Annotated in this window: 46 protein-coding genes and 1 tRNA gene (1 of these 47 running past the window's edge); 16 read left to right on the top strand and 31 right to left on the bottom strand. The window is 73.1% G+C overall.

Features of this window, described 5'->3' with window-relative positions; translation table 11 throughout:
• Positions 1–101: 101 nt before the first annotated feature.
• The 3 genes from AB0399_RS23860 to AB0399_RS23870 all read right to left on the bottom strand — a co-directional run bounded on the left by AB0399_RS23860 (position 102) and on the right by AB0399_RS23870 (position 4,386).
• On the bottom strand, positions 102–2,672 hold the full coding sequence (locus tag AB0399_RS23860; RefSeq protein ID WP_366412733.1) for an FtsX-like permease family protein: 2,571 nt from the start codon (positions 2,670–2,672) through the stop codon (positions 102–104).
• Entirely contained in the window at positions 2,669–3,445 is a 777-nt protein-coding gene (locus AB0399_RS23865) for an ABC transporter ATP-binding protein (protein WP_328464833.1), read from the bottom strand. Before AB0399_RS23865 ends, AB0399_RS23860 begins: the two co-directional genes overlap by 4 nt.
• Before the next feature lie 335 nt (positions 3,446–3,780).
• On the bottom strand, positions 3,781–4,386 hold the full coding sequence (locus AB0399_RS23870) for a TetR family transcriptional regulator (protein WP_329368594.1): 606 nt from the start codon (positions 4,384–4,386) through the stop codon (positions 3,781–3,783).
• Between the two features lie 204 nt (positions 4,387–4,590).
• On the opposite strand from AB0399_RS23870, the gene AB0399_RS23875 reads away from it, so the two are divergent.
• On the top strand, positions 4,591–5,346 hold the full coding sequence (locus AB0399_RS23875) for a glucose 1-dehydrogenase (RefSeq protein ID WP_329368592.1): 756 nt from the start codon (positions 4,591–4,593) through the stop codon (positions 5,344–5,346).
• A 134-nt stretch (positions 5,347–5,480) separates the two neighbouring features.
• Here the strand turns inward: AB0399_RS23875 and AB0399_RS23880 are convergent, their stop codons facing one another.
• Both AB0399_RS23880 and AB0399_RS23885 read right to left on the bottom strand, forming a co-directional pair.
• On the bottom strand, positions 5,481–5,978 hold the full coding sequence (locus AB0399_RS23880; RefSeq protein WP_329368590.1) for an SUKH-3 domain-containing protein: 498 nt from the start codon (positions 5,976–5,978) through the stop codon (positions 5,481–5,483).
• Complete coding sequence (locus AB0399_RS23885; RefSeq protein ID WP_329368587.1) at positions 5,975–6,484, bottom strand: YwqJ-related putative deaminase; 510 nt, start codon at positions 6,482–6,484, stop codon at positions 5,975–5,977. Before AB0399_RS23885 ends, AB0399_RS23880 begins: the two co-directional genes overlap by 4 nt.
• Positions 6,485–6,813: 329 nt before the next feature.
• Here AB0399_RS23885 and AB0399_RS23890 point away from each other — a divergent pair, with 329 nt between their 5' ends.
• The 5 genes from AB0399_RS23890 to AB0399_RS23910 all read left to right on the top strand — a co-directional run bounded on the left by AB0399_RS23890 (position 6,814) and on the right by AB0399_RS23910 (position 13,672).
• Positions 6,814–7,704 (top strand): hypothetical protein, encoded by an 891-nt coding sequence (locus AB0399_RS23890; protein ID WP_366412734.1) that lies wholly within the window; start codon positions 6,814–6,816, stop codon positions 7,702–7,704.
• 288 nt (positions 7,705–7,992) lie between these two features.
• Positions 7,993–8,694, top strand: a complete 702-nt coding sequence (locus AB0399_RS23895; RefSeq protein ID WP_366412735.1) for a hypothetical protein — start codon at positions 7,993–7,995, stop codon at positions 8,692–8,694.
• Between the two features lie 180 nt (positions 8,695–8,874).
• Positions 8,875–9,885, top strand: a complete 1,011-nt coding sequence (locus AB0399_RS23900; RefSeq protein ID WP_329368581.1) for an SMI1/KNR4 family protein — start codon at positions 8,875–8,877, stop codon at positions 9,883–9,885.
• Between the two features lie 8 nt (positions 9,886–9,893).
• Entirely contained in the window at positions 9,894–12,593 is a 2,700-nt protein-coding gene (locus AB0399_RS23905; protein ID WP_366412736.1) for an SUKH-4 family immunity protein, read from the top strand.
• 176 nt (positions 12,594–12,769) lie between these two features.
• Entirely contained in the window at positions 12,770–13,672 is a 903-nt protein-coding gene (locus AB0399_RS23910) for a DivIVA domain-containing protein (protein ID WP_329368577.1), read from the top strand.
• Positions 13,673–13,803: 131 nt separating this feature from the next.
• Here the strand turns inward: AB0399_RS23910 and AB0399_RS23915 are convergent, their stop codons facing one another.
• Positions 13,804–15,174 carry a histidine kinase gene (locus AB0399_RS23915; RefSeq protein WP_366412737.1) on the bottom strand — a complete coding sequence of 457 codons (1,371 nt, stop codon included), beginning with the start codon at positions 15,172–15,174 and terminating at the stop codon, positions 13,804–13,806.
• 198 nt (positions 15,175–15,372) lie between these two features.
• On the opposite strand from AB0399_RS23915, the gene ppc reads away from it, so the two are divergent.
• On the top strand, positions 15,373–18,105 hold the full coding sequence (gene ppc / locus AB0399_RS23920) for a phosphoenolpyruvate carboxylase (protein ID WP_329368573.1): 2,733 nt from the start codon (positions 15,373–15,375) through the stop codon (positions 18,103–18,105).
• Positions 18,106–18,547: 442 nt separating this feature from the next.
• Complete coding sequence (locus AB0399_RS23925; protein WP_328464854.1) at positions 18,548–19,342, top strand: response regulator transcription factor; 795 nt, start codon at positions 18,548–18,550, stop codon at positions 19,340–19,342.
• Here AB0399_RS23925 and AB0399_RS23930 read toward each other — a convergent pair.
• Entirely contained in the window at positions 19,310–19,807 is a 498-nt protein-coding gene (locus AB0399_RS23930; protein ID WP_328464856.1) for a MarR family transcriptional regulator, read from the bottom strand. The genes AB0399_RS23925 and AB0399_RS23930 overlap by 33 nt on opposite strands.
• Before the next feature lie 132 nt (positions 19,808–19,939).
• Between AB0399_RS23930 and AB0399_RS23935 the strand changes: the two genes are divergently transcribed.
• Entirely contained in the window at positions 19,940–20,779 is an 840-nt protein-coding gene (locus AB0399_RS23935; protein ID WP_366412738.1) for a trans-aconitate 2-methyltransferase, read from the top strand.
• Positions 20,776–21,141, top strand: a complete 366-nt coding sequence (locus tag AB0399_RS23940) for a VOC family protein (RefSeq protein WP_366412739.1) — start codon at positions 20,776–20,778, stop codon at positions 21,139–21,141. The genes AB0399_RS23935 and AB0399_RS23940 overlap by 4 nt, the downstream gene beginning before the upstream one ends.
• 108 nt (positions 21,142–21,249) lie before the next feature.
• Here AB0399_RS23940 and AB0399_RS23945 read toward each other — a convergent pair whose 3' ends face one another.
• From AB0399_RS23945 to AB0399_RS23970, 6 genes are all read right to left on the bottom strand, one after another.
• Positions 21,250–21,741: a hypothetical protein gene (locus tag AB0399_RS23945; protein WP_366412740.1), complete on the bottom strand. Its 492-nt coding sequence runs from the start codon at positions 21,739–21,741 to the stop codon at positions 21,250–21,252.
• A gap of 93 nt (positions 21,742–21,834) precedes the next feature.
• A complete protein-coding gene (gene pth, locus AB0399_RS23950; protein ID WP_328464864.1) occupies positions 21,835–22,428 on the bottom strand; it encodes an aminoacyl-tRNA hydrolase in 594 nt (197 codons plus the stop codon).
• Positions 22,429–22,584: 156 nt separating this feature from the next.
• A complete protein-coding gene (locus AB0399_RS23955; RefSeq protein WP_329368560.1) occupies positions 22,585–23,202 on the bottom strand; it encodes a 50S ribosomal protein L25/general stress protein Ctc in 618 nt (205 codons plus the stop codon).
• A gap of 230 nt (positions 23,203–23,432) precedes the next feature.
• Positions 23,433–24,410, bottom strand: coding sequence for a ribose-phosphate diphosphokinase (locus AB0399_RS23960; protein ID WP_329368558.1), 978 nt, complete (start codon positions 24,408–24,410; stop codon positions 23,433–23,435).
• A 145-nt stretch (positions 24,411–24,555) separates the two neighbouring features.
• Complete coding sequence (glmU, locus tag AB0399_RS23965; protein WP_329368556.1) at positions 24,556–26,019, bottom strand: bifunctional UDP-N-acetylglucosamine diphosphorylase/glucosamine-1-phosphate N-acetyltransferase GlmU; 1,464 nt, start codon at positions 26,017–26,019, stop codon at positions 24,556–24,558.
• Between the two features lie 80 nt (positions 26,020–26,099).
• Positions 26,100–26,171: transfer RNA gene (locus AB0399_RS23970), tRNA-Gln, on the bottom strand.
• A gap of 289 nt (positions 26,172–26,460) precedes the next feature.
• Here AB0399_RS23970 and AB0399_RS23975 point away from each other — a divergent pair.
• From AB0399_RS23975 to AB0399_RS23985, 3 genes are all read left to right on the top strand, one after another.
• Positions 26,461–27,465 carry a fatty acid desaturase gene (locus AB0399_RS23975; RefSeq protein WP_329368554.1) on the top strand — a complete coding sequence of 335 codons (1,005 nt, stop codon included), beginning with the start codon at positions 26,461–26,463 and terminating at the stop codon, positions 27,463–27,465.
• Positions 27,466–27,553: 88 nt separating this feature from the next.
• A complete protein-coding gene (locus AB0399_RS23980) occupies positions 27,554–28,156 on the top strand; it encodes a TetR/AcrR family transcriptional regulator (RefSeq protein WP_329374237.1) in 603 nt (200 codons plus the stop codon).
• A gap of 118 nt (positions 28,157–28,274) precedes the next feature.
• Positions 28,275–28,742 carry a hypothetical protein gene (locus AB0399_RS23985; RefSeq protein ID WP_329368552.1) on the top strand — a complete coding sequence of 156 codons (468 nt, stop codon included), beginning with the start codon at positions 28,275–28,277 and terminating at the stop codon, positions 28,740–28,742.
• A 68-nt stretch (positions 28,743–28,810) separates the two neighbouring features.
• Here the strand turns inward: AB0399_RS23985 and galK are convergent, their stop codons facing one another.
• The 11 genes from galK to rsmI form a co-directional block, all read right to left on the bottom strand.
• A complete protein-coding gene (galK, locus tag AB0399_RS23990) occupies positions 28,811–29,953 on the bottom strand; it encodes a galactokinase (RefSeq protein ID WP_329368550.1) in 1,143 nt (380 codons plus the stop codon).
• Positions 29,950–30,948 carry a UDP-glucose 4-epimerase GalE gene (gene galE, locus AB0399_RS23995; RefSeq protein ID WP_329368549.1) on the bottom strand — a complete coding sequence of 333 codons (999 nt, stop codon included), beginning with the start codon at positions 30,946–30,948 and terminating at the stop codon, positions 29,950–29,952. Before galE ends, galK begins: the two co-directional genes overlap by 4 nt.
• Positions 30,945–31,988 carry a galactose-1-phosphate uridylyltransferase gene (gene galT, locus AB0399_RS24000; RefSeq protein ID WP_366412741.1) on the bottom strand — a complete coding sequence of 348 codons (1,044 nt, stop codon included), beginning with the start codon at positions 31,986–31,988 and terminating at the stop codon, positions 30,945–30,947. The genes galE and galT overlap by 4 nt, the downstream gene beginning before the upstream one ends.
• 375 nt (positions 31,989–32,363) lie before the next feature.
• Positions 32,364–33,041, bottom strand: a complete 678-nt coding sequence (locus tag AB0399_RS24005; protein WP_328464882.1) for a LuxR C-terminal-related transcriptional regulator — start codon at positions 33,039–33,041, stop codon at positions 32,364–32,366.
• 240 nt (positions 33,042–33,281) lie between these two features.
• Positions 33,282–35,057 (bottom strand): PQQ-binding-like beta-propeller repeat protein, encoded by a 1,776-nt coding sequence (locus AB0399_RS24010; RefSeq protein ID WP_366412742.1) that lies wholly within the window; start codon positions 35,055–35,057, stop codon positions 33,282–33,284.
• Positions 35,058–35,225: 168 nt separating this feature from the next.
• On the bottom strand, positions 35,226–37,082 hold the full coding sequence (locus AB0399_RS24015) for an ABC-F family ATP-binding cassette domain-containing protein (RefSeq protein ID WP_366412743.1): 1,857 nt from the start codon (positions 37,080–37,082) through the stop codon (positions 35,226–35,228).
• Positions 37,083–37,350: 268 nt separating this feature from the next.
• The gene (locus AB0399_RS24020; protein ID WP_366412756.1) at positions 37,351–38,271 is read right to left on the bottom strand and encodes a 4-(cytidine 5'-diphospho)-2-C-methyl-D-erythritol kinase; all 921 of its coding nucleotides are present in this window, start codon (positions 38,269–38,271) and stop codon (positions 37,351–37,353) included.
• Between the two features lie 78 nt (positions 38,272–38,349).
• The gene (rsmA, locus tag AB0399_RS24025; protein WP_329368542.1) at positions 38,350–39,219 is read right to left on the bottom strand and encodes a 16S rRNA (adenine(1518)-N(6)/adenine(1519)-N(6))-dimethyltransferase RsmA; all 870 of its coding nucleotides are present in this window, start codon (positions 39,217–39,219) and stop codon (positions 38,350–38,352) included.
• Positions 39,220–39,266: 47 nt separating this feature from the next.
• Positions 39,267–40,151, bottom strand: a complete 885-nt coding sequence (locus AB0399_RS24030) for a TatD family hydrolase (protein ID WP_366412744.1) — start codon at positions 40,149–40,151, stop codon at positions 39,267–39,269.
• A gap of 107 nt (positions 40,152–40,258) precedes the next feature.
• Positions 40,259–40,681 (bottom strand): hypothetical protein, encoded by a 423-nt coding sequence (locus AB0399_RS24035; RefSeq protein ID WP_329368538.1) that lies wholly within the window; start codon positions 40,679–40,681, stop codon positions 40,259–40,261.
• A gap of 319 nt (positions 40,682–41,000) precedes the next feature.
• The gene (gene rsmI, locus AB0399_RS24040) at positions 41,001–41,867 is read right to left on the bottom strand and encodes a 16S rRNA (cytidine(1402)-2'-O)-methyltransferase (protein WP_328474155.1); all 867 of its coding nucleotides are present in this window, start codon (positions 41,865–41,867) and stop codon (positions 41,001–41,003) included.
• A gap of 360 nt (positions 41,868–42,227) precedes the next feature.
• On the opposite strand from rsmI, the gene AB0399_RS24045 reads away from it, so the two are divergent.
• Entirely contained in the window at positions 42,228–43,952 is a 1,725-nt protein-coding gene (locus tag AB0399_RS24045; RefSeq protein WP_329368536.1) for a phospholipid carrier-dependent glycosyltransferase, read from the top strand.
• A 121-nt stretch (positions 43,953–44,073) separates the two neighbouring features.
• On the opposite strand, the gene AB0399_RS24050 is transcribed toward AB0399_RS24045, so the two are convergent.
• The 3 genes from AB0399_RS24050 to AB0399_RS24060 form a co-directional block, all read right to left on the bottom strand.
• Positions 44,074–44,862, bottom strand: a complete 789-nt coding sequence (locus AB0399_RS24050) for an SDR family NAD(P)-dependent oxidoreductase (protein ID WP_329368497.1) — start codon at positions 44,860–44,862, stop codon at positions 44,074–44,076.
• 4 nt (positions 44,863–44,866) lie between these two features.
• A complete protein-coding gene (locus tag AB0399_RS24055) occupies positions 44,867–46,231 on the bottom strand; it encodes a serine hydrolase domain-containing protein (protein ID WP_366412745.1) in 1,365 nt (454 codons plus the stop codon).
• Positions 46,232–46,404: 173 nt separating this feature from the next.
• Positions 46,405–48,180, bottom strand: coding sequence for a glycoside hydrolase family 6 protein (locus tag AB0399_RS24060; protein WP_366412746.1), 1,776 nt, complete (start codon positions 48,178–48,180; stop codon positions 46,405–46,407).
• Positions 48,181–48,872: 692 nt separating this feature from the next.
• Here AB0399_RS24060 and AB0399_RS24065 point away from each other — a divergent pair.
• Together AB0399_RS24065 and AB0399_RS24070 are read left to right on the top strand one after the other, a co-directional pair.
• A complete protein-coding gene (locus AB0399_RS24065) occupies positions 48,873–50,561 on the top strand; it encodes an FAD-binding dehydrogenase (protein ID WP_329368490.1) in 1,689 nt (562 codons plus the stop codon).
• Between the two features lie 195 nt (positions 50,562–50,756).
• Entirely contained in the window at positions 50,757–54,425 is a 3,669-nt protein-coding gene (locus tag AB0399_RS24070) for a S41 family peptidase (RefSeq protein ID WP_366412747.1), read from the top strand.
• Between the two features lie 226 nt (positions 54,426–54,651).
• On the opposite strand, the gene AB0399_RS24075 is transcribed toward AB0399_RS24070, so the two are convergent.
• From AB0399_RS24075 to AB0399_RS24090, 4 genes are all read right to left on the bottom strand, one after another.
• Positions 54,652–54,876, bottom strand: a complete 225-nt coding sequence (locus AB0399_RS24075; protein ID WP_328464905.1) for a hypothetical protein — start codon at positions 54,874–54,876, stop codon at positions 54,652–54,654.
• A gap of 107 nt (positions 54,877–54,983) precedes the next feature.
• Positions 54,984–55,886, bottom strand: a complete 903-nt coding sequence (locus tag AB0399_RS24080) for an SDR family oxidoreductase (RefSeq protein WP_328464907.1) — start codon at positions 55,884–55,886, stop codon at positions 54,984–54,986.
• Positions 55,883–56,851, bottom strand: coding sequence for an alpha/beta hydrolase (locus AB0399_RS24085; protein WP_366412748.1), 969 nt, complete (start codon positions 56,849–56,851; stop codon positions 55,883–55,885). The genes AB0399_RS24080 and AB0399_RS24085 overlap by 4 nt, the downstream gene beginning before the upstream one ends.
• Positions 56,848–57,671, bottom strand: the 3' portion of a protein-coding gene (locus AB0399_RS24090) for an NAD(P)/FAD-dependent oxidoreductase (protein WP_366412749.1). It continues 700 nt past the right edge of the window; only the last 824 of its 1,524 coding nucleotides appear in the window; its start codon lies off the right edge, out of view; its stop codon occupies positions 56,848–56,850. Before AB0399_RS24090 ends, AB0399_RS24085 begins: the two co-directional genes overlap by 4 nt.

A 57,671-nucleotide genomic window follows, 5' to 3' on the forward strand; every position in this document is an offset into this window, starting at 1 on the left:
GCGGGTGCGACCGGTCGACCATCCGGTGGCGGCCGCGGAGGAAGCGGACGCGGCGGACGCCGCGCGCCGTTACGCGCACTACATCATCCGCGGCCGCCTTCCTAGTCGGTGGCGATCGCGTTCAGTACGTTCATCCGCGCGGCCCGGAAGGCCGGCAGGAGCGCGGCCAGCAGGCCGACGACCGCGGAGGCGACGAAGACGATCACGATCGTGCTCCACGGGATGCGCAGGATCTGCAACCCCTGGGAGGCGAGCACCTGCTGGGCGGCCGAACCCCAGCCCAGGCCGAGCGCGAGGCCGACCAGCGCGCCGAAGAGCGAGATGACCACCGACTCCAGCCGGATCATCCGCCGCAGCTGGCGCCGGGAGGTGCCGATCGCCCGCATCAGGCCGATCTCCCGGGTCCGCTCCACCACCGACAGCGCCAGGGTGTTGACCACGCCGAGCACCGCCACGATGATCGCCAGCGCCAGCAGCGCGTAGATCATGTAGAGCAGCTGGTTGACCTGGTCCTTGATCAGGTGCTTGTAGTCGGCCTGGTCGCGCACGTCGATCTGCGGGTAGTCGTGCGTCGCGGCCTTCAGGGAGGCGTACGCCTCCTTCTCCTTGCCGTCGGCAGCCTTGGCGAACATCAGGAAGTCACCGGGCATCTTGTCCGCCGGCAGGTAGGTCCGCGCGGTGTCGATGCTGGTGAACAGGGTGCCGTTCTCCAGGGCGGTGCCGCCCTTGGTGACCGCGGCGATCTTCAGGTGCGCGGTGCGCCCGCCGACCAGCGCCACGGTCATGGTGTCCCCGACCTTGACGTGGTTGTCCTTGGCGAACTGCTCCGGCACGGACATCGCGTCCTTGCCGTAGGCGTCGGAGAGCTTGCCCTGCGTGGTCGCCAGCTGCACGTCCTGGGTGTAGGTGCTGTCGGCGGCGCTGAGCTGGCCCTTGATCTTCTTGCCGGACGGCGTGGTCAGGGTGCCGTTGACGATCGTGTAGTTGGTGATGTGGTCCAGGTCCGACGCCGACCTGATCGCCTTGGCTGCGGCCGGGGTGATCGGCTGCGAGCCGTTGCTGCCGACCTCGATGATGAAGTCCGCGCCGACGGACTTGTCGAGCTGGTCGTTGGCGGAGGCCACCATGGACGAGCCGACCACCGACATGCCGGCCACCAGCGCCAGGCCGATCATCAGCGCGGAGGCGGTGGCGCCGGTGCGGCGCGGGTTGCGCAGCGCGTTGCGCTCGGCGAGCCGGCCGATCGGGCCGAAGAACCGCAGCACCACGGCGCTGACCGCGCGGACCACCACGCCGGCGAGCAGCGGGCCGACGATGACGAAGCCGACCAGCGACAGCAGCACGCCGATACCGAGCGTCCCGCCGCCCGAGGACGCCTTGTCCGACTGGGATGCCGCGACCAGGGCGAGCACGCCCGCGGCGCAGACCAGCACGCCGATCGCGGCCCTGATCCGGCCGGCCCTGGCGTCGGCCGGGGTGCCGGCGTCGCGCAGCGCGGCCATCGGGGAGATCTTCCCGGCCCGGCGGGCGGGGATGTACGCGGAGACCACGGTGACGACGACGCCGATGACGAGGCCGACGATCGGGGTGGTGGCCTTGATGGTCAGCTCGGAACTGTCCAGCTTCAGACCGGCCTTGCCCATCAGCTTCATCAGCCCGACGGCCAGGCCGATGCCGCCGCCGATACCGACCACGGAGCCGCTGACGCCGAGCATCACCGCCTCGATCAGCACCGACCGGTTGACCTGGCGGCGGCTGGAGCCGAGCGCCCGCATCAGGCCGATCTCCCGGGTGCGCTGGGCGACCAGCATGGAGAAGGTGTTGACGATCAGGAAGATGCCGACCAGGACCGCGATCCCGGCGAAGCCGAGCATCGCGTACTTCATGAAGTTCAGGAAGCCGCCGAGGTCGTCCTCCTGCTTCTTCGTGGTCTCCTTCGCGGTGTCGACCGTGTAGTGGCCGCCGATCGCCGCCTTCACGTTCGCCTTGAGCTGCTCGTCGGAGACACCCTTGGCGGCGGTCAGGCCGTAGCCGGTGTAGGCGTCGGCGCGGCCGAGCAGCTTGGACTGCGCGACGGCGGTGTCCACGTAGACCACGGCGGCGCCGGGGTTGGTCGACTTGAAGGTGACGATGCCGCTGAGGGTGACCTTGAAGTCGCCGGGCTGCGCGATGACCCGCAGCGTGTCGCCGATCTTCAGGTGCTTCGCCTTGGCGGTGTCCGCGTCGATCACGGCGTCGGTGTCCGAGGTGGGCAGGTGGCCGGAGGTGAGCTTCACCGCCCTGGTCTCGGTGGAGTCCCAGTTGCTGACGACGGTCGGCGCGCCGGAGGACGGGCTGATCTTGTCGTTGTGCGCGTCGGCGACGGTGACGTCCTGGCTGGTGACGTCGGGCACCGAGGAGACCACGCCCTTCACGTGCGCCAACGTGCCCTGCAGGGAGGCGGGCAGGGTGTCCGGGATGCCGGTGGCCTGCTCGTTCTTCACCTCCTTGGCGCTGACGGTGACGTCGGAGGCGGTGTTGCCGAAGAGCCGGTCGAAGGTGGCGGTCATGGTGTCGGTGAAGACCAGGGTGCCGCAGATGAACGCCACCGACAGCAGCACCGCGACCCCGGACAGGGCCATGCGGCCCTTGTGCGCGAAGAAGTTGCGCACCGACGTCTTGAAGACGGTCACGAGGTCCTCCCGCGACCGTCGAAGGACTTCATCCGCTCCAGCACCGACTCGGCGGTCGGGCTGACCATCTCGTCGACGATCCGGCCGTCGGCGAGGTAGAGCACGCGGTCGGCGTAGGAGGCGGCGACCGGGTCGTGGGTGACCATCACGATGGTCTGGCCGAGTTCGTCCACCGAGCGGCGCAGGAAGCCGAGCACCTCGGCGCCGGCCCGGGAGTCCAGGTTGCCGGTCGGCTCGTCGCCGAAGATGATCTCCGGCCGGGCGGCCAGCGCCCGGGCCACCGCGACGCGCTGCTGCTGGCCGCCGGAGAGCTGGGTCGGGCGGTGCTTGAGCCGGCCGGCCAGGCCGACGGTCTCCACCACGCGGTCCATCCACTCGCGGTCGACCTTGCGGCCGGCGATGTCCATCGGCAGCGTGATGTTCTCCGCCGCGTTCAGCGTGGGCAGCAGGTTGAACGACTGGAAGATGAAGCCGATCTTGTCCCGGCGCAGCTGGGTGAGCTTCTTGTCCTTGAGGTGGGTGATCTCGGTCCCGCCGATCCAGATCCGGCCCTCGCTGACCGTGTCGAGACCGGCCAGGCAGTGCATGAGGGTCGACTTGCCGGAGCCGGAGGGGCCCATGATCGCGGTGAAGCGCCCGCGGGCGATGTCCACGTCCACCGCGTCCAGCGCGACCACCCGGGTCTCGCCCGAGCCGTACGCCTTGGTCACCGACCGTCCTGCGGCGGCAACGGCCGTACGTTCTCCGCTGCCCCCGGCTGTGGGAACCGTCATAGCCGTCGTCACTTCTGTCTCCCGTGGTGGTGTCGTCGTACGTGACCGCGTGCGTGCGGGGCGCCGATCGCCCTTGTGTCCATGAGCCTGCCGGAGCGTGCCGCACCTGACGATGGGGCAGGTCTCCGGATCGGGGGTGGGGCTATCCCCACCTCCGAGGTGCGGGCGAGCGGTTCCATCCCGCCCTATGACCGTAGGCACCGCCCGGCACCCGATCGTCATCCGCCGGTACGAACCGGTGGGCGCCGAAAGTAGGTGTCTCCCCCTAGGGGTCTGGTACCACGGTCGGAGACGCGGCTCAGGGTCGGCGGTCGGCGGCCCCGGCGGACGTGCCGTCAGGCGCCCGCGCGCAGCCCCGAGATGCCCACGTCGAGCGCGGCTTCGAGGTGGGTGAGCCGGCCGGTCTGCAGCAGGATCGACACCCCGCCCTGGATGCCGGCGAGCAGCGCCGCGGCCGCCCGTTCGGCGTCGACGCCCGGCGCGACCGCGCCCTGGTCGCGCATCGCCAGCACGCCGTCGGTGATCTTGCGCTGCCACTGTTCGAGCAGCCGCGCGGTCACCTCGCGCGAGGCGGGCGTGGTGCGGCTCAACTGGGTCATCAGGACCCCCAGCGGGCACGTCGTGCCCTGCTGGCGGTAGCGGGCGAGCACGGCGTCGCGCCACGCGTCCCAGGCCGCCCAGGAGGTCAGGTCGCTCAGGTACGGCTCCTGGTCCAGCAGCACCCGGTCCGCCTCGTATTCCGCGACGGCGTACATCAACTGCTCCCGGCCGCCGGGGAAGTAGTGGAAGAGCTGGCTCTTGCTGGTCGCGGTCACCCGGCAGACGTCGTCCAGGGTGGTGGCGACCGCGCCCCGGGCGCGGATCTCGGCGGCGGCGCCCTCGACGATGCGCTGCCGGGTGGCCCGGCCCTTCGCGGTGAACCTGACCGGCTGCTGCGTCATGCCCCCAGCGTCGCACACCGCGGCGCGTTTTCTGGACTTGCTGGTCCACTTTCTGGGTGCCACGCTCGGCCCTGCCACCAAGGAGCACCACCAGGCGTCGGGAGAACGCCGAGGTCGCGAGACGGGTGGCACCGGTCGGCGCGCCGCAGCACCGCGTGCCACCGCGGACACCAGTCGGGGGCAGCACCCAGGAGGACGACAGTCATGGAACGGCGATTCGACGGCAGGACCGCCCTGGTCACCGGCTCGACATCGGGCATCGGGGCGCAGGTCGCCCGCACCCTTGCCGCCCAGGGCGCGCTGGTCGTGGTCAGCGGCCGGCGGGCCGAACGCGGCGAGGCGGTGGCGGAGGAGATCGAGGCGGCCGGCGGCCGGGCGGTGTTCGTGCCGGCCGACCTCGCGGCGGGCGGCGCGGCCGTACGCGGCCTCGCGGACGCGACCCTGGCCGCGGTCGGCGGCCGGCTGGACATCCTGGTCAACAACGCGGCGCTGCTGCTCGAACCGCGCCCGACCGCCGAGGTGGACGAGGCGACCCTGGACGCCGCCTACGCGGTCAGCGTGAAGTCCGCCTTCCAGCTCACCGGCGCGCTGGTGCCCGCGATGGCCGAGCGCGGCAGCGGCGTCGTGATCAACATGGGCTCCATCAGCGGCACGAGCGGCTGGGCCAACTCCGCCCTCTACAGCATGACCAAGGCCGCGGTGCACTCCCTGACCAAGTCCTGGGCGGCGGAGTACGGTCCGCGCGGCGTACGGGTCAACGCGGTCGCCCCCGGCCCGACCGCGACCGAGGAGAACATCGCCCACGCGGACCAGCTCGCGCCGCTCCTGGCGACCACTCCCTCGGGCCGTCTCGGCCGCCTGGACGAGGTGGCCGCGGCGGTGGCCTTCCTCGCCTGCGACGAGGCGTCGCACATCCACGGGGCGATCCTGCCGGTGGACGGCGGGTTCACGGCGGTGTGAGCGGTACGGGCGGAGGGCGCGGCGGACCGGGCGGACCTGCGGGCGGGGCAGGCGGCCGGGCGGGGCGGCCGCCTTGCGGGGCGGGGCGCCTTGCGGGGCGGGGCCCTTGCCCGGGGTGCCTTGCCCGGGGCGGCTCAGCTCATGGTGAGGCGGACCGGGCGGACCCCTCCGACCAGGGCGGACAGCGCGCGGTCGATGTCCGCGCCGACGTACCAGTCGCCGGTGTGGTCGACCGCGTAGACCCTGCCGTCGGGGTCGATCGCCAGCAGCGCGCCGGACCCGGACTCCTCGCCGATCGGGCTGATCTCGGTCTCCAGGGCGCGCCCGAGGTCGCCGAAGGTGCGGGCCAGGTGCAGACCGCGCAGCGGGTCGACGACGACCGGAGCGGGCGCGACCTGCCGGCCCGGCCCGGACACCGGGGGGATGGTCAGACCGCCGAACTCCGCCCACGCCTCGACGGCGGCCGGGAAGACCGCGTGCTGGTGGCCGCCCGGCGACAGGTGCCCGCGCAGCCGGTCCGCCCACTCCTCGGCCTGCTTGATGTCCCAGCGGCCCGGCTGCCACCCGGCCGCCCGCAACGCGGCGTCGACGCCCACCGGGAAGCGCGTGCCGCCGGCCGTGCCCGCGCTCACGCCCGCCCCACGCCGGGGTCGAACGGCCGCACCCCGAAGTGCGCGAGCAGCGGCGCGCAGGAGCGGCAGGGCGGCGCGTAGGCGCCGTGCGCGGGGTCGCCGTCCTCGCGTATCCGGCGCGCGGTGAGCTTGGCGCCGCGAAGCGCCTTGCGGGCCTCGCCCTGGGTGAGCGGGCGGCGCGAGGCACGCTTGCCGCGGGTCGCCTCCACCGCCGTCAGGTGACGTGAAATCAGCACCGGTTCGGGGCACCGCCCGGTGAACCGCTCGCGCTGGGCGACCGGCAGCGCGTCCAGGAACTCCTGCACGATCGGGTGGAGCACGGGCGGCTGCTCCCCCTTGGCACCGGTGCAGGTCAGCACCTCGTCGCGGATGGACAGCGCGGCCGCGATCGCGGGCAGGATGCCGTCCCTGCGGTGCCGCAGCACCGGGGGCTCCAGCGGGTCGCGGGCAGCGCTCCAGCTCAGCCTCGGGTCGGCGGTGCCCGCCGCTGGTAGGCGAGTTGTCATATCCTGCCCCGTTCCGTCATCCATCCGCCCAAGGCGGCAGCTCCCCCGTATGCCGAATCAGAGTGCCAAACAGGCCATCCGATGGGGAAGCGGAACGCGGTGTGGCGACCTTCCTGTGTGGGCCATGTCACCGTCTTGTGACGTTACGTCGGCGCCATGGACACGCAGCGCGCACATCTGCCGCCGTTCACCGGCCGGCCGCCGGCACACAGCGCGGTCACAGCGTCACCGCGCGCCGTTTACGGGGCCGTTCGCGACCGGGAGGATCGGATCGGCGCCGCGAACCGGCGCCGATCCCCCCACACACACGACCCAGGGAACGTGACCCCATGCACCGTGCCCGAAGAGACGCGGACGCCCCGAGCGCCCGCCGTGTACGACGTGTCCCCCGCCTGCGGCGTCCCCCACGCGCCCGGGCCCGCGCCGCCGCCCTCGCCGTGCTGCCCGCGCTGCTGCTGGCGGCCGGCTGCTCGTCCGGCTCCTCAGGTTCCACCGACGCCGACGGCGGCAAGGGCGGCGGGCGTTCCGCGGCCCAGGCGTCGGCCGACGCCGGCAAGGCGCCGCTGAGCGTGACCCAGCTCTCCCGCGCGCTCGTCACCGACCATGACGTGCCCGGCTGGGTGATCGAGATGACGCAGACCGACGACGGCACCGCGACCACCGCGCCGGCCGGGGGCTTCGACCCCGACGACCTGGGCGCGCAGGACGACACCAGCGGCTCGCCGGTGCTGGTCGCCGACAAGCCCGAGTGCCGGCCGTTGGCCGACGTCAGCAGCTCGCAGCCCGCGATCCACCGGATGGCGTCGGTCGGCGCCACCTTCGCCGAGGCCACCCCCACGGCCGGTGCGGCCCCGGAGGAGATCGACCGGATGCTGATCGCCAGCCACGCCCCGGGCGACGCGCGGAAGGTGATGGCCGCGATCAAGGGCGCGCTCGCCACCTGCACCGCGTTCGAGGCCCGCGACCAGAACGGCACCCGTACGCCCTTCCGGGTCGGGAAGGGCCCGGTGGTGAAGGTCGGCGACGAGTCGGTGGCGTACGTCATGACCGACACCGCGGACAGGAAGACCGGCGCGGCCCTGGTGACGGTGGTGCGCACCGGCGACACCGTGACCTCCTACCTGTCGACGAAGACCGAAGGGGGCGCCGGGCAGGTGCCGTTGGAGGTCGCCCGCAAGGAGGACCGGAAGCTGCGGGCGGCCCTGGCCGCGCGGAAGTGAGCGGCGCCGCGCACGGGACGGCGGCCGGAGAGGAGGAGTGCGTCACCGTGACCGTGTGGTGATCGTGTTGTGAGCAGTTCCATAGGAGGCAGGGCGGGCCCGGTGCCGTAGAGTCGCGCGGCAGCGGGCCCACGCCCGCGAGGGCCGGGCCGGGACGCTCCGGACCGGACGCGGCACGCGGGCAGGGGCGGCGCCGCGCAGCCGGGCCCGCACACGACACAGGGGTACTCATCGATGCGGATACGCGCACGCCGTCGCCTACCGACCGGTAGCCGCAAGGTGCTGGCAGTGGCCGTACTGCTGCCCGCGCTCGCGCTCACCGCGGCCTGCGGGGGCGGCGGGAAGAGCAAGGACAGCGGCAGCGGCAGCGGCAGCGGCAGCGCGGCGTCCCGGAAGCTGACCCGCTCGGTGATCACGGCGAAGGACCTCGACCACCTCAAGGTGGTGCCCGCGACCAGTACGAGCCAGCTCCTGGGTGACGAGCAGACCACCGACCCCGCCGCGTGCCAGCCGGTGGCCGACCAGTGGAGCCTCAAGCCGAAGCTGGCCCGCACCGTCTACACCGGCGCGCTGGTCACCGACACCGCCGCCAAGGACGCGGGCGCCAAGACGATCTCGCTGGAGGTCGTGGCGTCGTATCCGGCGGGCCGCGCGAAGCAGGTGCTCGACCAGCTGTCCACCGCGGTCGCCCACTGCCCCGGCTACAAGGTCACGCGCAACGGCCGGACGTCGCAGTTCACGGTCAAGAGCGTCGACCCGTCCACCGGGCCCGCCGATACCGCCGGCACCTACGGCGACCAGCGGGTCACCTACACCGTCACCGACCCCGCCCTCGGGGCCTCCGGGGTGGCGCTGGTCACCGTCCTCCGGGTCGGTGACTCCACCGCGGCCTTCGAGACCGTCCGCGCCGACCACAAGACCGCGTCGCTGCGCCCGGCGATCGCCGGCAAGCAGGTCGCCAAGTTGCGGGCCGCGGCGGGCGGGAGCTGAGACCCGTACCGGCCGCGGCGGGCGGGAGCCGTCGCGAAACCGGGCCGTTCCGGGGCCGATCGGGGCGATCCGGATGGCGGTGGCCGAGTTGTCCACAGGGACGAGGACGGGACCCGCGCCGCTCTTGCCGGACCCCCTAGGCTGTCGTCATCAGCTCAGACGCAGCAGGGGGCAACCGCCATGACCACAGGCCCGCAAGGGCTGGGATCACCTCCCGGACCCGTAGCCGCCGCGCAGGCCGCGCCACCGAACGCGGCCTACGCCGGACAGGTCGTGCACTTTCCCGACCCGGTCCGGGCCGCCCGCCACCCGCAAGGCGTGTGGGTGGACGACGAGGGCTACCCCGACTTCTCGCCGTACGCCCGCGCGGCGGCGGAGATAGCCGAGCCTCCGGAGGGCTTCGGCGTGGACGAACTGCGCCTGACGGACTACGTCTCGGCGAACGCCGCCCTGCACGCCGCCGGGCACGAACTGTGGGGCAACCTGCTGCCGGTGGCCACCCCGCACGGCTGGACCTGGCACCACGTCCGCGGCAGCCGCCGGCTGGAGTTGGTGCCGGTCGAGGTCAAGTCGCTGCTGCGGCACCACGGCGGGCTGGCCACCTCGGTGGCCGACCACACCAAGCGCGGCACCCGCCCGCTCCAGGAGACCCGCCCCGTGCACTTCGGGCTGCCCAAGGAGCCGGTCGCGGTCACCGAGCAGCAGGTCCGCGACGTGGAGGAGGAGTTGGGGTACCGCCTGCCCGGCGCGTACCGCGCCTTCCTGAAGGCCGCCGGCGGCTGCGCCCCCCAGGGCGTCGCCCTCGACCCCGGCCTCGGCCTGCTGCTGGACCAGCCGTTCTTCACCGTCCGCGACGACGCGGCGGTCAACGACCTCGTGTACGTCAACAAGTGCCTGCGCGACCACCTCACCAAGGACTACCTCGCGATCGGCTACGTCCAAGGCGGCCTCCTCGCGGTCCGGGTGAAGGGCGAGGGCACCGGCTCCGTCTGGTTCTGCGGTTACGACGACGCGCGCGACGGCGACGGGTGGGACACCCCGGCGGACCGGGTGGCCGACCTGCTGCTGCCCTGCGGCGACTCGTTCGACGAGTTCCTGCTGCGACTGGCCGGCAATCCACCCGAGTTGGACACGGTCGCGAATCTGATGGTCGACGGCGGCTTCGCCGACGCCGTAGCCGTGGAGGGATGAGACAGCACATGGTCACTTTCGCGCAGGCGCAGGAGCGCGCGGAGCGCTGGGTGAACGCGGACGTCCCCGCGTACGAGACCCGGGAGATCCGGGTCCGGGAGTTCGACCTGGGCTTCGTGGTGTGGTCCGAGGCCCGGGAGGACGGCCCGTCCTCCGACGAGGGGTCGGTCCGGGTGGTGATCGCCCGTGACAGCGGCGACGCCACCTTGTGGCCCGCTCTGCCCATCGGCGAACTCATTCGCCGCTACGAGGAGGAGTACGGCCCGGTGCCCGATGACGCGGCGCCCGAGCCGCCCCAGCGACTCGACCTCGAAGCGACCTCGTTCCTGCTCAGCCCCCCACAGTGGCTCCAGGACGCCGCCGACCGGATGGGCATCCCGGACCGCCGGCCGTCCGCAGCCGAGCAGCCCCCGGCGCCCGCTCCCGCGGCGGGCGACGCCCCGGCGGCCGGGGAGCCGGCGCCCTCGACCGGCGGCCGTATCGACTACCGCCGTCCCGGCGACGGCGGCGGGCAGGACGCGGGGTCCGGCGCGGCGCCGACCGCTGCCGCGGCGGGTTCCGGCGCGCAGGGCGGCATCGACTACCGGCGCCCCGGCGACAGCGGCGCCTCCCGTCCGGGCCCGGCCGACCAGCCGGACGGGCAGCAGGCAGCGGCAGCGGCCGACTCCGGGCCCGGGTCCGGGTCCGGGTCCGGGTCCGCCGGATCGGCGGGCGGCGGCGCGCCGGGCCCCACAGGTTCCGGCTCGGGCGGCATCGACTACCGGCGGCCCGGCTCGGTGCCCTCGCAGAGCTCGGGCGGCGGCAGTTGGGCCGGGAAGACGGTGAACGACTCCGGCGAGGGGCAGTCCGTCCCGGTGCCGGCGACCGTCTTCGCCCCGCCGATCAGCGACACGGACCAGGCCGAGGAGCCGGCGACGGGCGCGGAGGCCAGGACCGAGCTGCTGTCCGGGCGGAGTTCGCCGCCCCGCACCGCGCCCGCACCGCAGCAACAGCAACCGCAACCGGCACCCCCGGCCCGGCCCGGGGTGCCGCACACGATCGGCGGTTCCGAGTACCCGCCGCCCGGTGGTCCGGCGGTTCCGCTGCCGCCGCCGGGCAGCGCGAGCGGTCCGGCCGGTCCGGCCGCGCCCATGGGCCCCGGCCCCGCCGACATCGGCCGGCAGCCGAACCAGGGCCAGGCACCGGGCCAGGGCCAGGGCCAGGGTCAGGGCCCCGGGCAGGGGCCGGCTCAGGGCACCCCGCCCCCGCCGCCGTATTCCGGTCCGCCCGCACCCGGCGCGGGCACCCCGCCCCCCGCGGGCAACAACCCGCACTACGCGGCCACCATGCTCGCCGGACCCGGCACGACCCCGCCCGGTCCCGGCGCGGGCGGCCCTCCCCCGCCGCCCCCGTACATGGGCACGCCCCCGCCCGGCGCGGGCACCCCGCCGCCCCCGCCGCCCGGTGCCGGCACCCCGCCGCCCGCGGCCAACGACCCGCACTACGCGGCCACCATGCTCGCCGGACCCACCCTGCCCCCGCCCGGCATGGGCACCCCGCCCCCCGGTGCCGGCACTCCGCCGCCCGCGGGCAACGACCCGCACTACGCGGCCACCATGCTCGCCGGCCCCGGCATGCCGCCGCCCGGCATGGGCACCCCGCCCCCGCCGCCGCCCGGCATGGGCGGGCCGGCGATGGCTCCGCCCGCGCCGCCCGGATACGGCTACCCGCAGGGCGGAGCGGTGCCCACGGTCGGCCCCGGCTACATGGCGGTGCTGCGCTACCGCGGCCAGGACGGCAGCGAGCAGCAGCTCATCCGGCGGTCGGCGCCGGGCACCCCGCACCCGGAGTGGCAGATCCTGCACGAGTTGCGCTCGCTGGGCATCCGTCCGGAGCAGGTGCTCGAACTCCACACCGAGCTGGAGTCCTGCGATCTGCCCGGCGGCTACTGCACCCGGATGATCCGGGAGACCTGGCCGCAGGTGCGGATCAGCCACACCGCGCCGTACGGCCGCGACCACGCGGGCCGTCGGCAGGGCGTCCAGCACCTGCTCACCCACCAGGGCGAGCTGCACCAGGTGGCCGGCGCCCCGGCCCGGCCGCAGCCGCAGCGGGTGCCGATGCCCGATCCGCACAGCGTGCTGCGGGTGCCGCCGGTCGGTCTCGACGTGATCGGCCAGGAGGTGGCGAGCGCGTTCGGGCCGCAGGGCGTGTTCAGGTTCGAGCAGCGGGCCGTGTCCCGGCAGGGCGTGCCGGACATCGTGGCCCAGACGCTGATGTGGTCGGGGCTGCCGGTCGACTTCTCGCCGTTCTTCTGGGCGCAGGCCCAGCCCGGTCAGCCGGTGCCCACGCTCGCCGAACTGGCCGCGCAGCGCGGGGTGCAGCCGGCCGCGGACGCCGGGTCGTACCTCGTGATGGGCAACGACTTCGGCCGCCAGCTGTGCGTGCAGTACGGCACCGCGCACATCGTCGCGGTGCCGCTGGAGGCCGGGCCGGGCGGGCAGCCGGCGCAGCCGCAGTTCGTCAACTCCAGCCTGCCGGAGTTCGCCCGCTGCATGGCGCTGCTGGGCCGGATGTGGCGGCTGCGGATCGGGTTGACGCCGGAGCAGGCCGGGCACTGGACGGTGGACTTCCAGGCCCAACTGGCCGCGCAGGACCCGGCCGCGATCGCCTCGCCCGACAACTGGTGGTCGGTGTTGGTCGAGCAGATGTGGGACGGGCTGCTGTAGGCGGATCGTACGGATGTGCGGCCGTTTCGTGCGGGCCGGGTGGAAGCTGCGTCTTCCGCTCGGCCCGTCCGCGTTTCCGGGGTAGGAGACAGTCGGAGTGTCGAGGCTCTTACAATTCGGGCATAAGCGATAAATGGGAACACGGGAACGGCCCGACGTCGCGAGGGGCAGTGGCCATGAGCAGTGATACGTCCGCATCGACGCAGACGCAGCCGGAGGCACGGGAGAGGTTCGGTGCGGCGCGCGGACGCGGCTACCGGCCGGACCAGGTCGACCGCTTCCTGGACGAGCTGTCCGAGGACCGGGACGCGGCCTGGGAGCGGGCCGCCCGGCTGACCGTGCTCGCCAACGAGATGGACGCCGAGTGCACCTCCCTGCGGCAGCAGGTCGAGGCGCTCGGTCCGACCGACTTCGCCCGGCTCGGCGCCGGCGCGCAGGAACTGCTCCAGATGGTCGAGGACGAGGCCGCCGCGGTACGCGAACGCGCCGAGGTCGAGGCGCAGTACGCCCGGGACGCCGCCGACACCGCCCGCCGCACCCTCCAGGACGAGGCCCGCGCGGCCGCGTCCGCACGGCTCTCCGCCGCCGAGGAGCAGGCCCAGCACGTACTGGACGAGGCGTGCGGGCGCGCCGCGGAGATCCTCGGCGCCGCCCGCGCCGAGGCCGACTCCGTACGGGGCGAGGCCGGCGCCGCGCTCGACGCGATGCAGCAGCAGGTCGACCGGGACCGGGCCGCCGTCGACGCGGAGCAGCGCGAGCGGGTCGAGAGCCTGGAGCAGGAGCTCGCCGAGCAGCAGGCCGTGGTCGACGGCCGGCTGTCCGGGCTGCTCGCCGACGCGGAACGCCGCCTGGCGCAGGCGCAGCAGGAGCGGGCCGACGCGGAGGCGGCGCTGCGCGACCAGCAGGCCGAGGCCGATGCGCGGGCCGACGCGTTGATCGCGGAGGCGCGCACCCACGAGGAGAGGGTGCGGCGGGACGCGGAGCGGGTGCTGCGGGAGCACGAACTGCACCGGGACGAGGTGCGGGCGCACCTGGCGCACATCAAGGCCACGCTCTCGGAGTTGACCGGGCGCCCCTGACGCGTGCGGCGCCGCTGACGCGCGGGGCACCCCCTGACCCACCGGGGCGCGCCGTCCTGCCGGTTCGGGGCGCACCTGCCGGTGGAGGGTTGCCCGCCCCCACGCGCCCGTTGCGCGGGGTACCCCGGGGGTCAGGGCGCCGTCGGGACCATCGCGGAGACGCGGAAGCCGCCGTCGGGAGTGGGTCCGGCGGCGAACCCGCCGCCATGGGCGGTGACCCGCTCCCGCATCCCGGTGAGCCCGTGCCCGCCGCTCGGCAGCGCCGTGGCGACCACCGCCTCGGCCGGGCCGTTGACGATGAGGACGGCCACCTCGGCCTCGCGGTAGGCGAGCCGCACCTGCGCCTTCGCCCCGACCGCGTGCTTGCGCACGTTCGTGAGCGCTTCCTGCACCACGCGGTAGACGGTCGCCTCGATCCGCCGCCCGCAGGGCCGCTGCTCGCCCTCGACGGCCAGCTCGACCCCCATCCCGGCCGCCCGCGACTCCTGTACGAGCTGCGCCAGCTCCGCCAGGCTCGGCCCGGCGTCGGGCTCGTGGCCGAGCCCCGCCTCGACCCCCGCCTCGGCCGCGGCGTCGACCCCCGCCTCGCCGGCCGCCGGGTCCGCCGCGCCACCCGCGTACTTCGCCCGAGGCGCGGCATCCCCCGTCCCCGTGCCCGAGGCCGAACGCAGCACCCCGAGCATCTGCCGCAGCTCGGTGAGCGCCTGCCGCCCCATGTCGCCCAGCAGTTCCGCGCTCGCCGACGCCTTGGCCGGGTCCTTCAGCGCCACCGCCTTCAGCGCGGCCGCGTGCACGACCATCAGGCTCACCCGGTGCGCGACCACGTCGTGCATCTCCCGGGCGATCCGGGCCCGCTCGGCCGCCCGCGCCCGCTCGGCCCGCTCCAGCGCCTTCTCCGCCAGCAGCTCCAGCTCGCGCTCCAGGCCGTCGGCCCGGTCCCGCAGGCTCTCCACCAGCCGGCGGCGGGCCCGTACGTACAGCCCGAACAGCACCGGCGGCGCGGTGAGGCCGAAGGCGACCAGGATCGAGATGGCCAGCACCAGCGGCAGCCCGAGCCGGCTGCTCGAGTGCCGCACGCTGGACTCGATGCTCACGAAGGCGACGAGCATGGTGCCCAGGCCGCTCATCCCGGCGAACAGCGCCGTCAGCCGGCGCGGCACCTCGGACGCGGCCAGGGTGTAGAAGCCCACCATGGACAGGATGAGGCCGGTCTGCGCGGGGGTGACCGCGATCGCGACCAGCACCACCGCGATCGGCCAGCGCCGGCGCAGCACCAGCATCGCGCCCACCAGCAACCCGATCAGGGCGCCCAGTCCGCTGACGATCCCGATCCTCGCCGCGAACGTGGCGCCCTCGAAGGACGCCTCCAGCGCCGAGGCCGCCGCCAGCGACACGTCCAGCGCGACACTTCGCCGCCTCGTCCACCACCACAGGCCGGACCAGGACCCCGCGTGTGCCGCGTCGGCCTCCTCGTCCGGTACGCGCGCCCCCGTCGTACTCATGCCGTCCAGCGTAGGCGGTACCCGGAGCACGGGAACGGCCCGTCCTGGTGTCCGTCTGTTGGGCCGGGCGTCTCGCCGCGCGGCCCCCGACCTATCCTGGACCGGTCGGACAGCGCGGTCCGCGAGTCCCCGTACCCGAGTTCGTACCCACTCGTCTCCCAAGCCGTCGCCCATCCCACTGCACAAGGAGCCGCACCTGTGAGCAGCGCCGACACCCCACCGGACAGCAGCACCGCCCTGCGAGCCGATATCCGACGCCTGGGCGAACTGCTGGGCGGCACCCTCGTCCGGCAAGAGGGCCAGGAACTCCTCGACCTGGTCGAGAAGGTACGCGCACTGACCCGCAGCGACGGCGAGGCCGCCGCCGCACTGCTCGGCGAGACCGACCTGGAGACCGCGGCGAAGCTGGTCCGCGCCTTCTCCACCTACTTCCACCTGGCCAACGTCACCGAGCAGGTGCACCGTGGCCGCGACCTGCGCTCCCGCCGGGCCAACGAGGGCAGCCTGCTGGCCCAGACCGCCGACCTGCTCAAGGACGGCGACCCCGTACACGTGCGGGAGAGCGTGCAGAACCTCAACGTGCGGCCGGTCTTCACCGCGCACCCCACCGAGGCGGCCCGCCGCTCGGTGCTGAACAAGCTGCGCCGGATCGCCGAGCTGCTGGACCAGACCCCGGTCTCCTCCGGCGACCGGCGGCGCGCGGACCTGCGGCTGGCCGAGAACATCGACCTGCTGTGGCAGACCGACGAGCTGCGGGTGGTCCGCCCCGAGCCGGCCGACGAGGCCCGCAACGCGATCTACTACCTCGACGAGCTGCACGCCGGCGCGGTCGGCGACGTCCTGGAGGACCTGGCCGCGGAGCTGGAGCGGGTCGGGGTGCCGCTGCCGCCGCAGACCCGCCCGCTGACCTTCGGCACCTGGATCGGCGGCGACCGCGACGGCAACCCCAACGTCACGCCCGAGGTGACCTGGGACGTGCTGATCCTCCAGCACGAGCACGGCATCACCGACGCGCTGGAGCAGGTCGACTTCCTGCGCGGCGCGCTGTCGAACTCCATCCGCAACTCCGGCGCGAGCCAGGAGCTGCTGGACTCCCTCTCCGACGACCTGGTGGCGCTGCCGGAGATCAGCCCCCGCTACAAGCGGCTGAACGCCGAGGAGCCCTACCGGCTGAAGGCCACCTGCATCCGGCAGAAGCTGGTCAACACCCGTGAGCGGCTGGCCGGTGGTACTCCGCACGTCCCCGGCCGGGACTACCTGGGCAGCGCCGAGCTGCTGACCGACCTGCAGCTGATCCAGGACTCGCTGCGCGCCCACCGCGGCGGCCTGATCGCCGACGGCCGCACCGACCGGACGATCCGCACGCTCGCCGCGTTCGGCCTGCAACTGGCCACCATGGACGTGCGCGAGCACGCCGAGGCGCACCACCACGCGCTCGGCCAGCTCTTCGACCGGCTCGGCGAGGAGTCCTGGCGGTACTCCGACATGCCGCGCGACTACCGCCGCAAGCTGCTCGCGAAGGAGCTGCGCTCGCGCCGCCCGCTGGCCCCGAGCCCGGCGCCGCTGGACGCCGCGGGCGCGAAGACGCTCGGCGTCTTCCACACCATCCGCGAGGCGTTCGAGCGGTTCGGCCCGGAGGTCGTGGAGTCGTACATCATCTCCATGTGCCTGGGCTCCGACGACGTGTTCGCCGCAGCGGTGCTGGCCCGCGAGGCCGGGCTGATCGACCTGCACGCCGGGGTCGCGAAGATCGGCATCGTGCCGCTGCTGGAGACCACCGACGAGCTGAAGATCGCCGACAAGCTGCTCGACGAGATGCTCTCCGACCCCTCCTACCGGCGGCTGGTGTCGCTGCGCGGCGACGTGCAGGAGGTCATGCTCGGCTACTCCGACTCCTCGAAGTTCGGCGGCATCACCACCTCGCAGTGGGAGATCCACCGCGCGCAGCGCCGGCTGCGCGACGTCGCGCACCGGCACGGGGTGCGGCTGCGGCTCTTCCACGGCCGCGGCGGCACCGTCGGCCGCGGCGGCGGCCCCTCGCACACCGCGATCCTCGCGCAGCCGTGGGGCACCCTGGAGGGCGAGATCAAGGTGACCGAGCAGGGCGAGGTGATCTCGGACAAGTACCTGATCCCCTCGCTCGCCCGGGAGAACCTCGAACTGACGGTCGCGGCCACCCTCCAGGCGTCCGCGCTGCACACCGCGCCGCGGCAGTCCGACGAGGCGCTGGCGCGCTGGGACTCGGCGATGGAGATCATCTCCGAGGCCGCGCACTGCGCCTACCGCGAGCTGGTCGAGGACCCGGACCTGCCGAAGTACTTCTTCGCCTCCACCCCGGTCGACCAGCTCGGCGAGCTGCACCTGGGCTCGCGTCCGTCCCGCCGGCCGGACTCCGGCGCGGGCCTGGACGGCCTGCGGGCCATCCCGTGGGTCTTCGGCTGGACCCAGTCCCGGCAGATCGTGCCCGGCTGGTTCGGCGTCGGCTCCGGGCTGAAGGCGGCGCGTGAGGCCGGCCTGGACTCGGTGATCGAGGAGGCGCACGGCCAGTGGCACTTCTTCCGCAACTTCCTGTCCAACGTCGAGATGACGCTGGCCAAGACCGACCTGCGGATCGCCCGCCACTACGTCGACACCCTGGTGCCCGACGAGCTGAAGCACGTCTTCGCCACGATCGAGGCGGAGCACGAGCTGACCGTGCGCGAGGTGCTGCGGATCACCGGCGAGTCCGAACTGCTCGCCGCCAGCCCGGTGCTGGCGCAGACCTTCCACATCCGCGACCAGTACCTGGACCCGATCTCCTACCTCCAGGTGACGCTGCTCGCCCGGCAGCGCGAAGCGGCCGCCCGCGGTGAGGAGCCGGACCCGCTGCTGGCCCGCGCCCTGCTGCTGACGGTCAACGGTGTGGCCGCGGGTCTGCGCAACACGGGCTGACACCGCACCCGCACGTTCCCCGCGTCGCCACCCGGCGGCGCGGGGAACGTGCGATGCGGGGAACGTGCGACGCGGGACCCGCGCGGGCGATGTGCGCGGGGGAACCTGCGCGGGGCGCCCGCGCGGGAAGGACGGGTGAGCAGCCGCGGGGGATCTGGCCGGCGGTTCCGCTTCGGGTCCGCCACCAGCGGCGCCACCCGGCCCGTCGGCGGCGCACGTCGGTAAAATCCAGGCCGGGAAGTTCGGCCAAGGTGGCTCCATTGTCCGGCCGAGCACCTACTCTTTTTCCACGACGCCGGTGGGGGCCGGCGTCCATCAGGGGGCGAGACGCACGGGGTCCGGCGCCTGGGCAAGGACGGCGGTCCCTGCCCGGTGCCGGGCTCCAAGCGAGGCGGACGCCCCGTCGCCACTGGGGGAGTGCCGTGAATCGGGAGTGGTGTCCGTGGGTCGTATCCGGGTCCTCGTCGTCGACGACCATCGCATCTTCGCCGAGTCGCTCGCGGCCGCCCTCGCGGCCGAGCCCGACGTCGACGTGTCCGCGGCGGGCAGCGGCTCCGCCGCGCAGCGCTGCCTCGACCGCGCGGCCGCCGACGGCCGCCGCTACGACGTCCTGCTGGTCGACGCCGACCTGGGCGCCGGGCCGCGCCCGCCGGTGACGCTGGCCGCGGTCCCGCCGGCGCTGCCGTCGCAGCCGCGCCCGCTGGAGCCGCGCGACCCGGTGCTGGACGGCCTCGCGCTGGTGGAGCGGATCAGGGCCGCCTACCCGGGCACCCGTACCGTGGTGCTCGCCGAGCGGGACGACCCGGTGCGCGCCGCGCGGGCGCTACAGGCCGGCGCGTCCGGCTGGGTCGCCAAGGACTGCTCGCTGTCGCGGCTGCTCGCGGTGGTCCGCGGTGTGCTGCGCGACGAGACGCACCTGCCGCCGGCGCTGCTGACCGGGGTGCTGCGGGAGCTGACCGCGGCGCGCCGGCACCGTACCGAGAGCGAGCAACTGGTGGAGTCGCTGACGCCGCGCGAGCAGGAGGTGCTGCGCTGCATGGTGGCCGGGCTCGGCCGCAAGGCGGTCGCGGAGCGGCTGTTCCTGTCCCCGCACACCGTCCGCACCCACATGCAGAACGTGCTGGGCAAGCTCGGGGTGCACTCCACGCTCGCGGCGGTCGCGCTGGCCCGGCGGGCCGGGGTGGGCCCGGTGGAACTGCTGCCGTCAGCCGGGGACGTTGTCGAACGGCGCGGTTAGCTGCCGCAGCAGCCCGGCGAGTTCGGTGCGCTGCCGGTCGGTCAGCTCGCCCAGGATGGCCCGCTCCTGGGCGAGCAGCCCGGCGAGCGACTGGTCGGCGCGGTCCTGGCCCTGCGGGGTGAGCCGGACCAGCACGCCGCGCCGGTCGCTGGGGTCGGGCTGCCGCTCCACCAGCCGCTTCTTGGCGAGCCGGTCGATGCGGTTGGTCATGGTCCCGGAGGTGACGAGGGTCTGGGTGAGGAGCTGGCCGGGTGAGAGCTGGTACGGCTCGCCGGCCCGGCGCAGCGCGGTCAGCACGTCGAACTCCCACGGCTCCAGGCCGTGCTCGGCGAACGCGATCCGGCGGGCCCGGTCCAGGTGCCGGGCGAGCCTGCTGACCCGGCTGAGCACTTCGAGCGGCTCCACGTCGAGGTCGGGGCGCTCTCGGCGCCATGCAGCGACCAGCCGGTCGACCTCGTCCTCCATGGGATCAGTGTAGTAGGTCTGTCGACATGAAGTCTCTTGACATCAAGATATCTCTGGGAGCAGGCTGAAGGTGAAGGGCAGAACCTCGCCCTCCGTTTTCGCCGACTCCGTAGCACCCAGGGAGTACGAACGATGCCAGCAGCGCCGACGTGGGACCCGCACCAGTATCTCCGGCACTCCACCCATCGCACCCGCCCCTTCCTCGACCTCCTCACCCGGATCACCGAACTGCCCGGCGGCGACGCGCCCCGGATCGCCGACATCGGCTGCGGCCCGGGCAACGTCACGGCGCTGCTCGCCGACCGCTGGCCCGGCGCACACATCACCGGCTACGACAGCTCGGCCGACATGCTCGACGCGGCCCGCGAGCACGCCGGCCCCACCTCCGGCGGCGGGGAACTGGACTTCCGCAAGGCCGACGCGGCGGTGTGGACGCCCGACGAGCCCTTCGACCTGATCGTGTCCAACGCCGCGCTGCAGTGGGTGCCCGGACACGCCGACCGCTTCCCGTCCTGGCTGGAGCACATCAACCCCGGCGGCGTCCTCGCCTTCCAGGTGCCCGGCAACTTCAACGCCCCCAGCCACGCCCTGCTCGCCGAGTTGTGCGACACCCCCCACTGGCGCGCCCGCCTGGAGGGCCACGGCCGCCGCTACGTGCACATCCTCTCCCCCGCCGACTACCTGGAGCGCCTGACCGAGCTGGGCTGCACCGGCGTCGACGTCTGGGAGTCCACCTACGTCCAGTTGCTGCAGGGCGAGGACCCGGTGCTGGACTGGACGAAGGGCACCGCGCTGCGCCCGGTGCTCACCGCGCTGGAGGACGACCCCGTGGCCGCCCGGGAGTTCGTCGGGCAGTACCGCGACCTGCTCCGCAAGGCGTACCCGGTGGGGCCGCACGGCACGGTCTTCCCGTTCCGCCGGATCTTCGCGATCGCCCGCACCGCCGCCGCGCCCGCCGGGGCCGCGTCGTGATCGCCGGCCTCGACCACGTCCAGCTCGCCGCGCCGCCCGGCAGCGAGCCACAGCTGCGCGCCTTCTACACCGGCGTCCTCGGCATGGCCGAACTGACCAAGCCGCCGGTGCTCGCGGGCCGCGGCGGCTGCTGGTTCTCGGCCGGCACCGCGGTGCTGCACCTGGGCATCGAGGAGCACTTCCGCCCCGCCCGCAAGGCCCACCCTGGCCTGCGCGTCAACGGCATCCACGGCTTCGCCAAGGGGCTCCAGGCCGCGGGCACGACGGTCGTATGGGACTACGACCTGCCCGGCCACCTGCGCTTCTACTGCGAGGACCCGGTCGGCAACCGGCTGGAGTTCCTGGAGCCGACCACCATCTGATCCGACCATACGCCGCTGCCGCGATCCGGTCGTACGACCACCGGCACCACCGGCACCGCCTTACCACCGCACCACCCGCCCGGCTCGCCGCACCTCGGCGGGCCGGGCTCACAACGTCAGGAACGCGCCGCCCAGCAGCGCCGCGCCCGCCACCGCGAGGGTCCACGCGACGCGCGGCAGCCGCAGCCCCAGCGCGACCACGACCGCCGCCAGCAGCAGCGCCCCGCCCAGGGGCACGAACCCGAAGAGCAGCCCGCCCATCCCGTCGCGCACCCCGGTGTCAGTACCGGGCTTGAGCACCACCCCGACGGAGTCCCCCACGTGGTGACGCACCGGAAGGCTGACGGTGACCTTCGCGCGGGGGAGCGTGTCGCCGTGCGGCGCGAACGGCCCGGTGCAGTCCGTGTCGCCGCACGCCACCAGCCGTACGGTGCCGTGGTCATGGCCCTTGCCGATCACCACGTACTGCGCGTCGCGCCACGAACCCCACGCGCCGGACACCAGGATCAGCGCCGCCACCGCCCCCACGCCCACCACCCGGGCGAACTGCACCAGCCCGCCCGCCTGCGCGGCACCGCGGTCACCGCTCCCAGTTGCCATGCGGGCGATCTTTGGCCATCGCATGCCACCGGGTCAACCCGCGGGCCCCGTACGGCAGTCGCGGCCGGACCGGTCAGCCGTTGCCAGGGCCGGTCAGCCGTTGTAGCTGCTCTGCGCCCGCTCCAGCCCGCCGGTGACCAGCGCCTCGACGGCGTCGGCGGCCCGGTCCACGAACCACTCCAGTTCCTTGCGCTCGGCCGAGGAGAAGTCCTTGAGCACGAACGCCGCCACGTCCATCCGCCCGGGCGGCCGGCCGATTCCGGCCCGCACCCGCAGATACTCGGCGCCGAGCGACTTCGTGATGGACTTCAGCCCGTTGTGGCCGTTGTCGCCGCCGCCGAGCTTGAGCCGCAGGGTGGGGAAGTCGATGTCCAACTCGTCGTGGACCGCGATGATCCGGTCGGTCGGCACCTTGTAGAACTCCTTCAGCGCGGTGACCGGCCCGCCCGAGAGGTTCATGTACGACATCGGCTTGGCCAGCACCACCCGCGCGCTCGCCGGGCCGGGCGGCCCGATCCGCCCCTCGACCACCTGCGCCTGCGCCTTGTGGGCCCGCTTGAACTTCCCGCCCATCCGCTCGGCGAGCAGGTCGGCCACCATGAACCCGATGTTGTGCCGGTTGCCGGCGTACTCCGGCCCCGGGTTGCCCAGGCCCACCACCATCCAGGGCCCTGTGCTGTCGCTCATCCACGTCTCCGAAAGCAGTCGCCGTACACCGTAGAACCGTAAGGGGCGCGCATCCTGGCCGGCGGTCCTTACACGCTCCCGCCGCGTACGACCGCCGCACCGCGCAAACGGCCGCCGCCGCACCCGGAGGTACGACGGCGGCCGGCGCGTTCTGGTTCAGCTCTCGTCGGAGGCGTCCGCGGCGGGCGCCTCGGCGGCGGCCTCGCCCTCACCCTCGGCGGGCTCCTCGGCCTCGGCCTGCGCGGAGACGACCTGGATCACCACGGCGTCCTCCTCGGTGACCAGCGTGGTGCCCTTGGGCAGCTCGACGTCCTTCGCCAGGATGGACGCGCCCGCCTCCAGACCCTCGACGGAGACCGTGAACGCCTCGGGGATGTGGGTCGCCTCGGCCTCGACCGACAGCGTGTTGAGCACGTGCTCCAGCAGGTTGCCGCCCGGGGCCAGCTCGCCCTCGGCGGAGACCGGCACCTCGACGGTGACCTTCTCGCCGCGCTTCACGGACAGCAGGTCGATGTGCTCGATGAAGCCCTTCAGCGGGTCGCGCTGCACCGCCTTGGGGATGACCAGCTCGGACGCGCCGTCGATGTCCAGCGAGATCAGCACGTTCGGGGTGCGCAGCGCGAGCAGCAGCTCGTGGCCGGGGACCGTGACGTGCCGGGGGTCGGCGCCGTGGCCGTACACGACCGCGGGGACCTGGTTGGCGCGGCGCACCCGGCGGGCGGCACCCTTGCCGAACTCGGTGCGCGCCTGGGCGGGGATCTTCACTTCAGCCATGGGAATCGGCTCCTCGTAATGGTGGGCAGTACGGTCGCCCGGCCGCGACGGGCCGATCCTTCACGAGGAGCGCGTCGATAACGGAGGTGCTGCGGACGTACGTCCGGGCCCTTCCCTCGCCGAGCAACCTCGACAGCGTAACCGTGGGAAGGGCCCGGAACGAAATCCGTGCGGCGGGCGGCCTGGGGGCGCCCTGTCAGCTCGAGCGCCCCGTCAGCTCAAGTGCTGGGTCAGTGCGCGTCCTCGAAGAGGCTGGTGACCGAACCGTCCTCGAAGACCTCGCGCACCGCGTTCGCGATGGTCGGCGCCATCGACAGCACCGTGATCTTGTCGAGGTCGGTCTCCGCCGGCGTCGGCAGCGTGTCGGTGAAGACGAACTCGCTGACCTTGGAGTTCTTCAGCCGGTCCGCGGCGGGCCCGGAGAGCACCCCGTGCGTGGCGGTGACGATGACGTCCTCCGCGCCGTTGGCGAACAGCGCGTCCGCCGCGGCGCAGATGGTGCCGCCGGTGTCGATCATGTCGTCGACCAGCACGCACACCCGGCCCTTGACGTCGCCGACCACCTCGTGGACCTTCACCTGGTTGGCGACGTCGGGGTCGCGGCGCTTGTGCACGATCGCCAGCGGCGCGCCCAGCCGGTCGCACCAGCGGTCCGCGACCCGGACCCGGCCGGCGTCCGGGGAGACCACGGTGAGCTTGGCCCGGTCCACCTTCGCGCCGACGTAGTCCGCCAGGACCGGCAGCGCGACCATGTGGTCCACCGGGCCGTCGAAGAAGCCCTGGATCTGGTCGGTGTGCAGGTCGACGGTGAGGATGCGCTCGGCGCCCGCGGTCTTGAACAGGTCGGCCATCAGCCGCGCCGAGATCGGCTCGCGGCCGCGGTGCTTCTTGTCCTGCCGGGCGTAGCCGTAGAACGGCACGATCACGGTGATGCTCCGCGCGGAGGCCCGCTTGAGAGCGTCGACCATGATGAGCTGTTCCATGATCCACTGGTTGATGGGGCTGGTGTGGCTCTGCATCAGGAAGCAGTCGGCGCCGCGGGCCGACTCCTCGAACCGCACATAGATCTCGCCGTTGGCGAAGTCGAAAGCACGGGTGGGGACGAGCTCTACACCCAGCTCGTATGCCACCGCCTCCGCCAGATCGGGGTGGGCGCGGCCGGAGAAGAGCATCAGCTTCTTCTCACCGGTCGTCTTGATCCCGGTCACTGCACCGTCTCCTTGGTGTTCGACTGGTGTTCGGCACAGCGTCGCCCGAAGTCGGGCGGGCTGGCGGAATTGTGTGCACCACACACGGTACGCCCCATCCGGCGCACCTGTGCACCTCACGTCCGGCCGATGAGACGACCCTCACTCACTCCGGCGCGTCGGTCTCGTCACCCTGCTGCTGTGCGCGTTCGGCCGCCTGCGCAGCGGCACTGCCGGGCCGCTTGCGGGCCACCCAGCCCTCGATGTTGCGCTGCTGGCCGCGGGCGACGGCCAGCGAACCCGACGGCACGTCCTTGGTGATCACCGAGCCGGCCGCGGTGTAGACGCCGTCGCCGATCACCCGGGGGGCGACGAACATGTTGTCCGCGCCGGTCTTGCAGTAGCTGCCGATGACGGTGTGGTGCTTGGTCTCGCCGTCGTAGTTCACGAAGACGGTGGCGGCGCCGATGTTGGTGTGGTCGCCGATGGTCGCGTCGCCCACGTAGCTCAGGTGCGGCACCTTGGTGCCCTCGCCGATCGCGGCGTTCTTCATCTCGACGTAGGTGCCGGCCTTGGCCTTCGCGCCCAGCCGCGCGCCCGGCCGCAGGTAGGCGTACGGACCCACGGACGCCTGCTCGCCGATCTCGGCGTGGTCGGCGACGGCGTGCGAGACCCGGGCGCCCGGTCCCACCGAGGTGTCGGTGAGCGTGCACTCCGGGCCCACCTCGGCGCCCGCGGCGATGCTGGTGGCGCCGAGCAGTTGCGTGTTGGGGTGCACCAGCGCGTCGGGCTCGACGGTGACGGTGACGTCCAGCCAGGTGGTGGCGGGGTCCACGATGGTGGCGCCGGCCAGCATCGCCCGCTCCAGCAGCCGGTCGTTGAGCGCCCGGCGGGCCCGCGCGAGCTGCACCCGGTCGTTGACGCCGGCGATCTCCTGGTGGTCCGCGGCGACGTACGCGCCCACCCGGTGGCCGCCGTCGCGCAGGATCGCCAGGGTGTCGGTGAGGTACTCCTCGCCCTGCGCGTTGTCGGTGGTGAGCTTGCCCAGCGCCTCGGCGAGCAGCCGCCCGTCGTAGGCGTACACCCCGGAGTTGATCTCCTTGACCGCCCGCAGCGCGTCGCCGGCGTCCTTCTGCTCGACGATCGCGGTGACCTGGCCGTCGGAACCGCGCACGATCCGCCCGTAGCCGGTCGGGTCGGGCACCTGGGCGGTCAGGACGGTGACCGCGTTGCCCTCGGCGCGGTGCGCGGCGGTGAACGCGGCCAGCGTCTGCGTGGTCAGCAGCGGCACGTCGCCGTAGGTCACCACGACGGTGCCGTCCAGGGCCGCGCCGCGCCGGTTCAGCTCCGCCAGGCCGACGCGCACCGCGTGGCCGGTGCCGAGCTGCTCCTCCTGCACGGCCGTCAGTGCCTTCGGGTCCTGCTCGGCGAGGTGCGCGGTGACCTGCTCGCGGCCGTGTCCGACGACGACCACCAGGTGCTCGGGGTCCAGCGCGCGGGCCGCGGCGACGGCGTGGCCGATCAGCGAGCGGCCGCAGATCGGATGCAGGATCTTCGGGGTGGCCGACTTCATGCGGGTGCCCTCACCCGCGGCGAGGATGACGACGGCAGCCGGGCGGTTGGGGCTCACGCGGGAGACTCCTCGGCTTCGGGGCTTCGGGTGCTGGACAACCGCAGCTTACCGAGGGTGGGGAATCTTCTCCCGATCCGCTCCGCCGCCAGGACTCGAACCCGGACTTAAGGCACCAAAAGCCCCAGTGCTGCCAATTACACCACGGCGGATCAACTCGACCTGCGGGACCCGTCGTCGGGGTCCTTCATGCCGGACGAAACCATCATGCCGTACGACACGGGGTGGACGCGACGCCGTTGCGGGGTAAAGATCCACTCGAACGACACCCGCAAGGGAAGGCGACCCTTACCCGACTGGTCCTGTCGCCCGCCGGACGCCGCTGCAATACTTACGGAGGCGTAGGTTGTGCGGCACACGGCCCCTGCGCCGTGCAAGTGACTTTCCCATCAGCATTCCCATCAGCCCATTTCGGTCCCCTCCTCTCCTCAAGGGACGCACATGACCACACAGACGGACGTGATCACCGAGTCCCGGGAACCCGGGTCCTCAGGACAGGGATCGCCGCTGCCAAGTGCCACCCGCGGCGGCGAGAGCAAGCGATCGATCGAGCAGATCTCCCTGCTGCTCTTCATCTGCATCCCCTTCGTGGCGCTCGCCGCGGCGGTGCCGCTGGCCTGGGGACGGGGGATGAGCTGGCTGGACGTCGGCCTGATGGTCGTCATGTACTTCCTCGGCTGCCACGGCATCACCATCGGCTTCCACCGGCACTTCACCCACGGCTCGTTCAAGGCCAAGCGCCCGCTGAAGATCGCGCTCGCCATCGCCGGCTCGATGGCCGTCGAGGGCCCCATCGTGCGCTGGGTCGCCGACCACCGCCGGCACCACAAGTTCAGCGACGCCGAGGGCGACCCGCACAGCCCGTGGCGATACGGCGAGACCCTGCCCGCCCTGATGAAGGGCCTGTGGTGGGCGCACATGGGCTGGCTCTTCGACGAGGAGCAGACCCCGCAGCAGAAGTACGCGCCGGACCTGATCAAGGACCCGGCGATCCGCCGGATCTCCCGTGACTTCTGGCTGTGGACGGCGCTCTCCCTGCTGATCCCGCCGCTGGTCGGCGGCCTGGCCACGATGTCCTGGTACGGCGCCTTCACCGCGTTCTTCTGGGGGTCACTCGTCCGGGTGGCACTGCTGCACCACGTGACCTGGTCGATCAACTCGATCTGCCACGCGGTCGGCAAGCGGCCGTTCAAGTCCCGGGACCGCTCGGGCAACGTGTGGTGGCTGGCGGTGCTGTCCTGCGGCGAGTCGTGGCACAACCTCCACCACGCCGACCCCACCTCCGCCCGGCACGGCGTGCTGCGCGGCCAGGTCGACTCCAGTGCCCGCCTGATCCGCTGGTTCGAGCTCGCCGGCTGGGCCTCCGACGTCCGCTGGCCGGACGCCGCCCGGATCGCCGCCCGCCGCCAGGAGAGCAACCGGCAGGACGTCGACGAAGCGGCATGATGGGTCGGTGAGCGACGGCGAAGACGGAAGAGCCCGGCAGCCCTCCGCCCCGGCGGGCCCGAGCGCGCGGCGCGCCCGGCGGGTCCGGATGACCGGCAAGGAAAGACGCGAACAACTCCTCGACGTGGGCCGGGTGCTCTTTGCCGAGCGCGGCTACGAGGGCACGTCGGTGGAGGAGATCGCACACCAGGCGGGGGTGTCCAAACCCGTCGTCTACGAGCACTTCGGCGGCAAGGAAGGGCTCTACGCCGTCGTCGTCGACCGTGAGATGCGCCGCCTGCTCGACATGGTGACCGGCGCACTCACCGGCGGCCACCCCCGCGAACTCCTGGAGCAGGCCGCCTTCGCCCTGCTGGACTACATCGAGCAGTACACCGACGGGTTCCGGGTCCTGGTCCGGGACTCCCCCGTCGCCCAGTCCACCGGCACCTTCGCCTCCCTGATCAGCGACATCGCCACCCAGGTCGAGGACATCCTCGGCCACGAGTTCGAGCAGCGCGGCTTCGACCCCAACCTCGCCCCGCTGTACGCGCAGGCGCTGGTCGGCATGGTCGCGCTGACCGGCCAGTGGTGGCTGGACGCCCGCCGCCCGCCGAAGGCCGAGGTCGCCGCGCATCTGGTGAACCTGAGCTGGAACGGCCTGTCCGGCCTGGAGCAGCAGCCCCGGCTGATCGGCCACCGCAAGAGCTGACCTGGCGGCGGGCGCGTACGGAGCCGGTCCGGGGCCGGGCCGGAGCCCGTGCGGAACCCGTGCGGGGCCCGTCCGGGAACCCGCCCCGTACGCCGCGGGCGTGTGGTCGACTGGTGCCGTGGAAGCTGTCTGGACGAGTGCCGTGGCGGTCGCCGGCACGCTGCTGGGTTCGGTGCTCACCTACGCCTTCCAGCGCCTCGCGGCCGGCCGCAGCGAGCTGTTCGCGCGGGCCGAGGAACTCCGCAAGGAGCGCGTGGCGACGTACAGCGGGTACGCCGCCGCGGTCGAGGAGTACCGCCACGGTCAGGCCACCCGCTGGTACGTCCGGGCGGAGCGCCCCGACGGCGAGGCGTATCCGCGGGTGCGCGACGAGGCGCACCGGCTGCGGACCGCGGCCCGGCAGGCGCTGTACCGGGTGAAGTTGGTCACCGACGCACCCGACGTGGTCCTCGCCGCGGAGCGGGCCTACCGGTCCACCTGGGACCTGTCGAACGCGGCGGACCAGCGGGAGCACGACACGCGCGACGAGTCGGCCCGCCGGGCCATAGAGGAGTTCGTCTCCCGGGCGGCGCCGCTGGTGCGCTGACGGCGGCGGGCGGCGCCGGTGCTCCCGGCGCCGCCCGTGTACCTGTACGCCCCGCAGGCGCCGCGTGCCTACCAGAGGCGGCGGGCACCCGCCGAGGGGGCGATCGTGAAGTGCCGGGACTGCGGGAGCGCCGCCGCCACCGCCTGCGTGATCCGGTCCAGGTCGCCCGCTTCGAGCAGCACGATCGCCGAGCCGCCGAAGCCGCCGCCGGTCATCCGGGCGCCGAGCGCGCCCGCGGCCAGCGCGGTGTCCACCACGAGGTCGAGTTCCGGGCAGGAGACCTGGAAGTCGTCGCGCAGCGAGACGTGTCCCGCGGTCAGCACCGGGCCGATCTCGCGGACCCGGCCGGCGTCGCACAGCGCGAGTACCTCCTCGACCCGGCGGTTCTCGGTGACGACATGCCGGGTCAGCCGGCGCAGCCGGTCGTCGGGGAGCGCGGCGAGGGCGTCGGCCAGGCCGTCGAAGGCCACGTCGCGCAGCGCGGGCAGGCCGAGCGCGGCGGCGGCGGCCTCGCAGCCGGCCCGGCGCTCGCCGTAGGCGCCGTCGGAGTGCGCGTGCTTGACGCGGGTGTCGACCGCCAGCATCGCCAGCCCCGCGGCGCCCAGGTCGAGCGGCACCTGCCGCTGGGTGAGGCCGCGTACGTCGAGGTGGAGGGCGTGGCCGTCGGTGCAGCAGGCCGAGGCGGTCTGGTCCATGACGCCGACCGGCGCGCCGACGTAGGTGTTCTCCGAGGACTGGCAGAGCAGGGCGAGGTCCTGCCGGGACATGCCGTGCACGCCGTGCAGTTCGGTGAGCGCGAGGGCGGTGACGACCTGGAGCGCCGCGGAGGAGGACAGCCCGCCGCCGACCGGGACGGTGCTGTCGTAGAGCAGGTCGGCGCCGCCGATGTCGTGGCCGGCCTGCCGCAGCGACCACAGGACGGCGGCCGGGTAGCGGACCCAGCCGGGTGTGGTGCCGGGGGCGAGGTCGGCGATCGCGAGTTCGACGGTGCCGTCGTCCATGTCCGCCGAGTGCAGCCGCAGCAGCCCGTCGTCGCGCCGGGCGACGGCCGCGCGGGTGACGTGCGGCAGCGCGAACGGCATCGCCAGGCCGTCGTTGTAGTCGGTGTGCTCGCCGATCAGGTTGACCCGGCCGGGCGCCGCCCACGCGCCTTCGGGGGCGCGCCCGAAGACGTCCTTGAACGCGGCCTCGAATGCGGAGTCGTCAGTCATCGTATGTCGCCCTCCCCGAGCGATCGAGCGAAGTCCCAGGCGTCACGGACGATGCCGGCCAGGTCGGTGCGGGACGGCTGCCAGCCCAGCCGCTCGCGGGCCCGGTCCGCGGAGGCGACCAGCACCGCGGGGTCGCCGGGGCGGCGCGGCTGCGAGGTGGCCGGGATCGGGTGCCCGGTGACCTCGCGGACGGTTTCGATGACCTCGCGGACGGAGAAGCCGTTGCCGTTGCCCAGGTTGCAGATGAGGTGCTCGCCGGCCTGGGCCTTGTCGAGGGCCAGCAGGTGGGCCTCGGCGAGGTCGGCGACGTGGATGTAGTCGCGCAGGCAGGTGCCGTCGGGCGTCGGGTAGTCCTCGCCGTAGACGGCGATCGACGGGCGGCGGCCCTGGGCGACCTGGAGGACCAGCGGGATGAGGTGCGACTCGGGGTCGTGGCGCTCGCCGTGCGCGCCGTAGGCGCCGGCCACGTTGAAGTAGCGCAGCGAGACGGCGGCCAGGCCGTGGGCGGCGCACTCCCCGCTGATCATGTGGTCGACGGCCAGCTTGGTGGCGCCGTAGGGGTTGGTGGGGGCGGTCGGCGCGTCCTCGGTGATCGGCACCGTGGCGGGCTCGCCGTAGGTGGCGGCGGTGGAGGAGAAGACCAGCGTGCCCACGCCCGCGCTGCGCATGGCGGCGAGCAGTTCGAGGGTGCCGGCCACGTTGTTGCGCCAGTACTTCTCCGGGTTCGCGACGGACTCGGCGACCTGGGAGGAGGCGGCGAAGTGCAGCACCGCGTGGTAGGAGCCGTCGAGCACCTTGCCGGCGTCCTGGACCCGGCCCTCGACGAACTCGGCGCCCGCGGGCACCCCTTCGCGTACGCCGGTGGACAGGTCGTCCAGCACGGTCACCTGGTGGCCGGCCTCGACCAGATGCGCCGCCACGACGCCGCCGACGTAGCCGGCGCCGCCGGTGACCAGCAGCTTCTTACGTCCGGGGGACCCGGTGGTGTCGGTCACTTCGTGGCCACCTCTCGCAGTCGCAGCGCCGCGGCCTCCGGAGGCACGTCGTTGACGAACACGCCCATGCCGGATTCGGAACCCGCGAGGAACTTCAGCTTGCCCGATGCGCGCCGAATGGTGAAAAGCTCCAGGTGGAGGGCGAACTCCCGGCGGTCGGCCGCGGTGAAGGGCGCCTGGTGCCAGCCGGAGATGTACGGGGTCGGCGGCTGGTCGGGGCCGAAGATGCGGTCGAAGCGGCGCAGCAGCTCCAGGTAGACGTGCGGGAACTCCGCCCGGGCGTCCTCGTCGAGGCCGAGCAGGTCGGGCACCCGGCGGTTGGGGTAGAGGTGCACTTCGTACGGCCAGTGCGCCGCGTACGGGACGAACGCCGTCCAGTGCTCGCCGGCCAGCACGATCCGGCTGCCGTCGGCGCGCTCGTCGGCGAGCACGTCGTCGAAGAGGTTGCGGCCGGTGGCCGCGCGGTGCTCGGCGAGCGAGCGCAGCATCAGCGCGGTGCGCGGGGTGGTGAACGGGTACCCGTAGATCTGCCCGTGCGGGTGGCCGAGGGTGACGCCGATCTCCTTGCCCCGGTTCTCGAACGGGAAGACCTGGACGACGCCGGGCAGCTGGGACAGCTCGCGGGTGCGGTCGGTCCACGCGTCGAGCACCAGGCGGGCGGCCTGCGGGGTGAGGCTCGCGAAGGACGCGTCGTGGTCGGAGGTGAAGCAGACCACCTCGCAGCGGCCCTTGTCGCCGGTGAGCGAGGGGAAGCGGTTCTCGAAGACGACCACCTCGTAGTCCGCGGCCGGGATCTCGGTCTGCCGCCCCTCGCGCGAGGGACACAGCGGGCACTGGTCGGCCGGCGGGTGGTACGTGCGGCCCTGCCGGTGCGAGGCGACCGCCACGCTGTCGCCGAGCAGCCGGTCGAAACGCGTCTCGGTGGTGGTGGCCACCGGTTCGAGCGGGCGGGGATCGCTCACGTCGCGGACCACGGCGTCGGCTGAGTCGTAGTAGATCAGCTCACGGCCGTCCGCGAGCCGGGTCGGCGTCTTCTTCACCTACGGCACCTCACACCACGATCACTCAACACGCTTCCAACAGAACCGAACACAATGAATCACAACGCAACAGAACAGTCAATGCCGGGGGCCTACGAAGTCACATAGCTTGGTCACGATGGGGGATCGAGCCGTACGCAAGCGCGCCCGACCGCAGCGGGGCACAACCAAACAAAGCCGAACAGACCACGACGCAACGGGGCGCGGAAGCACTCCCCCGGAGCCTCGCCGGGGACACCCCACCCGGGCGAAACCCCGGGACACCCCACTCGGACGAAACCCGGGGGGACAACGGCGCGAGGGACCGCCCGAGCACGGGCGGTCCCTCGGACCGTTCGGAACCGGGCGCCCCGGGCGGTCAGGGGCGCCCCTCGCTCATCGCGTCGGCTCTCCGGCCGCCCGCTCCAGCAGCCCGGTCCGGGCCGCGAGCGCCGCAGCCTCCAGCCGGGAACCCACGCCCAGCTTCATCAGCACCCGCTGCACATGGGTGCGGGCGGTGCTCGGCGCGATCCGCATCCCGGCCGCGATCACCCGGGTGTCCTCACCCTCGGCGACCCGCACCAGCACCTCGACCTCGCGCGGGGTGAGCATGTCCAGCAGCCGGGCCCCCTCGTCGTCGGGCTGCCGGGCCGGGTTGAGCAGCTCGGCGAAGGCGCCCTGCAGCAGTTGCTGGGCCACCGCGACCTCGCCGGTCCTGGCCTTGGCCATGGCCCGCTCGACGCCCTCGATCCGCTCGTCGTGCCGGACGTACCCGGACGCGCCGGCCGCGAAGGCCGCGGCGATCCCGCGCGGGTCGGGCACCGGCCCGAGCACCACCACGGCCACCGCGGGCCGCTCACGCTTGATCCGCGCCACCGTGTCGAACGCGCCGGGCTCGGCGGGCGCGGCGGTACCGAACAGGCACACCTCGGGCGTCCTGTTGAGCACCAGTTCGGCCGCGCCCGCGGCGGGCGCCGCGGCCGCCAGCACGCGGTGCCCGCGCAGCCTCAGCGCCGAAGCCAGCGCCTCGGCGAGCAGCCGGTGGTCGTCGACCACGACGAGCCGTACACCCATCTCGGGTCTCCCCCATCCCCCTGCGGCCCGACGGCCGCCGGTACCGGTCCCCAGTCCATACCGCGACCGGACCGGTCCCAACCGCGCCTGCGGGCGGAAGCACGCGCTCGCCGCGAAAATACCCGCTTCCCGGCGCCGAGCGCGTCCCTACCGGTGGAAACGTGCCACGGTCCTACGATCGGATCGCCCGGTGCGCCCGGTGTCCCCGGAGCGCCCGGTGCGTTCCGGGCCGATGCGCGATCAGCCGTACACCACCAGGTACTTCTGCCCGGTCTCGCCCGCGTAGACGGTCTTGGAGGCCAGGTAGAGGACGTTGTCGTGCCACACCATGTAGCGCTCGTCCCCGAAGGAGTCCAGCTTGTTGTACGCGTCGGACCCGAGCGTCGCGTAGGTGGTCATCGTGCCGTCGCCCGGATCGAGGGTGACGAGCTTGCCCGGCTTGTCGTACGACGGCGCCTCGTACCCGAGCACCTTGCCGTCCTGGAAGCCGATGCCGGTGATGTCGTAGTTGTCGGCCGGCTTGGCGACCCACTTCTGCTTGCCGTCCGAGAGGTTGAAGGCCACGATGCCGCTGAGCACCTTGCCCTCGCCCGCGGTGTCGCCGGCCAGCGTCAGGTAGACGGTGTCCTTGTCCACCAGCACGTCGTGCACGGACTGCACCTCGATGCCGTCGTCATCGATCCGGTACTTCTTGGTGCCCAGCGACACCCGCGACTGCAACCGGCCGTCGACCAGCGACGCCACGTCGGTGTAGATCGTGTCCTGGGTGCCGAGCAGCACCACCACCGGGTCGGTGGAGACGACCGCCGTCACCCGCAGGCCCTCCGGCGCGGCCCAGGTCCACTTCGCGGCACCGGCCTTGGCGGGATCGACCACCTGCACCTTGTAGGAGGTGTCGTAGCCGCAGTCGAGGACGGCCACGAACTGCGCGCCGCCGGCGTACCCGTCGTCCCTGCAGTTGTCGCCGCTGTCGCCGTCGCCGGACTGCCACAACGTCTTCTGCGCGCTGAGCTGGTAGCCGGCCGAGCCCTCGCCCCAGGTGATGCCGACCGAGTCCCCGCTGACCGCCATCTCGGCGTCGCGGTAGCTCGGCGAGCTGTCGCCGCCGGGGAGTTGCGCGGTCCACAGCATCTTGCCCGAGGCCAGGTCGATCGCCATGATCTTGCCGCAGTCGGCGCCGTACTGGATCGCGGTCATGTCGTGGTAGGCGTCGCGCGCCGCGGTGCAGTCCGAGCCGGCGGCCGCCGGGATCGCCCACGCCTGCGCGCCGGTGCCGATGTCGTACCCGACCACCTGGTTGATCTGGTTCTTCACCACGTACTTGTCGGTGAACCAGACGCCCAGCTCGTCCTTCAGGTTGTCCTTCTCCGCGACGGTGTCGGCGTCCTTGTCCCACTTGAAGTCCAGCTGGGACTTGTGCGCGGCGGTGCTCGGACCGCCGCTGGTGCCACCGGAGTTGGCCTGCGGCTTCGGATCGTCCTTGCCGCCGCCCTTGGTCGCGAAGTACACGCCGCCGCCGATCACCAGCACCGCGGCCACCACGGCCGCCACGATGATCACCAGCTTGTTCTTCGACCCGCCGCCACCGGGTATGCCCGGCTGCCCGTAGGGCGGTTGACCGCCGTAGGGGGGCTGCTGGCCGTACTGCGGGGCGGGCGCCTGCTGCGGGTAGCCGTAGGGTCCGGCGGGCGGCGGCGTCTGGCCGTACTGCTGCTGGCCGTATCCGGGCTGCGCGTAGCCCTGCCCGGGTTGCGGCGGCTGCGGGCCGGGGTAGCCGTAGCCGGGCGCGGGTGCCGGCGGGGGCTGCTGCGGCGGCTGTCGGGGTTGCTGGGGCTGCGGCGGCGGTGGGGGCTGCTGCTGGGGGAACGCGGGCTGGGTCGGCGCCGCGTACGGGTTCTGGCCCGGGGGCGGCGGAGAGGCGTACGGGTTGTCCGGCTGCGAAGGGGGCGGCGGCACAGCTCCGCCGGTGCCGCCGTACGGGGGCGGGTTTCCGGGGGGCGGGGGCGGCTGCGACATCAGCTGGTCCTTCTTCGGGCCGGGCGAATGGAGTTCGGGCGAGCGGAGACTCTTTCTATCACCCGCCCCACTTGACTCCCCGGGCCGCCGCTGTTCCGTTACCGGCCCGCTACACGTCCCCCACCAGCGCGCCCGCCGGCGCCCCCGGCACGCTGCCGCCGGGCCCCGCTACGCGTCCTCGGCCAGCTCCAGCCAGCGCGTCTCCAGGTCCTCGCGCTCCTCGCGCAGCGCGCGCAACTCCGCGTCGAGAGCGGCGACTTTCTCGAAGTCGGTGGCGTGCTCGGCGATCCTGGCGTGCAGTTCGCCCTCGCGCTCGCCGACCTTGTCCAACCGCCGCTCCACGCGCTGGAGTTCCTTCTTCGCGGCACGCGTGTCGCGGGCTCCGGCGCCGCCCGGGCCGGAGTTCGCGCCGGCGCCGTCGGCGGTCCGCTGGGCCGACTTCGCCGCCTTCGCCGGCTTCTGGGCGGCGGCGGGCGGCGCGGTGGCGGCGACGAGCGCGTGCCTGCGCTCCAGGTACTCGTCCACGCCGCGCGGCAGCATCCGCAGGGTCCGGTCGCCGAGCAGCGCGAACACCCGGTCGGTGGTGCGCTCCAGGAAGTAGCGGTCGTGGCTGATCACCAGCATCGAGCCGGGCCAGCCGTCGAGCAGGTCCTCCAGCTGGGTCAGCGTCTCGATGTCGAGGTCGTTGGTCGGCTCGTCGAGGAAGAGGACGTTGGGCTCGTCCATCAGCAGCCGCAGGATCTGCAGCCTGCGGCGCTCACCGCCGGACAGGTCGCCGACCGGTGTCCACTGCTTCTCCTTGCCGAAGCCGAACTTCTCGCAGAGCTGGCCCGCGGTCAGCTCCCGGCCCTTGCCGAGGTCGACCCGCTGCCGTACCGACTCCACCGCTTCCAGCACCCGCTGCGTGGGGGCGAGTTCGGCCACCTCCTGGGAGAGGTAGGCGAGTTTGACGGTCCGGCCCACCACGACCCGGCCGTGCGCGGGCTGCCGCTCCCCGTCGCTTGCGGCCGCCTCGCCCAGGGCCCGCAGCAGCGACGTCTTGCCGGCGCCGTTCACCCCGACCAGGCCGATCCGGTCGCCCGGGCCGAGCTGCCAGGTGATGTGCTCCAGCAGCGTCTTGGGGCCCGCGGTGACCGTCACGTCCTCCAGCTCGAACACGGTCTTGCCGAGCCGGGAGTTCGCGAACTTCATCAGCTCGGCGCTGTCGCGCGGCGGCGGGACGTCCTCGATCAGGGCGTTGGCCGCCTCGATCCGGAACCGCGGCTTGGAGGTGCGGGCCGGGGCGCCGCGGCGCAGCCACGCCAGCTCCTTGCGCATCAGGTTCTGCCGCTTGGCCTCCTCGGTGGCGGCGATCCGCTCCCGCTCGGCGCGCGCGAACACGTAGTCGCTGTAGCCGCCTTCGTACTCGTAGACGGTGCCGCGCTGCACGTCCCACATCCGCGTGCAGACCTGGTCCAGGAACCAGCGGTCGTGGGTGACGCAGACCAACGCGGCGCGGCGCGCGCGCAGATGGCCGGCCAGCCACGAGATGCCTTCCACGTCCAGGTGGTTGGTGGGCTCGTCGAGCACGATCAGGTCCTGCTCGCCGATCAGCAGCTTCGCCAGCGCGATACGGCGCCGCTCGCCGCCGGACAGCGGGCCGATCACGGTGTCCAGGCCGCGGTCGAAGCCGGGCAGGTCCAGCGCCCCGAACAGCCCGGTCAGCACGTCCCTGATCCGCGCGTCCCCGGCCCAGTCGTGGTCCGGGCGGTCCCCGACGATCTCCTGCCGGACGGTCGCGGCCGGGTCCAGCGAGTCGCCCTGCGTCAGCACGCCCAGCCGCAGGCCGCCCTGCTGCGTCACGCGCCCCGCGTCCGGGTCCTCCAGCCGGGCCAGCATCCGCACCAGCGTGGTCTTCCCGTCGCCGTTCCGCCCGACCACCCCGATCCGGTCCCCCTCGGACACCCCGAGCGACACCCCTTCGAGCAGCATGCGCGTCCCGTAGGTCTTGCTGACGCTTTCGACATTGACGAGGTTGACGGCCACGGACGGCTCTCTCTTGGGGGACGGGGGTTGTCGTGGGGGACGGGTTCAAGGGTAAACGGGGCGGGGTGGCCGCTGGCGGCGGGGAGCGGAGGAAGCTGGGACGCCGGTGGGGCGGCGAGGTGAGGCGGCGGGCCGGGAGAGCGTCCGCGCCGCGGTGGTGTGCGGGCGGGGCGGGCCCCCGGGAGGGGTGGCGGGTGAGGTGACGGGTGAGGTGACGGGCGGGGTGGCAGGCAGGTGGCGGGGGGCGTGAGGACGGTTACGGGAGGGGCTACCGGTCGGCTTGCGGGAGGACGGTGGCTCCGGCGGCGGGTGCGACCGCGACCCTCGCGGAACCGCCGAGCACGGCCGCGATCTTGGCGGCGCCCTCCTCCTCGGCGGCGAGGAAGGCGACGGTCGGCCCGGACCCGGAGACGATCCCGGCCAGCGCCCCCGCCCCGAGCCCCGCGGCAACGGTGTCGGCCAGGCCGGGACGCAGGGACAGCGCCGCTTCCTGGAGGTCGTTCACCAGCACCCGGGACAGCGCGTGGGCGTCCCCGTCCGCCAGCGCGGCCACCAGCGCCGGGTCGGCCGCGGGCTCGGCCACCTCGCCCGCCAGGTCGCCCGCCCCGCTCTCCCGGCGGAGCCGGTCGCACTCGCGGTACACCTCGGGCGTGGACAGCCCGCCGTCGGCCAGCGCGAACACCCAGTGGAACGCACCGCTGACCTCCAGCGCGGTGAGCCGCTCCCCGCGCCCCACCCCGAGCGCGGCCCCGCCGAGCAGCGGGAACGGCACATCGCTGCCCAGCTCCCCGGCGATCCGCAGCAGTTCCGCCATCGGCGTGCGCAGTCCCCACAGCGCGTCGCACGCGAGCAGCGCACCCGCACCGTCGGCGCTGCCGCCCGCCATCCCCCCGGCCACCGGGATGTCCTTGGCGATGTGCAGGTGGACGCCGGGCTCGATGCCATGGTGCTCGGCGAGCGCGACCGCGGCCCGCGCGGCCAGGTTCGTACGGTCCAGCGGGATGCCGGCGACATCCCGCCCCTCCGCGGTGATCGTCAGCTCATCCGCGGACCTGGCCGTCACACGGTCGTACAACCCCACCGCGAGGAACACGTTCGCCAGGTCATGGAACCCGTCCGGCCGCCGCCCGCCGACAGCGAGCTGCACATTGACCTTGGCGGGCACACGTACGGTCACGGCGGTCACGATCAGATTCTCCTCGGTTCGTACGACGTTCGTCTCTGCGTTCTTCCGGTTCGCCCGCCCGCCCCGCGGCCGGTGGGATCGTCACACCGGCCGGTGCTCGGCGATCGCCGCGAACTCCTCCACCGTCAGCGCCTCGCCCCGCGCCTGCGGCGACACCCCCGCGGCGACCAGCGCCGCCTCGGCGGCCGCCGCCGACCCGGCCCACCCGGCCAGCGCGGCCCGCAGCGTCTTGCGGCGCTGGGCGAACGCCGCGTCGACGGCCGCGAACACCTCGGCCCGGGTCGCCGTGGTCTTCGGCGGGTCGCGCCGCACCAGCGACACCAGGCCGGAGTCGACGTTCGGCGCGGGCCAGAAGACGTTGCGCCCGATCGAGCCCGCACGCCGCACCTGCGCGTACCAGTTCGCCTTCACCGACGGCACCCCGTACACCTTGTTGCCGGGCGCCGCGGCCAGCCGGTCGGCCACCTCGGCCTGCACCATCACCAGGGTCCGCTCGATGGTCGGGAAGGTCGCGAGCATGTGCAGCAGCACCGGCACGGCCACGTTGTAGGGGAGGTTCGCGACGAGCGCGGTCGGCGCCGGGCCGGGCAGCGCGGTCACCGCCATCGCGTCGCTGTGCACCAGCGCGAACCGGTCGGCCCGCTCCGGCAGCCGCGCGGCCACGGTCGCGGGCAGGGCCGCGGCGAGCACGTCGTCGATCTCGATCGCGGTGACCCGGTCCGCGGTCTCCAGCAGCGCCAGCGTCAGCGACCCGAGCCCCGGCCCGACCTCGGCCACCACGTCGTCCGGCCCGACCTCCGCGGTGCGCACGATCCGCCGTACGGTGTTCGCGTCGATCACGAAGTTCTGGCCGCGCTGCTTGGTCGGCCGCACCCCCAGCGCGGCGGCCAGCGCGCGCACGTCGGCCGGTCCGAGCAGGGCGCCGGGCGCGTCGGGGTCTGTCGTACTCACACCCGCAAGGCTATCCGCCGCCCGCACCGGCTCCTACCAGCCGCCGGTCAGTACCCGAAGACCCGCGCCGTGTTCCGCGCCACCGCCGCCGCCAGGGTGTCCTCGTCCTCGCCCCTGGCCGCGGCCATCGCCCGCAGCGTCACCGGGATCAGGTAGGGCGCGTTGGGCCGCCCCCGGTGCGGCACCGGGGTGAGGAAGGGCGCGTCCGTCTCCACCAGCAGCCGGTCCAGCGGCGCGGCCGCCACCGCGTCCCGCAGGTTCTGCGCCGACTTGTAGCTGACGTTCCCGGCGAAGGACAGGTAGTAGCCGCGCTCGGCGCACAGCTTCGCCATGGCCGCGTCCCCGGAGAAGCAGTGGAAGAGCACGGTGTCGGGCGCGCCCTCCTCCAGCAGGATGCGCAGCACGTCCTCGTGCGCGTCCCGGTCGTGGATGACCAGCGCCTTGCGGTGCCGCTTGGCGATCGCGATGTGCCGCCGGAAGGAGTGCGCCTGGGCCTGCGCGCCGCCCGGCCCGGTGCGGAAGTAGTCGAGGCCGGTCTCCCCCACGCCCCGCACCTGCGGCAGCGCGGCCAGCGCGTCGATCTCGTCGATCGCCGCCTCCAGCGCGGCCATCCCGCCCGGTTCCCGGTCGCCCTGGCGTGACCAGTGGTCGGGGTCGCCGTGCACGATCCTGGGCGCCTCGTTGGGGTGCAGCGCCACCGCCGCCCAGATCGCGTCGTACTCCGCCGCGGTCCGCGCCGCCCAGCGCGAGCCCTCCAGGTCGCAGCCGACCTGGATGAGGGTGTGCACCCCGACCGCCGCTGCCGCCGCCAGCGCCTCCTCGACCGTGCCGGACTGCATGTCCAGGTGGGTGTGCGAGTCGGCGACCGGGACGCGCAACGGCTGCGGGGCGGGTGCGGGCTCGGCGCTCTTCTTCGTCGGCTTCGTCGGCATGGGTCCGATCCTAGGGATCGGCGCGACCGGGCCCGTCACGCGGCCGGCGGTCCCCCGCGGGGCCCGTCACCTGCCCGGTGGACCCGGGCGGGGTCCACCGGGTCCCGTCAGACCGCGGGTCCTGCGGGTGTGCCGGGCCCGCCGTGCCTGCGCAGCAGCCCGAGCACCGACCAGTGGTGCGCGTGCGGCTCGGCGTGCGGCGGCCGCGGCGCGTGCCACCGCGACACCACCTCGTCGACCTGCCCGGAGCGCATGATGCGCACCAGGTGGCCGCCGCAGTTCCCGCAGTTGGGACGGGTCAGCGGCGAGGGGACCGCGGTGCCGTCGGCCAGGTACGTGACATAGGGGCGACCCGAGGTGTCGACACGGTGCTCTATCTCGTACGCCTGCTCCCAGCCGTGCCCGCAGTTCATGCACGCGAAGGAGTAGGCCTCCCTGACGTTGTACGCGGAAGCACCGGGTGGCACCGGGTGTCCCGCACTCGTGCTCGCCCCCGTCGCCGTACGTCCGCTTCCGACGGTGTCGCTCATGGCAGCTCCTGCGGCCCTACGGACGCCTTGTCCGACCGGGACTTCCCACCACCAGCGAACGCCCCGCCCGCCCCTCCCGCAGCACACCAGGGAGAGACTTGGGCCAGATTTGGGGCGTATGTGGGAGATCGGCGATATTGCTTTGCCCTGCACCACGTTTATGTCCGTCCTCCCGGGCCGGCCGAAGTTCGCGCCGGTCACGGCCGGAAGCGGGGGAACGGGGGGCGACGGCGAGAGACGGAGGCGACGGCGCGGCACGGCAAGCGACGGCGGGATACGGCGGGGGGCTTCCGGCTGCCTCACGCTTTCCGGGTGGTCCTCACGCCTTCCCGTGCTTCGCCGCCACTACCGCGTCGAACACGTCCCGCTTCGGCACCCCCGCCTCCACCGCGACCGCCGCGATCGCCTCCTTGCGCCGCTCCCCCGCCTCCTCCCGTACCGCCACCCGCCGGGCCAGCTCCTCCGGTGCCACGTCCCCCGCCACCGGCGCCGGGGCGCCCTCGACCACCACGGTGATCTCGCCCCTCACCCGTTCGGCGGCCCAGCGCGCCAGCTCCTCCAGCGGGCCGCGCCGCACCTCCTCGTACGTCTTGGTCAGCTCCCGGCACACCGCCGCCCGCCGCTCGGCGCCGAACACCTCCGCCATGGCGGCCAGGGTGTCGTCGATACGGTGCGGCGCCTCGAAGTACACGAGCGTGCGGCGGTCGGCCGCGACCTCCCTGAGCCGGGCCAGCCGCTCCCCCGGCTTGCGCGGCAGGAACCCCTCGAAGCAGAACCGGTCCACCGGCAGGCCCGACACCGCCAGCGCGGTCAGCACCGCCGACGGCCCCGGCACCGCCGTCACCCGCACCCCGCGCTCCACCGCGGCGGCCACCAGCCGGTAGCCCGGGTCGGACACCGACGGCATGCCCGCGTCCGTCACCAGCACCACCCGGGCGCCGCCCTGCAGCGCGTCGGCGAGTTCCCCGGTGCGGGCGGCCTCGTTCCCCTCGAAGTACGACACCACGCGCCCGGCCGGCTCCACGCCCAGCGCCTGCGTCAGCCGGCGCAGCCGCCTGGTGTCCTCGGCGGCCACCACGTCGGCCGCGGCCAGCTCGGCGGCCAGCCGCGGCGGCGCGTCCGCGACGTCCCCGATCGGCGTGCCCGCCAGCACGAGCAGGCCCTCGCCGGCGGGTACCGTCCGCACCGCGGAAGGGTCGTATCCGATGGGCGCGGGCGCGGTGCCGTTCGTCGTGACGTTCGCGGTGCCGTCACCGGTTTCGTCGGGCCCGGCGTCGTGGGGCTGGGTGTCGTGGGGCTGGGTGTCGAGCGCGTCGCGGCCCGTGCCGTCGGCGACCGTGCCGTCGGCCACGCTCCGCTCCGCTTGCCGGGCCGCCTGCTGGGACGTGTGCCGGGCCGTGCGGTCGGACGGATCTTCGGATGAGCTGGTCACGGCTTGAGTCTAGGCGCGGCCCAGGGGCCGGCTCCGCGCTCGGATTACCGGACAAAGCCGCCCCGGGTGCGGACAGCTCATCGCAATCTCAGACGCTTTCCCTACGATGGGCCGGTGACGAGTGAGACCGTGGCGCAGGACCGTGCCCCAGAGGGCGTCCGGGCACAGGCGGAGCCGAGCGCGTGGGCGCGGCGGCTGCGCGGTTTCGGGCACGTCGAACCGCCCCGGACCGACACCCGCGAGCGCCTGGTCCCGCCGTTTCCCGAACCCGGCACCAGGATCTGGCAGATGCTCGGCCTCGGCCCGCGCCTCGCCCACCTGGCCGCGAAGTGGTCCGGCTGGCTCGGCCCGATCATGGTCGCCGTCCTCGCGGGCGGCCTGCGCTTCTGGCGCCTGGGCAGCCCGCGCGATGTCGTCTTCGACGAGACGTACTACGCCAAGGACGCCTGGTCGATGATCAAGTACGGCTACGAGGGCACGTGGCCGGACGGCAAGGTCTCCAACCCGGAGATCCTCGCGCACCCGCAGGTCATCCCGCTGTCCAAGGTCGGCAGCTACGTCGTGCACCCGCCCACCGGCAAGTGGATCATCGGGTTCGGCGAGTGGATCTTCGGGCTGAACCCCTTCGGCTGGCGCTTCATGATGGCCGTGCTCGGCACCCTGGCGGTGCTCATGCTCTGCCGGATCGGCCGCCGGCTGTTCCGCTCCACCGCGCTCGGCTGCATCGCGGGCACCTTGATGGCCGTGGACGGCCTCGAGTTCGTGATGAGCCGGATCGCGCTGCTCGACCTCGTCATCATGTTCTTCGCACTGGCCGCGTTCGGCTGCCTGCTGGTCGACCGCGACTGGGCCAGAGGCCGCCTCGCGGCCGCCCTGCCGGTCGGTGAGGACGGTTTCGCCGGGCCCGACGACGCCACCGCCTCCCGCCAGGGCATGGGCTGGCGCCCCTGGCGTATCGCCGCCGCCGTCCTCCTGGGCCTCGCCGCTTCCAGCAAGTGGAACGGCATGTACTTCCTGGCCTTCTTCATGATCCTGACGGTGCTGTGGGACGTCGGCTCGCGGCGCGTCGCCGGCTCCCGCAGCCCGTACCTGGCCGTCCTGCGCAAGGATCTCGGCTGGTCGGTGCTGACGATGCTGCCGGTCGCCGTGGTGACCTACCTGATCACCTGGACCGGCTGGTTCATGTCCAGCGACGCCTACGACCGGCACTGGGCGGACGGCCGCGGCGGCTTCTGGTCCTTCATCCCGGCGCCCCTTCGCAGCCTGTGGCACTACGAACACGACGTCTACAAGTTCAACGTCGGCCTGCACACCTACCACCCGTACGAGTCCAACCCCTGGAGCTGGCTGGTCCTCGGGCGGCCGGTCTCGTACTACTTCGAGTCGCCCAAGTACGGGCAGGACGGCTGCACCGCCTCCGAGGGCTGCGCCCGCGAGATCCTCGCCCTGGGCACCCCGCTGCTGTGGTGGTCGGCCTGCTTCGCCCTGGTCTACCTGCTCTACCGGTGGATCGCCCGGCGCGACTGGCGGGCGGGCGCCATCCTCTGCGCGGCCGGCGCCGGCCTGCTCCCCTGGTTCCACTACCAGGACCGCACGATCTTCTACTTCTACGCGGTCGCCTTCGTGCCCTACCTGTGCCTGGCCGTCACCATGATGATCGGCGCCTTCCTCGGTCCACGCGGGGCCACCGAGAGCAGACGTATGTGGGGCGCGGTGGGCGCGGGCACCCTGGTGCTGCTCATCATCTGGAACTTCATCTACTTCTTCCCGATCTACACGGGCATGACGATCCCGTACCACTCCTGGCAGGCCCGGATGTGGCTGGACTCGTGGATCTGACCGGAGCCCGGTACGCGGATGCCCTCAGGTCCTGAAGACCTCAGCAGGACCTGAGGACTTCAGGACATGAGGACCTGAGTACCTGAGGTCTTCAGGAGGTTGGTGCGCGGCCGGCCTCGCCTCACTCAGCCGCCAACGCGTCCGTGAAACCCGAATTGCTGTTCAGAATCCCGCCGTCCACCGGCAAGGTGACCCCGGTGATCCAGGCGGCGTCCCGCGACGCCAGGAACGCGACGGCCGCCGCGATGTCGGTGGGCTCGCCGATCCGCCCCAGCGGATACGACCCGGCGGCCTTCGTGAGGATCTCCTCGCGGCCGGCCCATGCCGGGGTGCGGATCGTGCCGGGCGCCACGAGGTTGACCCGGACCCCGTCCGGCGCCGCGTGCACCGCGAGGGTGCGGGTGAGCGAGACCAGGCCCGCCTTGGCCGCGCTGTAGGAGTGGTTGCCGAAGTACGACAACCCGTTGACCGAACCGATGTTGACGATCGCGCCACGTCGGCGCGGTGCGTTCATCAGATGGGGAAGAGCGGCGCGCGAGCATCTCATCGCACCGCTGAGGGTGACATCCAGGTCGCGCTGCCACTCCTCGTCACTCTCCAGGGTGAAGTCCTCATGGTGCTCGCCGCAGGAGTAGGCGTTGTTGACCAGCACGTCCAGCGTGCCGAACACGTCCACCGCGCGGGTGATCGCCGCGTCCACCGACGCCCGTTCCGCCACATCGCAGCGCACCGCCTCCGCCCGTCCGCCGTCCGCCCGGATCGCGGCGGCCGTACGCGAAGCCGCCACCCCGTCCAGATCGGCGATCAGCACCCCCGCGCCCTCGGCGGCGAACCTGCGCGCCGTCGCCTCACCGATCCCACGGGCCGCCCCCGTCACCACCACGCCGTAGCCGTCGAAGCGTTCAGTCATCCGGTCAGCGTAGGCACTGCCGAACAGCCCTGACCAGAGCTTGTGCACGCGCATCCGCGGTCACGTTGCGCTGCATCCCGTTGGTGACGTACGCGAAGCCGATCCCGGCCTCGGGATCGGCGAACCCCAGCGACCCGCCGCGCCCCGGATGCCCGAACGAACCCGCGGCCAGCAGCGGCGCGGCCGGACCGTGCAGCATGAAGCCCAGCCCGAAACGGGTGTTGACCACCAGCACCCGGTCGGGCCCGTCCGCCTCCACGGTGCGCGCGGCCGCCAGCGTGCCGGGCGCGAACAGCCGCCGGCCCCCGCCCTGGCTCGCCGCGACGGGCCGGCCCTGCTCGACGTCACGGGCCTGCTCGCCCTGCCCGCCCTGCCCGCCCTGCTCGCCCTGCTCGCCCTGCTCGACGTCGCCGACCAGCGCCGCGTAGCAGCGCGCCAGCGACCGCGCGGTCGCGATCGTGCCGGAACCCGCCAGCTGGCCGGCCCGGTAGCCGGGGTCGTTCTCGTCCGGCAGCGGGGTGATCGCGGCGAAAGCCCGGGTGGTCAGCGACGCGGGGTCGGCGTAGGCGTCCTGCACGGTGCGCTTGGGACGGGCCCGCAGCCCGCCGGACGCGGGCGGTTCGGGCGTGGCGACAGGCCCGATCCGGCCGACCCGGTGCTCCTGGTCCGCGGGCAGCCCCAGCCACAGGTCGAGGCCGAGCGGCCCGGCGACCTCCTCGGCGACGTACTGTCCGACAGTCCGACCGGAGACCCGCAGCACCAGTTCCCCGACCAGCCAGCTGAAGGTCTGCGCGTGGTACCCGTGCTCGCGTCCCGGCACGAACAGCGGCGCCTGCGCGGCCACCGCCCGCGGCCCCGACACCCCGTCGACCGCCTCCCGCGGGGTGAGCGGTGTGTCCAGCGCGGGCACCCCGGCCCGGTGCGCCAGCACGTCCCGCACCGTCACCCGGTCCTTGCCCGCCGCCTTGAACTCGGCCCAGTACGTGGCCACCGGCGCGTCGAGGTCCAGTTGCCCGCGCTGGTGGAGCAGCAGCAGGCACACCGCCGCCACCCCCTTGCCCGCCGACCTGACGACCTGCGCGGTCCGCCGTTCCCACGGCCCGCCGCCGTCGAAGCCGGTACGCCCGGCCCACAGGTCCACCACCGGCCGGCCCTCGTGGTGGAGCGCCACGGCCGCTCCGACGTCCCCGCGCCGCAGGAAGTTGTCCGCGAAGGCGTCCCGCACCGGCTCCCAGCCGTCCGCGACCGTCCCGTGCACCACGACACCGGCCGGACCGGCCGAACCGGCCGAACCGTGCGAACCGCCTGCGTCTTCCGCGGCAGGGTCGCCGCCGCCCGCGCCGCGGATGCCGCCGCCCTCGCCGCTCATCTTCTGCCGCCTCCCGAAACACCCGCCGCCACCCGTCCCCGTACTCCCCGATCGTACGAACCGGCGGGCGAGGGCACGCGGCGGGCCCGTAGCGGGACCGTCCCGGTCGTGGTGACCCGGGAACGGCCCCGTCACGGGCCCGGTGGGGGGTTCCGCTGCCTACCTGCCAGGTACTACGACAGCGGCGGGTACGCGTTCTGCAGGAGCTGGTGGAACTGCGCCGAGAACCAGTGGCCCGCGAGCGGCGAGTCCGGCAGCGCGCCGGTCGGGTTGTTGCCGTTGCGCGCGTTGCCGCCGTAGGTCGGGTCGCACATCTGGTCGAAGCCCTTGCCCTCGTCGTTGGCGATGGCCTTGCTCGAACCGTCCGACTCGCCCGGAGGCTTGATCCACACGTAGGCGTCCAGCCCCGCGGCCGGGGCCGCGGTCGGGCGCTCGCCGATGCCGGCACCGGACTGGTTGCACCAGTTGCCGGCGTGGATGCGCCGGTCGATCCGGCCGCCGTCGACGTAGGTGTCCACGCTGGTGGTGGCGCCGGGGGCGGTGGGCCGGGAGGTGCCGCCCCAGCCGTTGCGGCCGGTGTCGATCAGCATGCCGATGGTGCTGTCGAAGCCGACGCTGACCAGTTCGGTGCGCAGCGCGGTGGCGTAGGACTGCTCGTCGACGTAGTTGTTCCAGTCGACCCACTTGGACTGCCGCACCGTGGTGCCGTTGACGTTGTCGGTCACCTTGAAGTTGGGCTCCACGGTGGCGCTGTAGTTCGCCGTGTTGGTGATGAAGCCCTGTACGTCGTGGACGGTGGCGCCACTGGTGGTGGCGGCCTTCAGGAACTCCTGCGCGGCGGGGACGAAGTTGCTGTCCCAGCCGAGCCACGCGTGGTGACCGGCGTCGATGTAGTTGTAGGTGTTGGACAGCGCGCCGAGCTTGGCGAGCGCGTAGCCGACGCCCTTCTCGTAGTTGCCGTTCTGCTTCATCGTCGCGCAGGCGGCGGTGGAACCCGCCTCGCCGCTGGCGTTGGTGACGATGTTCGGCAGCGAGTCCGGCTCGATGATGTTGACGATCCGCAGGTTCGCGTACGCCGGGTCCGACATGATCGACGCGATCGGGTCGATGTACTGCGTCTCGTACGTCGACAGGTCGTCCGGGCCCAGCTCGCCGTTGGAGGCGAGCGCGGCGCAGTCGCGGCCGGGCAGGTCGTAGATGACGAACTCCACGGTCAGCGGCTGGCCGTTGGCTTGGGCGACCGCCTCGTCGAGGTGGTCCTTGAGGCCCATCGCGCCGTCGACGCCGTTGATCGCGGCGATCCGGTCCAGCCAGACCGCGGTCGACTCGTCCGCGATCGCGGCGCCGCCGTCAGCGGACGCCTCGGACGACCACTCCGGGTTGACGTATCCCTTCGCCCCCACGTACGGGTTGTCCACCCGCTGGCCGTCGCCGCCGCTCGGCGGGGTGGTCGGGGGTGTGGTGGGGGGAGTCGTCGGCGGGGTGGTGGTCCCGCCGCCCGTGGTGCCGCCGTCGCCGCCCGCGGCACCGCACGCGACGCCGTTGAGGGTGAACGCCGTCGGAACCGCGTTGGCCCCGCTGTAGGAGCCGTTGAAGCCGAAGTCGACGCTTCCGCCGGACGCCAGCGTGCCGTTGTAGGAGAGGCTGGACGCGGTGACGTCCGAGCCGGACTGGCTGATGTCGGCGCTCCAGCCCTGCGTCACCTTCTGGTTTCCGGCGAACGACCAGCCGACCTTCCAGCTGGTGGTCGCCGCGCCGTTGTTGGTGACCGTCACGGACGCGGTGAAGCCGCTGTCCCACTGGGACGACACGGTGTAGTCGACCGTGCAGGCGCTGGACGCCGCCTGGGCGGTGGTACTGCTCAACGCGGCCGCGACCGCGCCGGAGGCGACGACGAGCGCCCCTGCGGCCAGTGCGGCTGTTCTGCGTCGGATTATCGGAACTGCCATGTGCGAACGACCTCCATTGGGGGGATGGACCTTCGAAGCTCCGTCGAAAGGTCATGGGAGGTGGTGCCGTTGGTGCGGTGTGGAGTTACACGCTCTTAACGTGGGAGCGCTCCCATAGTGGGGAGCCGCCCCGCTCCTGTCAATGCTTGAAACACGACGAGGACACAGGCGCCGGTCGCCACCCAGGTCACGGCACGCCGCCGCAGGGCGCGAGCCGGATGCCGCCGCATGGGCCGCGGGCGAGATCGTTGACGTACCGTCAATAGATTTACAGAACCGCTGATTGACGAGCTGTCAGGCAGCGGGCCGATCAGGCTCCCGCGGCCGTACGGGTGAGGTCGCGGGCGCCGGCGGACAGGCCGTCAGGTCACCTGAACGAGTGGGTTCGCGGGCACATCATGTGCTCGGCGCGTGCCCTCATCTCGGCATCACACCCATGCGTCGCATGCCGCCGAGGCGCATGCGTCGTACGCATCCCGCCCACCGCTCCCCTGCCCCGCGACTCCCGCCGCCCGTCACACTCTGTCGCCGATCCGGGGTGCACGCCGGCCGGTCGCGGATACGTCCGGGCCGCCCGCCCGAGGAGCCTCGAAGCCGGGTTCGCCACAACCCCTGACCGCGGGAGCGTGCTCGCGTAACGTGCTGCCCTAAGGTTTCTACCGGCGAGTAAGGATGACCGAGGGAGCGGGTCGATGGCGCTGGACGCGGACGTCGTGGTGGTGGGCGCGGGGTTGGCCGGGCTGGTCGCCACGGTGGAACTGGCCGAGGCAGGCCGCAAGGTGATCCTCGTCGACCAAGAGCCGGAGACGTCGCTGGGCGGCCAGGCGTTCTGGTCGTTCGGCGGGCTGTTCTTCGTCGACTCTCCCGAGCAGCGCCGGATGCGGATCAAGGACAGCGCGGACCTGGCCTGGCAGGACTGGCTCGGCACCGCCGGCTTCGACCGCCCCGAGGACCACTGGCCGCGGCGCTGGGCCGAGGCGTACGTGCACTTCGCCGCCGGTGAGAAGCGCGCCTGGCTGCACGAACGCGGCCTGCGGGTCTTCCCGGTGGTCGGCTGGGCCGAACGCGGCGGCTTCCTCGCGACCGGCCCCGGCAACTCGGTGCCGCGCTTCCACATCACCTGGGGCACCGGCCCGGGCGTCGTCGCGCCCTTCGAGCAGCGGGTACGCGACGCGGTCGCCGGCGGCCGCGTCGAATTGCGCTTCCGGCACCGGGTGACGGCCCTGACCAAGACCGGCGGCGCCGTGGACGGTGTGGCGGGCGAGGTGCTGGCGCCCAGTGGCGTACCGCGCGGCGTGGCCAGTTCCCGTGAGGTGACGGGTGCCTTCGAACTGCGCGCGCAGGCCGTGGTGGTCACATCCGGAGGCATCGGCGGCAACCACGACCTGGTGCGCGCCGCCTGGCCCGAGCGCCTGGGCACCCCGCCTGCCAAGCTGCTTTCCGGAGTCCCCGCGCACGTCGACGGCCTGATGCTGGGCGTCACCGAGGCGGCGGGCGGCCGTCTGATCAACGGCGACCGCATGTGGCACTACACCGAGGGCATCGAGAACTGGAATCCGATCTGGGCCCGGCACGGCATCCGCATCCTGCCCGGCCCGTCGTCCCTGTGGCTCGACGCGACCGGCAAGCGGCTGCCGGTGCCGTACTTCCCCGGCTTCGACACGCTCGGCACCCTGGAGCACATCATGGGCACCGGGCACGAGTACACGTGGTTCGTCCTCACCCAGAAGATCATCGAGAAGGAGTTCGCGCTGTCGGGCTCCGAGCAGAACCCGGACCTGACCGGCAAGAGCGTGCGCGAGGTGCTCAAGCGGGTGCTGCCCGGCGCCCCGGGGCCGGTCGAGGCGTTCAAGCAGCACGGCGTCGACTTCGTGGTCGAGCGCGACCTCGGCGCCCTGGTGCGCGGCATGAACGCGGTCACCGGCGACGGGCTCATCGACGAGGCCGCGCTGCGCGGCGAGATCGAGGCCCGCGACCGGGAGATCGCCAACACCTACACCAAGGACCTCCAGGTGACCGCGATCCGCGGCGCCCGCAACTACATCGGCGACAAGCTGGTGCGCACCGCCTCCCCGCACCGCCTGCTCGACCCGAAGGCCGGCCCGCTGATCGCGGTCCGGCTCAACATCCTCACCCGCAAGTCGCTGGGCGGCCTGGAAACGGACCTGGACGGCCGTGTGCTGGCCGGAACCGCTCCCGGCGGCGACGAGGGCGCCGGCGGCCGCGGCGCGCCCCTGGCGGGCCTGTACGCGGCGGGCGAGGCGGCCGGTTTCGGCGGCGGCGGCATGCACGGCTACCGCTCGTTGGAGGGCACGTTCCTCGGTGGCTGCCTGTTCTCGGGCCGTACGGCGGGACGCGCGGCGGCCCGCGCCACGTCGTAGGCACGTCGTCGGCACGCGTAGGCATGCACAGCGCGCGGGACGCAGGCGTGTGTGCCGCTCCAGGTGCGGGCCCCGCCGCTGCCTCCGTACGCCCCCGCGTCCGCATGCCCGGCGCGGGGCGTACGGAGGCAGCCCGGGGGCGTGCGACGGCGTGAAAAGTTGCCCGTCCCGCGGGCGCCCCGAACCATGGGTGAGGTGAGCGACGGCGCGTACCTCCGGTTCCCGCACCTGCACGGCGACCTGCTCTGCTTCGCCGCGGAGGACGACATCTGGGTGGCCCCGCTCGGGCCACCGGGTGCGCCGCCCGGCCGCGCCTGGCGGGTGACCGCCGACCGCACGAGAGTGGGCGTCCCCCGCCTCTCGCCCGACGGCAGCTCCATCGCCTTCACCACCTGGCGGAGCCTTGACCCCGAGGTGTACGTCGTCCCCGTGGACGGAGGCGCCCCGCGGCGGCTGACGTTCTGGGGCAGTTCCGACACCCGGGTGTGCTCCTGGACGCCGGACGGCGACATCCTGGCGGTGTCGTCGCACGGGCAGCCGTTCGCCTACCACACCTGGGCACACAGCGTGCCGACCGAGCACGAGCCCGGCGGTCCGCTGCCCTGGGGGCCGGTCTCCGACATCGCCGTGCACGACTGCGACGACGGGGAGCGCCGCACCCTGCTCCTCACCGGCACCCCGCCGCACGAACCGCACGCCTGGAAGCGCTACCGCGGCGGCGCCACCGGTCGCCTGTGGCTGCACGGCGAGCGGCTCGTGCCCGATCTCGACGGCCATCTGGCCTCCCCGATGTTCGTCGCCGGCCGCATCGCGTTCCTCTCCGACCACGAGGGCATCGGCAACCTGTACTCCTGCCGTCCCGACGGCAGCGACCTGCGCCGCCACACCGACCACGCCGACTTCTACGCGCGCTCCGCCGCCACCGACGGCAACCGTGTCGTCTACCAGTGCGCGGGCTCCCTGTGGCTCGTCGACGACCTGGCCGCCGATGCCGAGCCCCGACGCCTTGACGTCCGCCTCGGCGGACCGCGCAGCGGACGCCGCCCCTACCAGGTGCCGGCTGCCGCGAACCTCGACGGCCTGGCCATGGACCGCACCGGCCGCGCCAGTGCCGTCTGCGTACGCGGCAGCCTGTACTGGCTCACCCACCGCGACGGCCCGGCCCGCACCATCAGCGACGTCCCCGGTGCCCGGGTGCGCCTGCCGGAGATGCTCGGCGACACCGGCCTGGTCGCCTATGTCACCGACGGCGAGGGCGAGGACGGCATCGAACTCGCCCACCTGCCGGGGCGCGCCTCCCGGGCGCTGACCCGCGGCCCCGAGGGCGCGGGTGACGTTCCCGGCGACTTCACCGCCGAACTCGCCTTCGCCCCGCGGGCCGGCGCCGGCGCCGACGCGGACGCCGATGTCGACGTCGTCCCGGTCGGCGGGCGCACCATCGGCGGGCCGGTCCGCTGGACCAGCGACCTCACCCGTACGAGTGGGTCGGCGGGCGCGGATGTGACGCCGGGCGAGGTCACCCGCGCGGGTGACGCGAGCTCCCAGTCGTACGCCCCTGGCAGCAGCGACGACGGCCCGGACGACGGTCGGGAGGAAGCGGACGACGAAGGCGGCGGCAAGGGCGGCGGGCGACAGCGCGGTACCGGTGGCGCCACCCACCCGAGCCCGTTCGGCGACGCGCCCGACACCCCCCACGCGCGGCTGGCCGTCGGGCGTCTGGGCCGCGTCACCGAGATGGTCTCCTCACCCGACGGCGCCGTCCTCGCCGTCGCCTCCCACGACGGTCGGCTGCTGCTCGTCGCCACCGGCGAAGGCGACACCGACGACGAGTACGGCCCGCCCCGCCCACCCGTGGTCACCGGCGCGGTCGACGAGCTTGTCCGCTCCACCAACGGCCCGGTCCGCAACCTCGCCTTCTCCCCCGACTCGGCGTGGCTGACCTGGTCGCACCCTGGCGTCGGACGCTCGCTTCGCTCCATCAAGATCGCCCGGCTCGCCGACCATACGATCATCGACGTCACCAACGGCCGTTTCGAGGACGAGCAGCCCGTCTTCACCCGGGACGGCCGCTACCTGGCCTTCTTGTCATGGCGCGGCTTCGACCCGGTGTACGACGTCCATACCGGCGACCTGTCCTTCCCGCTGGGCTGCCGCCCTTACCTGGTGCCGCTCAACTCCGCCACGCCGTCACCGTTCGCGCTGCGGGTCGACGGCAGCCCGGTCGGCACCGGTCTGGACCCGGGCGAGGGCGGCGGCGACGGACCGGTCGTGGTGGAGGCTGAGGGGCTTCCCAGCAGGGTGACGCCCTTCCCGGTGGCCGCGTCCAAGTACAGCGCTCTGGAGCCCGTACAGGGCGGTCTGGTGTGGCTGCGGTGGCCGATCTCCGGTGCGCTCGGCGAAACGTTCGTCAACCCGACCGACCCGTCGGCCCGCCCCACCCTGGAGCACTTCAACCTCGGCAAGTCCAAGCGCACCGAACTCGTCCGCCACATGGACTGGTACGCCGTCAGCGGCGACGGCCTGCGGCTGGCCGTCTTCGACGAGGGCGAACTCGCTGTCCTGCCCGCCACCGAGCGCGGCGACGACGACTCCACCGTCTACGTCGACATGCGCCGCATCCTGCACGAGGTGGAACCGACCGCCGAGTGGCGCCAGTCGTACGCGGAGGCCGGCCGCCTCATCCGCGACTACTTCTGGGCGCCCGACATGTGCGGCGTGGACTGGCCGGCGATCCTCGACCAGTACCGGCCCCTGGTCGAACACGTCGCCACCCCCGACGAGTTCGCCGACCTGCTGCGCGAGGTGCTCGGCGAACTCGGCACCTCGCACGCCTACGTTCAGCCCGCCCGCCGCAACGAGGGCCCGCCCCACTACCAGCGCCCCATCGGCCTGCTGGGCGCCGACTTCCAGCACAACAAGGACGGCACCTGGACCGTGGCCCGCATCCTGCCCGGCGAGTCGTCCGACTCCAAGGCGCGCTCGCCGCTGGCCGGCACCGGCATCCGCGAGGGCGCGATCCTCACCCACATCGACGGCCGCCGCGTCGACCCGCAAGCGGGCCCGTACCCGCTGCTGTCGGGCGCGGGCGGCACCACCGTGGAACTGACCTTCACCCCGCCCGGCGGCCGCGGCGCGCCCCGCCGGATCGCCGTGGTGCCCCTGGTCGACGAGCGGCCGCTGCGCTACCAGCACTGGGTGGCCAAGCGGCGCAGCGTCGTCCGGCACCTGAGCGGCGGCCGCTGCGGTTATCTGCACATCCCCGACATGGGCGGCTCGGGCTGGGCGCAGTTCAACCGCGACCTGCGCAAGGAAGTCGCCTACGACGCCCTGCTGGTGGATGTGCGCGGCAACGCCGGCGGCAACATCAGCGAGCTGGTCATCGAGAAGCTCACCCGTACGGTGCTCGGTTGGGACGTCACGCGCAACGCGCAGCCCGTCTCCTACGCCGGCAACGCCCCCCGCGGCCCGGTGGTCGCGGTCGCCGACGAGGCCACGTCGTCCGACGGCGACATGATCACCGCGGCCTTCAAACTGCTGCGGCTCGGCCCGGTGGTCGGCCTGCGCACCTGGGGCGGCGTGGTCGGTATGACCGGCCGCCACCGCCTGGGTGACAACACGGTCATCACCGTCCCGATGAACGCCGCCTGGTTCGACGCCTACGGCTGGTCCATCGAGAACCATGGTGTCGCGCCCGACATCGAGTGCCTGCGCACGCCGCTGGACTGGGCCGAGGGCAGGCACGGCCAACTCGCCGTCGCCGTACGCGAGGCGCTGTCCCTGCTCGGCGAACACCCCGCTGCGGTACCCCCCGACCTGTCCTCCCGCCCCAACCGCGCCCGCCCGCCGCTTCCTCCGCGCGCCTAGGAGCGCCGGGCGGCACCAAGGAGCACCGACGCGGCGCCGCCAGGTCCGGGTTGCACGGCTTCGCATCCTTGGTGGCGGTCCGCCACCATGGGCGCGGGAGCCGGCGTCCGGGCTCGACGTCCGCCGCAGGGCACGCAGAAGGGGCGCCCGCAGGGGCGCCCCTTCCGTGTCACGGCGTTCTCGGTGTCCGCGCGATGCGCGACGCCGAGGTCAGCTCAAGCGGACGTCAGGCCCAGTCGTCCTGGTTGTCGTCCTCGGACTCGCGGCCCATGCGACGCGACGCCTGGTCCTCGAGGTCGGAACGACGCTCCTGCCCCTCCTGCTGCATGCCGCGCTGGGCCTGCTCGGGGTTCTGGGCGGCAGCGGACTTGTTCCGCTTGTCGCCCTGCGCGCCCTTGGCCTGCTCGGCATAGTCCTCGGCCTTGTCCTTGAACTGATCGAAAGCGCCCATGGCTACTCCTCCTGGAGTTTTGTGGGGATGGGGCCTCGACAAGACTTACATGGCCGGACACCCCCCGCATCCTGGGACAATAACCCCAGGTCAGCGAGCGATTACAGCTACGGAGCGTGATTTGCGGAGGTTCGCGCCGACTCGTCCGCGGCGCCTCCCCTGCCCACTAGGCCGCGCCGGACCCCGGCCGCCCGGGCCAGTGCCGGCGCGGCCCGGCGCATCTCCCGCTGCCCCAGCGCGCCGCCGATGACGGAGGGCAGGTAGCCGCGCACCGGCTGCATGCCGCGTAGCCACCACTGCGCGTACACGTGAGGCGATCGTCGTACGATCCCGGCGACGATCCGCTCGACCGCCGGTTCCAGCGGGTACGTCCGGTTGGTCGGCCACGGCAGTCGCGCGCGCATGGCCCGCAGCGCGTCGTCCTCGTCGGCGCCGCGCACCATGTCGGTGTCGGTCCAACTGAGGTAGCCGACGCCCACCTTGACGCCCTTGGGGCCCATCTCGGCGCGCAGGCTGTGCGCGAACGCCTCGACACCCGACTTGCTCGCGCAGTACGCGGCCATCAGGGGCGCGGGGGTGATCGCGGCCAGCGATGCGATCTGCAGAAAATAGCCGTGCGAGTCAACGAGTGCCGGCAGGAACGCCCTTGCGGTCGAGACGCTGCCCAGCAGGTTGACCTGGATCACCCGATCGAAGGCGTCGGGGTCCGATTCGAGGAACGGCCCGCCGGTGGCGACACCGGCGTTGGCGACGGCGACGTCGATCCGCCCGAAGCGCGCGCGCACGTCGGCGGCCACCTCGGCCATCGCCGCCCGGTCGGTGACGTCGGCGGTCCAACTGGCCGCCTCGCCGCCCAGTGACGCGGCGACGTTCTTCAGTTCATCGGGTTCGAGGCCGACCAGGGCCAGCCGGGCGCCACGCGCGGCGAGTTTGCGGGCGAGCAGCTCACCGACACCGCGAGCCGCACCGGTGACCACCACGACCCGGCCGTCCAACGATGATCCGCTCATGCGCTCTTCTCCTGTTCGCCGGCCGCCGCGGCCCCACCGCTTGTCGTACGTTCCGATCCCGCGTCACCCCGCGCCAGATGATCAGCCGCCAGGGTGCGTATCAGCGCCTCTACGGCGGGCGTGTCCTCGACCGGCGTCATGTGACCGCGGCCGGGCAGTTCGGTCAGTCCGACGCAGTGCGGCAGCGCAGCGGCGATGCGGTGCGAGTGCACCTTGGGAGTCAGTTTGTCGACCGTTCCGACGACAACCGCGGTGGGCGCGGTGAGCGCGGCCACTTCGGCGTCCAGGTCCAAGACGGCCTGCACCTTGCCCCACGCGGAACGCGGCCGCGCCCGGCAGGCGTGCACGATCCGAGCGCAGAAATCCACCTGTTCGGGTGTCGAATCCGGGCCCATCACCCCGTACTTCAACACCGCCTTGGCCATCGGCGTGACCGGGCCCAGCGGCAGGCTCGAGACGAGGATCTGGCGGTGCAGCACCCGCCGCAGCCACCGGGCGCTCAGTCGCGGCGGCAGCACCTGCGTCGATCCGATCAGCCGGCTGGCTCCGGTACTCACCAGCAGCACGGCGGCGGTACGGTCGCGCACGAACTGCCGTTCGGCGGCTGCCATGATCGTCATACCGCCCATGGAGTGGCCGACGAGCAGGGCACGTTCACCCTCGGGCAGCACGGCATCCAGTACCGCCTGCAGATCATCGGCCATTATGGCCGTGCTGTAACCCTTGCGGGTGGCGGGCGCCGCACTGAGACCATGGCCGCGCTGGTCGTAGGCGATCAACCGGAAATCCGATGACAGGGCCCGCACCATCGGCGCCCAGAACAGCGTCGAACACGTCCACCCGTGCACCAGTACGACTGTCGGAGCGTCGGTGCGGCCGTACTCCTCCACGTTCAGGCGCGTGCCGTCCGCGGAGACCGCGGTCAGCGCCCTGCGCGGCTGTACAGCCTCGTATGTCGCGGTCATGACGCCACCTTCGCGGCCGGCCCGGTCACGGACTCGACGGACGACTGGCCCGCGGGGGCCAGCAGGTTGTATTCGGAGAGCTTCAACTGCCTGGTGGCGCGCCGGAACTCGGCAGTGGTGCCGGGCCACGCCGTGGTGTTGCGGCCGTTGGCGTCCAGGTACCAGCTCTTGCAGCCGCCGGTGTTCCACACGGTGCGCGAAGCGCGGCGCTGCATCTCCTCGTTCCACGCGGCGACCGCCGCCGGCTTGGCGTCCAGGGCCGCGGCACCGGAACGCTCCAGGGTGCGCAGGTAGTCGGCGACATAGTTGAGTGATGATTCGATCATCAGGATCATCGAGCTGTTCCCGAGACCGGTGTTCGGTCCGATGATGAACAGAAGATTCGGGAAGCCGTCGACGGCACAGCCGCGCAGCGCGGCCATGCCGCTCTTCCAGTGCTCGCTGAGACTGCGGCCGTCCGATCCGATGACCCGATCGCCGATCGGCATGTCGGTGACATGGAACCCGGTGCCGAAGATGATCGCGTCGACCTCGCGCTCGGTACCGTCGGCCATCACCACCGATGAGCCGCGCACCTCGCTGAGCGCCGAGGTGACGACCTCGGTGTTGGGTTGTGAGAGCGCCGGATAGTAGGTGTTGGACAACAGAATGCGCTTGCATCCGATGGTGTAGTCCGGTGTGAGGCGAGCCCGGAGCCCAGGGTCCTTGACGGACCGCCTCAGGTGGCCGCGTGCGATCCGCTCGGCCGCCTTCATCAGTTTCGGCTGCTTGACGAACGCGCCGACCTGGAACTCCCGGATCAGCCACAGCGCGCCGCGCC

The sequence above is a fragment of the Streptomyces sp. NPDC088194 genome, from assembly GCF_040702025.1.
Lineage (GTDB): Bacteria > Actinomycetota > Actinomycetes > Streptomycetales > Streptomycetaceae > Actinacidiphila.

Bases quoted from the DNA above. Each gene is read 5' to 3' on its own strand.
- AB0399_RS24085 (WP_366412748.1), bottom strand. From the start codon at position 56,851: ATGACCGCGACATACGAGGCTGTACAGCCGCGCAGGGCGCTGACCGCG.
- AB0399_RS23930 (WP_328464856.1), bottom strand. From the start codon at position 19,807: ATGGAGGACGAGGTCGACCGGCTGGTCGCTGCATGGCGCCGAGAGCGC.
- AB0399_RS23910 (WP_329368577.1), top strand. From the start codon at position 12,770: ATGAGCAGTGATACGTCCGCATCGACGCAGACGCAGCCGGAGGCACGG.
- AB0399_RS24030 (WP_366412744.1), bottom strand. From the start codon at position 40,151: ATGCCGACGAAGCCGACGAAGAAGAGCGCCGAGCCCGCACCCGCCCCG.
- AB0399_RS24055 (WP_366412745.1), bottom strand. From the start codon at position 46,231: ATGAGCGGCGAGGGCGGCGGCATCCGCGGCGCGGGCGGCGGCGACCCT.
- AB0399_RS24065 (WP_329368490.1), top strand. From the start codon at position 48,873: ATGGCGCTGGACGCGGACGTCGTGGTGGTGGGCGCGGGGTTGGCCGGG.
- AB0399_RS24080 (WP_328464907.1), bottom strand. From the start codon at position 55,886: ATGAGCGGATCATCGTTGGACGGCCGGGTCGTGGTGGTCACCGGTGCG.
- AB0399_RS23945 (WP_366412740.1), bottom strand. From the start codon at position 21,741: ATGGCAACTGGGAGCGGTGACCGCGGTGCCGCGCAGGCGGGCGGGCTG.
- pth (WP_328464864.1), bottom strand. From the start codon at position 22,428: ATGAGCGACAGCACAGGGCCCTGGATGGTGGTGGGCCTGGGCAACCCG.
- AB0399_RS24050 (WP_329368497.1), bottom strand. From the start codon at position 44,862: ATGACTGAACGCTTCGACGGCTACGGCGTGGTGGTGACGGGGGCGGCC.
- AB0399_RS23870 (WP_329368594.1), bottom strand. From the start codon at position 4,386: ATGACGCAGCAGCCGGTCAGGTTCACCGCGAAGGGCCGGGCCACCCGG.
- AB0399_RS24060 (WP_366412746.1), bottom strand. From the start codon at position 48,180: ATGGCAGTTCCGATAATCCGACGCAGAACAGCCGCACTGGCCGCAGGG.
- AB0399_RS24035 (WP_329368538.1), bottom strand. From the start codon at position 40,681: ATGAGCGACACCGTCGGAAGCGGACGTACGGCGACGGGGGCGAGCACG.
- AB0399_RS24005 (WP_328464882.1), bottom strand. From the start codon at position 33,041: ATGGGTGTACGGCTCGTCGTGGTCGACGACCACCGGCTGCTCGCCGAG.
- galK (WP_329368550.1), bottom strand. From the start codon at position 29,953: ATGACTGACGACTCCGCATTCGAGGCCGCGTTCAAGGACGTCTTCGGG.
- AB0399_RS23955 (WP_329368560.1), bottom strand. From the start codon at position 23,202: ATGGCTGAAGTGAAGATCCCCGCCCAGGCGCGCACCGAGTTCGGCAAG.
- AB0399_RS23935 (WP_366412738.1), top strand. From the start codon at position 19,940: ATGCCAGCAGCGCCGACGTGGGACCCGCACCAGTATCTCCGGCACTCC.
- AB0399_RS23885 (WP_329368587.1), bottom strand. From the start codon at position 6,484: ATGACAACTCGCCTACCAGCGGCGGGCACCGCCGACCCGAGGCTGAGC.
- AB0399_RS23865 (WP_328464833.1), bottom strand. From the start codon at position 3,445: ATGACGGTTCCCACAGCCGGGGGCAGCGGAGAACGTACGGCCGTTGCC.
- AB0399_RS23905 (WP_366412736.1), top strand. From the start codon at position 9,894: ATGGTCACTTTCGCGCAGGCGCAGGAGCGCGCGGAGCGCTGGGTGAAC.
- AB0399_RS24010 (WP_366412742.1), bottom strand. From the start codon at position 35,057: ATGTCGCAGCCGCCCCCGCCCCCCGGAAACCCGCCCCCGTACGGCGGC.
- AB0399_RS23980 (WP_329374237.1), top strand. From the start codon at position 27,554: ATGACCGGCAAGGAAAGACGCGAACAACTCCTCGACGTGGGCCGGGTG.
- AB0399_RS23975 (WP_329368554.1), top strand. From the start codon at position 26,461: ATGACCACACAGACGGACGTGATCACCGAGTCCCGGGAACCCGGGTCC.
- AB0399_RS24075 (WP_328464905.1), bottom strand. From the start codon at position 54,876: ATGGGCGCTTTCGATCAGTTCAAGGACAAGGCCGAGGACTATGCCGAG.
- AB0399_RS23900 (WP_329368581.1), top strand. From the start codon at position 8,875: ATGACCACAGGCCCGCAAGGGCTGGGATCACCTCCCGGACCCGTAGCC.
- AB0399_RS23915 (WP_366412737.1), bottom strand. From the start codon at position 15,174: ATGAGTACGACGGGGGCGCGCGTACCGGACGAGGAGGCCGACGCGGCA.
- AB0399_RS23875 (WP_329368592.1), top strand. From the start codon at position 4,591: ATGGAACGGCGATTCGACGGCAGGACCGCCCTGGTCACCGGCTCGACA.
- AB0399_RS23890 (WP_366412734.1), top strand. From the start codon at position 6,814: ATGCACCGTGCCCGAAGAGACGCGGACGCCCCGAGCGCCCGCCGTGTA.